Raw genomic sequence first — 55,341 nt, forward strand, 5'->3', positions numbered from 1 at the left:
GCCGAGGCAGAGCGCCTCCTCGCCGCGGGGATCGCGGCGTACCGCGCGGGCGATTTCGACAAGGCCGTGCGGCACCTGCGCGAGGGCACGGCCATCGATCCGCTCGCGTACCGGCTGCACTTCCACCTCGGCCTGCTCTACGGCAAGCAGGGACAGCTCTACGACGCCATCCAGGAGCTGGAGACGGCGCTGCACATCAACGGCAAGCACTTCCCGGCCCTGAAGAACCTCGCGGTGCTCTACCAGAAGGCCGGGTTCCGCAACAAAGCCATCGAGACGTGGGAGCGCGCGCTGGGCGTCGCGCCCGATGACCCGACGCGGCAATCCATCAAGGAGCACCTGCTCGGATTGCTCTGACCGTCTAGCCCATGTCGCCCACGGCCAAGCTGTCGTAGACTGCGCCGATTCCACCGGCAGGCGCGTCCCTGGATGAAATTCATCTGCGATAACTGCAAGGCCAAGTACCAGATCGGCGACGAGAAGGTCGCCGGCAAGATGGTGCGGATGCAGTGCCGGCGATGCGGGCACCTCATTCAGGTGAGCGCGAGCGTCACCGAGAGCTCCGTGGCGCGGGCTCTCCCGGTCGAGCCGCCGCGCGCGACCGACGACGCGCAGCTCGCCCCCCCGAGCGACGAGGCTCCGGCCGTCGGGCTCGGCGCGACGGTGGCCGACGCCGGTGCCGCGAGCGCGCCGAGGCCGCCGCCCGCGTCGTCGCGGGGCCAGGGCGCTGCGCCGGTGCCGCCCCGGCCGGCGTCGCAGGCCCTCCCGCGCCCTGGTGGCGCGCCTCGGCCTCCGGCGGCGCCGCGCGCCGCGCCCGGGCCGGTGTCGGGCCCGCTCCCTGCGCCCGGGGCGCCGACGCCCGGGACGCCCGCGCCCGCCGTGCCGCGAGCCGCCCAGCCCGCGCCCGCCGCGCCGCGGGCCGCCCAGCCCGCACCCGCCGCGCCGCGGGCCGCCCAGCCCGCACCCGCCGCGCCGCGGGCCGCCCAGCCCGCGCCTGCCGGTCCGGCCGCGCCCGCCGCGCGGGCGGAGCCTGCGCCGGCCGCAGCGGCCGCCAGCGCGTTCACGCGATCGATGTCCAACGACCGGCCGCTCGGGAAGGCGCCGGCCGTGCGCGCCACGGCGAGCGAGGACTGGTACGTCGGGGTCGGCGGGGTCCCGCTCGGCCCGGTGCGGCTCGCCGTCATCCGCGAGAAGGCGCTCGCCGGCGCGGTGGACGGCGACTCCCTCGTCTGGCGCGAGGGCTTCGACGAGTGGCTGCCCCTCAAGAACTTCCCGGAGCTGCTCGAGATCGTCACGCAGGCCCAGACGACCCGCGTGTCCGCGCCCGCACGCCGCACCAGCAGCACGGGCTTCGCCGCCGTTCAGCCGCAGGTCCCTCCCTCGGCGAAGGCGCCCTCGTCGTCGAGGGTCCCCCCGCTCGCTGCGGCCGCGCCCGCGCGTGCGGCGGCGCTCGAGCCGGAGGCCCCCGGCCTGAGCGAGAGGTCCCCCGCGGTCGCCGGCGCGGTCGCCGCCTTCACCGCGGCGGGGACGCCGGCCGCGAGCGCGCCGGCGACGTCCGCCGCGAGCGCGCCGGCCGCGTGGCCCGACGTCTCGGGCGGCGCCGCGCGGGCCCACGCCGCGGGCCCCGCGCCGGTCGAGGTGCTGGCCGACCCGTTCGCGGCCGGGCCGGCGGCCGCCGCCGCGCCGAGGTCCGACCTGGCGCCGCCCGCCTCCGCCGACGTCGCTCGCGCCGCGGGCGGCCTGGCCCTGGGCGGTTCGCCGTCCGCGACGGTGGCGGCGGGCGGCGTGGCCGTGGGCGGCTCGCCGCGCCCGACGGCGGCGCCGGCCGGCGCGCTTTCCTCCGCGGAGCCCGCGCCCCTCGTGGCCACGCCCGCCAGCCTGGTGGAGACGGTCGCGCCGCGGCGGCGCTCGGGCATGAGCCCGCTCGCCTACGCCTTCATCGCCATGGCGGCGGCGTTCGGCGGCGTCTCCGCCTACGTCCTGCTGTCGCCCAAGCCGCAGACCACCGTGCAGGTCGTGACCGCGCCGCCGAGCAACCCAGTCGATCTCCCCACGGCCGCCCCGCCGCCGCCGCCCAGCGTCGAGCCGGAGGCGCCGCCCCCCGCCGAGGTGCCCTCTGCCAGGCCGGAGCCCGCCTCGCCCGGCAAGCCGGGCGCCGTGGCGAGCCAGCGGCCTGCGCCGGAGAAGCCGGTCGCCTCCGCGACCGGGGCGCAGCTCGACCGGTCCGGGTTCGGCGCCGGGGTTCCCGGCCCGACGTCGGGGCCGGGCAGCCAGGGCGCCGGCTCCAGCCTGACCCCGCTCTCCCAGGGCGAGATCTCCGGCGTCGTCGAGGCGAACCGGCCGAGCGTCCGGCGCCACTGCTGGCAGCCCGCCCTCGACGCGCGCGACCGCAACGCGTCCACCACCGCCCGCGTCTCGGCCTCCGTGGTCATCGGCGCCTCGGGCGCCGTCCAGTCCGTCTCGGCCGGCGGCTCGGAGAAGGACTACCCCGGCCTGGCGAGCTGCATCGCCTCGCGGATCAAGTCCTGGCGGTTTCCGCCCTCCTCGGGCTCCACGCCCGTGACCATCCCGTTCGTCTTCGCGGCCCAGTGAGCGCACGCGGGGAGGGGAGGCCGCTCCGCCAGGGCGCAGCGCTTTACGCATGCCCGGGCAGGCGGTAATCGACGCGATCATGGCAGAGCGCAAAGTCCGAATCCTCGTGGCCAAGCCCGGCCTGGACGGCCACGACCGCGGCGCGAAGGTGGTCGCCCGGGCACTCCGCGACGCCGGCTTCGAGGTGGTCTACACGGGCCTGCACCAGACCCCCGACATGATCGCGTCCGCCGCCGTGCAGGAGGACGTCGACGCCGTGGGGCTGTCGATCATGTCCGGAGCGCACAACACCCTCTTCCCCGCCGTCATCGAGGCCCTCCGCAAGCACGGCGCCGAGGACATCGTGGTGTTCGGCGGGGGCATCATCCCGGACGAGGACATCGCGCGCCTCCAGGACGCCGGGGTGAAGGGCGTCTTCACCCCCGGGACCACCCTGAAGAGCATCGTGGAGTGGGTCCAGACCCACGTGACCCCCCACAGCTGACCGCCCCGGCGGCGCGGCTCCCCACTCTCCCCCACCGCGCGGGTCCCCACTCTCCCCCACCGCGCGCCCCCACGCTCCCCCACCGAACGCCTCCCCACCGGCACCGGCACCCGGCTCGCTGAGCCCGTCCGCCGCCGTCCATGGTCCCGCCCGCCGGCCCGCGAGATCGGGCGTCCAGGGCGGCGATCCGCCTCGCTTCCTTTCCGCCTTGCCAGCGTCCGTCAGAAGCGGTCGCGCTCACCTTCGAGCGGCCCCCCCACTTCCTCCCACGGTCCAGGATCTGCCGCCCGATCGCGAGAAAACCCGCTGTTTTGTGAAAGAGCACCTTGTGGATAAGTGTCCTACATAGGTGCCGGTTGAGGTCCAGAAATCTCCCAAACTGTTGACACTCGGCACCTCCCTCCGTAGCGTGGCGGAGCTTCGTGGGAAGAAGTGGCAGAGAATGTCACGACGCGGTGAGCGCTCGTTGGGGCAACGCGTCGCCAAGCCCTCGGCAGGACAGGCGAGCCGGAGCTGGGGTCGATGAGCACGATGTTTCGCGGTCACTTCGAGCACGCGATCGACGCGAAGGGGCGCACGAGCCTCCCTTCGCGCTTTCGGGACGTGCTCGCGGCCGCGAACGACCTGCGCATGGTCATCACCCCCGCCCTCTTCGACCCCTGCCTGCACGCGTACCCGATGAAGGCCTGGGAGGAGCTGGAGGCTAAAATTGCAGCGCTGCCGCAATTCGATTCCAACGTGGTCGCGTTCCGGCGCCGCTACCTGTCCGCGGCCGTCGAGTGCGACCTCGACAAGCAGGGCCGGATCCTCATCCCGCCGTCGCTCCGCGAGCACGCGAGCCTCACGAAGGACGTCCTCTGGGCGGGGATGGGACAGACGATCGAGCTCTGGGCGAAGGAGCGGTGGAAGGCCGCCCAGCAGATGAGCGAGGTCGAGCTTCAGAGCTTCAAGACAGCAATCGCGGAGCAGTTCCGCCTATGAACGTCGTCAATGTAGTCCCCATGCACCTGCCCCCTCCGCCACCGCGGCCGCGCGGCGAGCAGCACGTCTCCGTCCTCGGCCGCGAGGTGCTCGCCGCCCTCGCGCCCGTCAGCCAGGGCGTCTACGTCGACGCGACGCTCGGCGCCGGCGGCCACACCGAGGCGATCCTCGAGACGCCCGGCACCCGCGTCATCGGGATCGATCGCGACGAGCGCGCCCTCGCCATCGCGCGCGCCCGGCTCGCCCGGATGGGAGACCGGGTGACCTACGTTCACGGCGAGTTCTCCGAGATCGAGCGGCACCTCGCCGCCCTCGGCGTCCCGCAGGTGGACGGGCTCCTGGCCGACATCGGCGTGAGCTCCATGCAGCTCGACGACCCGGCCCGCGGCATGAGCTTCCGCGCCGAGGGGCCGCTCGACATGCGGATGGACCGGAGCCGCGGCGAGACGGCGCTCGAGCTCATCGATCGGCTCAGCGACGAGGAGCTCGCCGACCTCATCTACCGCTACGGCGAGGAGCGCCGCAGCCGGCGGGTCGCCCGCTGTATCAAGCAGGCGGCCGAGAGCGGCGAGCTCGCGACGACGCTCGACCTCAGGCGCGCCGTGGTGCGCGCGGTCGGGCCGGCGCGCATCGGCGGCGTCGACCCGGCGACGCGCACGTTCCAGGCGCTGCGCATCGCCGTGAACGGAGAGCTCGACGAGCTCGAGGCGCTGCTCGAGGCGGCGCCCAGGATCGTCGCGCCCGCCGGCGTGCTCGCGGTGATCTCGTTCCACTCGCTCGAGGACCGCATCGTCAAGCGCGCGCTGCGCGAGCCCGAGGTCTGGCAGCCGCTCACCAAGAAGCCGGTGACCGCGGGCGACGAGGAGATCGAAGGCAACCCGCGGGCCCGCAGCGCGAAGCTCCGCGCCGCGCGGCGCGTCTCCGGCCCGGAGGCGCTCGCGTGACGCAGCAGCGCCCGTTCCTCGTGCTCTGGACGCTGGCGGTGGCCGCGACCGTGGCCGCGTTCGTCGTGCACCTCGCCCTGCGCGGGCGCACGGTCGACCTCGGCTACCGGCTCGGCCGGGCGCGCGCCGAGCAGGCGCGGCTGCGCGAGGTCAAGCGGGTGCTGTCGCTCGAGGCGGCCAGCTACGAGACGCCGCAGCGCGTGGAGATGGTCGCCCGCTCGCTGCTCGGCATGACGCCCCCGCCGGCCGAGCGGGTCATCCCGGTGCGGGGCTACACCGCGCCGCCGGAGCGCGATCCGGCGAGCGGCGAGGCCGGCAGCGCGCCGCCGAGCGGGGGTCAGCCGGAATGAAGAACCTCGATCCGCGGCGCGCGCGATGGATCCGCATCCGCATGGGGCTGCTCTGCGGCCTGATGGCGCTCGGCCTGGGCGGCGTCGTGTCCGGCGCCTACCGGATCGAGGTCGAGGACGGCGACGCCTGGTACGACCTCGCCGAGCGGCAGCGCCAGCGGCGGCTCCACATCACGCCGAAGCGCGGCACCATCTACGACCGGAACGGCGCGCCGCTCGCGGAGAGCGTGGAGGTGCCCAGCGTCTCCGTGGACGCGGTCGAGATGCTCCGCGGCGTCGACGAGCAGTACATCCCGATGCGGATCCAGCAGTACGCCGAGCGCATCGCGCAGGCGCTCTCGCTGCCGGTCGAGGACGTCGTGGAGAAGCTCAGCCGGCGGCGCCGCTTCGCCTGGCTCAAGCGCCGCATCTCCGAGCAGGAGGTCGAGAACGTCCGCGCGCTCGGCGACCGGACGCAGCGCTACCCGGTGCGCGGGCTCGTGATCGAGGGCGAGGGGCGCCGCTTCTACCCGAACCGCGAGCTCGCCGGCCCGCTGCTCGGCTTCGTCGCCACCGACGGCGAGGGCAAGGAGGGGCTCGAGCTCAGCATGGAGCACGAGCTCCGCGGCAACGCGGCGGAGGTGCGCGGGCTCCGCGATCGATCGGGCCGGCTCATCTTCTCGGAGGGGATCGAGGACGAGCAGGCGCTCGCCGGGCACAACGTCCACCTCACGATCGACAAGGGCATCCAGTTCACCGCCGAGCGCGAGCTCGAGGCGGCGATGAAGACCTACGAGGCGATCGGCGGGGCGATCGTGGTCGTCGACCCCGAGAACGGCGAGATCCTCGCGATGGCGAGCGCCCCGGGGTTCAACCCGAACGACTACTCGCAGAGCGATCCGGGATCCCGGCGCAACCGCTGCGTGGTCGATCGCTTCGAGCCCGGCTCCACGATGAAGGTGTTCGCCATCGCGAGCGCGCTCGCGGCGAAGAGCGTCTCCCCGAGCGCGACCATCTACTGCGAGGAGGGGAACATGGCGATCGACAACGTCGTGATCCACGACACGCACGTGCACAAGTGGCTGACGCTGCCGCAGATCCTCGGCCAGTCGTCGAACATCGGCACGGCGAAGATCGCGCTCGGGCTCGGCGAGCAGCGGCTCTACGAGGGCCTCCGCAGGTTCGGCTTCGGCGACCTCACCGGCGTGCCGCTGCCGGGCGAGTCCGTGGGCGTGCTGCGGCCGCGCGGCCGCCCCTGGGTCCAGGTCGAGACGGCGTCGGCCTCGTTCGGGCAGGGGATCAGCGTGACGACGCTCCAGCTCGCCATGGCCATGGCGTCGGTCGCCAACCGCGGGCGGCTGCTCGAGCCCATCCTGATCAAGCGGATCACCGACGGCACCGGCGTCACGCTGTCCGAGACGTCGCCGCGCGTGCGCCGCGACGCGGTGCCCGCGTCGATCGCGCGGATGATGTCGGAGATGCTCGTCGCCGTGACGGAGGGCGACGGGACCGGCGTGGAGGCGAGCATCCCGGGCTTCCGCGTCGCGGGGAAGACGGGCACGGCGCAGAAGATCGATCCGGCGACGGGCAGGTACACCGACACCCACTACGTGGCGTCGTTCGTCGGGTTCGTCCCGGCCGAGCGGCCGCGGCTCGCCATCGCCGTGGTGCTCGATGAGCCGCTGGGCGGCACGTACGGCGGCGGCTCGGTCGCGGCGCCCGTCTTCCGGCGCGTCGGCGAGATGGCGCTGCGCTACCTGGGCGTTACCCCGCGCGGGAGCGTGCCGATGAAGCTGTCGGAGGTCGCCGAGCAGTCGGGCGAGGACATCGCGGCGAACACCTACCAGGTCCTGAACGAGGCGCGCGCCGCGGCGGCGCCGATCGCGACGGGGGTGGTCACGCCGTCCGCGCCGCTCAAGACGGGGGAGCTGCGCGTGCCCGATCTCACGGGCCTGCCGCAGCGCGAGGCGGTGAGGAGCGCCGCGGCGCTCGGGCTCGATCCGAGCGTCGAGGGCACGGGGAAGCTCACGCGCCAGGAGCCCCCGGCCGGGACCGTGCTGCCCAAGGGATCGCCGCTGAAGCTGATCTTCGAGCCCCCCACATGACGGCGCGCGACCACAAGGAGACCGGTGTGGCCGAGGTCGAGCTCGCGCTCCGCCTCGGCGACGTGCTGCGCGAGATCCCGGGCGCCGCGCTGTCCCCCGCGGACGCCGCGGAGCTGCTCGTGACCGGCGTGCACCTCGACTCGCGCAAGGTGGAGCCGGGGGACATCTTCGTCGCGCGCGCGGGCGCGCGGGCGCACGGCGAGCGCTTCATCCCCGAGGCCGTCGCGCGCGGCGCGCGGGCGGTCATCCTCGCGCGCGGGAGCGCCGCCGACACGCTCGGCGCCGCCCGCGTCGAGGTGCCCGACGTGCCGCTCGCGCTCGCCCTGGCCGCCGCGGCGGTCTACCGGCACCCGACCTTCACGCTCGACGTCGTCGGCATCTCCGGCACGAACGGCAAGACGACGACGGCCCACCTCGTGCAGGCCTGCATCGATCGGTGCGGCGGCCGGGCCGGGATCGTGGGGACGCTCGGCTACCGCTTCGGCGATCTCGACGTCCACGCCTCGCACACGAGCCCGGAGGCGGACGAGCTCGCGCGCGTCGCCGCGGCGATGGTCGGCCGCGGCGCGACGCACCTCGTGATGGAGGTCTCGTCGATCGCGCTCGCCGCGAAGCGCGTCGACGCGGTCCGCTTCCGGACCGCCGTCTTCACGAACCTCACCCAGGATCACCTCGATTACCACGGCACGATGGAGGCGTACGCGGAGGCGAAGGCGCGCCTGTTCGTGGATCTCGGCCCCGGCGCCGCGGCGATCAACGTCGACGATCCCTTCGGGCGAGAGCTCGTCCAGCGGATCGCCCCGGGCGGGCTCTCGCGCCCGGTCGCGTCGACGCTCGCGCGCTACTCGACCGAGGTGGGCGCCGGCCCGGACGCGGCGGAGATCGCGCCCGTCGAGCTCGTCCACGAGGCGCGCGGCATCTTCCTCCGCGCCCGCACGCCCGCCGGCGAGGTCACCATCCGGTCGCACCTGCTCGGCGCGCACAACGCGTCGAACCTGCTGGCCGCCCTCGCCGTGGCGTACCTGCTCGGGTTCGACGTCGGCGACGCCGCGGCGGCGCTCTCGTCGCCGATCCAGGTCGCCGGCCGCCTGGAGCGCTGCGACACCCCGGGCGTCGACGACGTGATCGTGCTCGTCGACTACGCCCACACGCCGGACGCGCTCGCCCGCGTGCTCGCGAGCGTCCGCGCCCTCGGCGGCGGGCGCGTCCACTGCGTGTTCGGGTGCGGCGGCGACCGCGATCCGCTGAAGCGGCCGCGGATGGGCGAGGCGGTCGGCCTCGGCGCCGACGTCGCCATCGTGACCAACGACAACCCGCGGAGCGAGGATCCGCGCGCGATCGCCGACGCCATCCTGCCGGGCCTCGCCGCCGGCCGCGCGCGCGTCGTCGTGGAGCTCGATCGCGCGCGCGCCATCGAGCGCGCGGTGCGAGACGCCGAGCCCGGGGACCTGGTCCTCATTGCGGGCAAGGGCCACGAGCCGTACCAGATCATCGGCGGCGTCACGCTGCCGTTCGACGATCGCGACGAGGCGCGCCGCGCGCTCGCCGCCCGCCGCGCCCGGGCCGGGGCCGAGCGGCAGCCGCGCGGAGGTGCGGGATGATCTACGAGCTCTTCTACCCGCTCAAGTTCCACTACAGCTGGCTGAGCTGGCTCAACGTCCTCCGCTACATCCCGTTCCGCACGATCATGGCGACGATCACCGCCATGGTGCTGACGTTCCTGCTCGCGCCGTGGTTCATCCGCGAGCTGCGGCGCAAGCAGATCGGGCAGGTGGTCCGCGCCGAGGGGCCGGAGACGCACAAGATCAAGGCGGGCACGCCGACGATGGGCGGCGCGCTCATCCTGCTGTCGCTGCTGCTCCCCACCGTGCTGTGGGCCGACCTCCGGAACCCGTTCGTCCTCGCGACGACGGCGGTGACCGCGGGCTACGGCGTCATCGGCTACCTGGACGACTTCCTCAAGATCAAGCGGCGGAACAGCGGCGGCCTGCCGGGCCGCTACAAGCTCATCGGCCAGGTGCTCATCGGCGGCGCGGCCGTGGCCTACACGTTCCTGCTCGCGTCCAAGCTCCCGCCGGACTGGGCGGAGATCAGGACGCGCCTCGCGATCCCGTTCCTCGCGTTCTCGAAGTACCACATCGAGCTGCCGCTCTACGCCTACGTCCCGTTCGCCGTCTTCGTCGTGGTCGCGACGTCGAACGCCGTGAACCTCACCGACGGCCTCGACGGTCTCGCGATCGGCCCGGTGATCATCAACGCGGGGACGTACCTCATCCTCGCGTACATCGTCGGCGCCTCCATCGCGAACTTCTCGCTCGCGGCCTACCTCGACATCCCGGCGATCGCGTCGGCCGGCGAGCTGTCGGTGTACTGCGGCTCGGTCATCGGCGCGGGCATCGGCTTCCTCTGGTACAACACGTACCCCGCGCAGGTCTTCATGGGAGACGTCGGGTCGCTCGCCCTCGGGGGCGGGCTCGGGATGCTCGCCGTCTTCACCAAGAACGAGCTCCTCTCGATCGTCCTCGGGGGGATCTTCTTCATCGAGACGGTCAGCGTGATCACGCAGGTCCTCTCGTTCAAGCTCACCGGCAAGCGCGTCTTCTTGATGGCGCCGATCCACCACCACTACGAGAAGAAGGGGTGGGCGGAGCCCAAGATCATCGTGCGCTTCTGGATCATCTCCATCCTCCTGGCGCTGGTCTCCCTGGCGTCGATGAAGCTGCGGTGAGGGCATGATGGACGTCCGCGGGCGAACAGTGATCGTCGTCGGGCTCGGGCGGAGCGGCGTCGCGGCCGCGCGCCTCCTCCTCACGCGCGGCGCGCGCGTGATCGCGAACGACGGGGCGCAGCGCGAGCGGCTCTCCGCCGCGGCCGCGTCCCTCGAGGCGGAGGGCGCCGTCCTCGCGCCGGGCGGGCACGATCCGGCGCTGTTCGACGGCGCCGACCTCGTGGTCGTCTCGCCGGGCGTGCCGTCGTTCCCCGCGCTCGACGCCGTCGAGCGCTCCGGGCGCGAGGTCATCGGCGAGCTCGAGCTCGCGTCGCGCTTCGTGTCGGCGCCGATCGTGCTCGTCGGCGGGACCAACGGCAAGAGCACGACGACGGCGCTCACGGGCGCGATGCTCGAGAGCGCCGGCCTCCGCACCTTCGTCGGCGGCAACTTCGGGACCCCGCTCGCCGAGGCCGTCGGGGAGGCGTGGGACGCCCTCGTCCTCGAGATCTCGAGCTTCCAGGCGGAGCGCGTCCCGACCCTGCACGCCCGCGCGCACGCCCTGCTGAACATCACGGACGATCACCTCGATCGCTACCCGAGCTTCGCGGCGTACGCGGACGCGAAGGGCAACCCGTTCGAGCGGATGACGCCGGAGGACGTCGCGGTCGTGCCCTTCGGCGACGAGCTCGTCGCCCGCCAGGCGGCGCGCGGGCGCGCCCGCGCGGTGACGTTCAGCGCGCGCGACGCCCGCGCCGACGTGAGCGCCTCGGGCGGCGCGATCGTCGATCGCGTCGCCGGCGCGAGCTACCCGCTGGAGCGCGTCCGCCTCACGGGCGCGCACAACCTCGCGAACGCCTGCGCCTCCGTCGCGCTGGCGGCCGCGCTCGGCGCCCCTCCGTCGGCGATCGCCGACGCGCTCGCGCGCTTCGAGGGGCTCCCGCACCGGACCGTGCTCGTCGCCGACGTCGACGGGGTCCGCTACTACGACGACTCGAAGGGGACCAATGTCGGGGCCTCGGTCGCGGCGCTCTCCGGCCTGCGCGAGGCGAAGGCGGTGCTGATCGCGGGCGGGCGCGACAAGCTCGGCGATTACGCGCCGCTCGTGGCCGCGCTGCGCGAGCGGGGGCGCGCCCTCGTCGTCCTCGGCGAGGCCGCCGACCGCATCGCCGCCGCGGCGGAGGGCGCCCTGCCGATCGCGCGGGCGGGCTCGATGGACGAGGCGGTCCGCGCCGCGCGCTCGCTCGCCCGGCCGGGCGACGCGGTGCTGCTCAGCCCCGCGTGCTCCAGCTTCGACATGTTCCGCGACTACAAGGACCGCGGCGACGCCTTCGTCCGCGCGGTCCGCGCGCTGGAGCGAGCCGCCGGGGAGGTGGCGTCGTGATGTGGAGCGGCAAGCTCGGCGCGGGCGAAGGCGCGCCCAAGAACCGGCACATCGGTCCCTCGGAGCAGGACAAGGCGGCGCCCGGCGCGGCCCTCGCGGCCGCCGAGGCCTTCTGGAAGGGGTCGAGCCCCTCGGGGCCGGTCGACGCCCTGCTCGCGGCCGTCGTCACCGCGCTCATCGGGTTCGGCGTGGTGATGGTCTACAGCGCGAGCGCCGTCGAGGCGACCGTGCGCTACAAGGACGCGCAGTTCTTCCTCAAGCGCCAGGCCGTCTACGCGGTCCTCGCGATCGCCACGATGTGGATCACGAGCCGCATCGATTACCGCCGGATCAAGGTCCTCACGTACCCGGTGCTCATCGCCGTGACCGCGATGCTCGTCGCCTGCGTGGCGGGGCTCGGCCACAAGGCGGGCAACGCGTACCGGTGGCTCGCGCTCGGCCCGATCAACGTGCAGCCGGCCGAGGTGGCGAAGCTCGGGATCGTCGTCTGGCTCGCCTACTCGCTCTCCAAGAAGGCCGACCGCATCAAGTCGTTCTCCGTCGGCTTCCTCCCGCACCTCATCGTGGTCGGGCTCCTGATGCTCCTTTGCCTCAAGCAGCCCGACTTCGGCAGCGCGGTCGTGCTGCTCTTCCTGACCTTCACGCTGCTGTTCGTCGCGGGCGCGCGCGTCCCGTACATCGCCGCGTTCTCCATGCTGATGGCGCTCGCCGCCGCCGCGCTCGTGCGCTTCAGCGGCTACCGCTACGCGCGCTACCTCGCGTGGATCGACATGGACAACAACCGCGCCGACCTGGCGTACCAGCCGTTCCAGTCGGTCATGAGCTTCGGCTCCGGCGGGGTCTTCGGCCTCGGGCTCGGGCGGGGGCTGCAGGTGCTCTACCTGCCGGAGGCGCACACCGATTTCGTGTCCGCGATCGTGGGCGAGGAGCTCGGCTTCGTCGGCATCGTCGGCCTCTGCGCGGCGTACCTCGTCATCGTCTCGCGGGGCGTGAAGATCGCCCTCGAGGCCGACGACGATTACGGCAGCTTCATGGCGTTCGGCATCGCGACGCTCTTCGGCGTGCAGGCGATGACGAACCTCGCCGTCGCGATGGCGATCCTCCCGACGAAGGGGCTCACGCTGCCGTTCCTCAGCTACGGCGGCTCGTCGCTGCTCGTGAACGCCGCGGCCGCGGGCATCCTGCTCAGCATCAGCCGCGCGCGGACCCCGGTGGCCACCGCTCGGGGCGGCGCGGCGGGCGCTTCGCCCGTCCCGAACGCGCCGAGCGCGTCCGCCGTGATCGCCACCTCGGCCGAAGGGGGCGGCGCGTGGTGACCGTCCTGATCGCCGGAGGCGGCACCGGCGGCCACGTCTTCCCGATGGTCGCCGTCGGCGACGCGGTCCGCGCCGCGGCGCGCGACGCGCGCGTCGTCTACGTCGGCACCGCGCGCGGCATCGAGGTGCGCGTCATGCGCGAGCGCGGCGACACCCTCGAGCTGCTCCACGTCCTGCCGCTCCGCGGGGGCGGGCTCTCCGGCTTCGTGCGCGGCGCCGCCCGCGCGGGCCGCGTCCTCCCGGAGGCGAGGCGCCTCGTCGAGCGGCTCGACGCCCGCGTCGTCCTCTCGCTCGGCGGGTACGCCGGCGGCCCGGTCTCCCTCGCGGCGCGCTCGCTCGGCGTGCCGGTCGCGATCCTGGAGCCGAACAGCGTCCTCGGGCTCTCGAACCGGCTCCTCTCGCCCATCGTCGATCGCGCGTACGTCGCCTTCCCGGAGGCGGCGCGCGCGCTGCGCCCGAGCACCGTGCGCCTCTTCGGCGTCCCGCTCCGGCGCGCCTTCGCCCGCGCGCCGTACGCGCCGCGCGAGGGCAAGCTCCGCCTGCTCGTGCTCGGCGGCAGCCAGGGCGCGCTCGCCCTGAACGACGTCGTCCCGCGCGCGATCGCGCAGGGCCGCGAGCGCGGCGTCGATCTCGAGGTCGTGCACCAGACGGGCAGGGACCGCGAGGCCGCGGTCCGGTCGCTCTACGCCGAGCTCGGCCTCGTGGAGCGCGCCCGCGTCGTCCCGTTCATCGACGACGTGGCCGAGGCGCTCGCCGCGGCCGACGTCGTGATCGCCCGCGCCGGCGCCTCGACGCTGGCCGAGCTCTGCGCCGTCGGGCGCCCGTCGATCCTGATCCCGTACCCGTTCGCGGCCGACGATCACCAGCTGAAGAACGCGCAGTCCCTCGAGCGGGCCTCCGCCGCGGTGGCGATCGCCCAGGCCGACGCCACCGAGGCGCGCCTCGCCGGCGAGATCGCCCGGCTCGCGGCCGCGCCCGCGCTCCGCGCCCGCATGGCGGACGCCGCGGCGGCCTTCGCCACGCCGGACGCCGCGGCGCGCGTCGCCGCCGATCTGCTCGAGCTCGCGCGAGCTCCGCGCCACCGCGCGCTGCGCCTCCCGGCCCTCTTCGGCCGCGCGGCGCGCGGCGGGGAGGCGCAGCGCCGCGCCGTGATGGAAGAGGCCGCGCCGCTCGGTGCTGCCCTCGGTCGGGAGGAGGCAGGCTGATGTTCCGCGGTCGGGTTCGCCACGTTCACTTCGTCGGCATCGGGGGCGTCGGGATGAGCGGCCTCGCCGAGATCCTGCGCTCGCTCGAGTTCGAGGTCTCCGGCTCGGACCTCAAGGAGAGCTCGACCACGCGGCGGCTCACGTCGCTCGGCGTCCGGATCGACATCGGCCACCGCGCCGAGAACGTCCGCGGCGTCGACGTCGTCGTGTACTCGAGCGCCATCCGGCCCGAAAACCCCGAGCTCACCGAGGCGCGCGCGCTCGGGATCCCGGCGATCGGCCGCGCGGAGATGCTCGCCGAGCTGATGCGCGTGAAGTACGGCGTCGCCATCGCGGGCTCGCACGGCAAGACCACCACGACCTCCCTCGTCGCCACCGTCCTGCGCGCCGCCGGCCTCGATCCCACCGTCGTCGTCGGCGGCAAGATGGCGGCGCTCGGCACGAACGCGCGGCTCGGCGCCGGCGACCTGCTCGTCGCCGAGGCCGACGAGAGCGACGGCTCGTTCCTGCGGCTCACCCCGACGATCGCGGTCGTCACCAACATCGACCCCGAGCACCTCGATCACTACGGCACGCACGAGCGCATCAAGGACGCCTTCGTCGAGTTCGCCGCGCGCGTCCCGTTCTACGGGCTGGCCGTGCTCTGCCTCGACCACCCGCACGTCCAGGATCTGCTCCCGCGCATCCCGCGCCGCCACGTCACGTACGGCGTCTCGCCGCAGTCGGACTACTCGGCGCGCGGCATCCAGTTCCGCGGCCTGGAGACGAGCTTCAACGCGTACCGCCGGGGCGAGCCGCTCGGCGGGTTCACGGTGAAGATGCCCGGCGCGCACAACGTCCTGAACTGCCTCGCCACGATCGCGGTCGCGGACGAGCTCGAGGTGCCGCTCGACGTCACCAAGCAGGCGCTCGCCACGTTCGGCGGCGTCGCGCGCCGCTTCACCGTCGTCGGGTCGATCGGCGGCGTCACGCTGATCGACGACTACGGCCACCACCCGGCCGAGATCCGCGCCACCGTCGACGCGGCACGGCGCGCGTTCCCCGGCGAGGACCACCGCGTCGTCGTGGCCTTCCAGCCGCACCGGCACACCCGCACGCGCGACCTCTTCGACGAGTTCACGCGCGCCTTCAACCAGGCCGACGTGCTGCTCGTCACGGACATCTACCCCGCGGGCGAGGCGCCGATCCCCGGCGTCACCGCCGAGCGCCTCGTCCAGTCGATCCGGGAGCACGGCCACCACGACGCGCGCTACGTCGCGGACAAGGCCGACCTCGCGGAGGCGCTCGAGCAGATCGTCCGGCCGGGCGACGTGGTCATCGCGCTCGGCGCCGGCGACGTGAACGCCTGCGTGCGGGAGCTCAAGGCGCGCCTCGAGGCGAGGGCGCCGCAGGAGGGCAGCCCATGACCGAGCGCCCGAGCGCCCCGCCGCCGAACCGCCGTCGCGCGTCGACGGCGCCCCCCGCGCCGCCTGGCCGGGCGGGGCCCGCGCGCGGATCGAAGCCGGAGCCCGTGGCCGCCGCGCCGGCGCCGAAGAACGAGCGCGTGCGGCCGGCGACCCCGTCGTCGCACGAGTCGCCGGCCCCGCCCGCGACGAGCGTCTCCGTGCGCCCGCCGCGCCCGCCGCCTTCGAGCGGCTCGCCCGCGGGAGCGCGCCCGGCGCGGCCGATCTCGCGCCACCTCCGCGCGCTCCAGCTGCTCGCGGGCGCCGCCGTCGTGCTCATCACCTCGACCGCGGTCGCGTGGGGCGCGCGCCGCTACATCGTGTCGAGCCCGCGCTTCGCCGTGCGCACGGTGCTCGTCGACGGCGCGCAGCGCCGCTCCGCCGAGCAGGTCGCGAGCTCCGGCGGCATCGAGGTCGGCAAGAACATCTTCACGCTCGACCTCGAGCTCGCCGGCGCCGCGATCTCCACCGATCCCTGGATCGAGAAGGCGACGGTCACCCGCACGCTCCCCTCGACGGTCCACGTCAGCGTCGTCGAGCGGGAGGCGCAGGCCCTCGTCGCGATCGGCGGCGATCTCTACCTCGCGACGCGCGACGGCGAGCTCTTCAAGGAGCTCGCCGAGGACGACCCGTTCGATCTCCCGATCGTCACGGGGATCACGGGCGAGCAGGTGGCGCGCGACCGCGCCGGCGTCGTCATCGCGGTCCGGCGCATGCTCGACGTCGTCGAGGACATGGAGCGCGCCGGCGTCGCCCGCCGTTATCCGATCCAGGAGCTCCACGTCGAGCGGGACGGGTCGGTCGTCATCACCATCGGCAAGGAGGGGATCGCGCTCCACCTCGGGCAGCCGCCCTACCGCGACAAGGTCGGCCAGGCGGCGCGGGTGCTCACCGAGCTCGCCCAGCGGAAGGCGAGCGCGTCGGTGATCTTCCTGGACAACGACGCGCACCCCGAGCGCGTCGTGGTGAGGATGAGATGACCGCCGTCGCGCCCGCTCTACGCGCCGGCGATCGCCGAGCAAAACTTGGCCGGCTCTCTCGGCTCGTGGCAGCGTCGTGCCCGCCTGACACGCGCATGGGGCTCGTCCCCGCATGAGGTGGTGCACGCAATGAAGAGCCGGATGGAGACTACTGAGATCGTCGTCGGCCTCGACATCGGGACGACCAAGGTCTCGGCGGTCGTTGGCGAGATCGACGCTGATGGGATCACCATCCTCGGGGTGGGCAACGTCCCGTGCCGCGGCCTGAGGAAGGGCGTGGTGAGCAACATCGACTGGACGGTGCGCTCGATCGCCGAGGCGATCGAGGCCGCTCAGACGATGGCGGGCGTCGAGATCCGCACCGTCTACGCCGGCGTCGCGGGCAGCCACATCCGCTGCCAGCAGTCCGACGGCGTCGCCGCGGTCTCGGGCGGCGAGGTCACCCGGCTCGACGTCGAGCGCGTCCTCGAGGGCGCGCGGGCGATCCCGGTCGACGCCGATCGCCAGATCCTGCACGTCCTGCCGCGCGAGTTCACGGTCGACAACCAGGACGGCATCCGCGACCCGGTCGGCATGAGCGGCGTCCGGCTCGGGGTGAAGGTGAACCTCATCACCGCCGCGACCTCGTGCGTCCAGAACGTCGTCCGCTGCGCCGAGCGCTGCGGCCTCACCGTGGCCGACGTCGTGCTGGAGCCGCTCGCCAGCGCCGAGGCGGTGCTCTCCGAGGACGAGAAGGAGATCGGCGTCGCCATCATCGACATCGGCGGCGGCACGACCGACCTGCTCCTCTACGTGGACGGCGGCATCGCGCACGCCAGCGTGATCCCGGCGGGCGGAAACAACGTGACCGCGGACATCGCGGCCGGGCTGCGCACGCCGATGGGCGAGGCCGAGCGCCTGAAGCGCAACGCCGGCTGCGCCCTCGGCCGCATGGTCGGCGACGAGGAGGAGATCGAGGTCCCCGGCGTGGGCGGGCACCTGCCGCGCAAGGCGGCGCGCCGCGTCCTGTCGGACATCATCGAGCCGCGCGTCGAGGAGATCTTCGCGGTCATCCGCAAGCGGATCGAGGACACCGGCATGCTGGAGCAGCTCTCGGCCGGCGCGGTGGTCACCGGCGGGGGCGTCCTGATGGAGGGGATGACCGAGTTCGCCGAGGAGATCCTCGGTATGCCGGTGCGCCTCGGCGTGCCGGTCGGCGTGCGAGGCATCACGCAGCTCGTGGCTGGCCCGCAGTACGCGACCGGGGTTGGCCTCGTTCAGTACGGCGCCAACGCTCTCGCGCAGGCGCGCGCGCTCACGCCGGTGACGCACGAGGCCGCTCACGCCGGCCGCGCGGAGGGCCGCCGCGAGAAGCTCCGAGAGCGCGAGCCGCGCCGGGAAGTCATCGAAGAAATGCAGATTGAAAAGAGGTCGAGCGGGAGGTTCTGGAACTGGCTGCGAGCAGCATTCTAGGCATGACGTAGCAAGAGAAAGTTGTTAGACAATTGGGTTTGAGAGGGCCAGAGAACGCGCTGGCGAGCCCTCTTGAACGCAAAGTCAAGAGGGTCTGAAAAGCGGTGTTCGAAGGGGAAGAGGCGCCCCTCTGAACGCCGTCCGGAGCGAGGACGTCCTCGCGCACTTAGGGTTCCGTGCCGCTCGACCTCCGCGAGGGTCGGCGCCGGGCCGAGCGGCTAGCTGTACATCCCCGGGAGGAGTTCATGAGTTTCTCCATCGAGTTTGCCGACGAGCACACCGGGTACGACGCCCGGATCAAGGTCATCGGTTGTGGCGGTTCTGGCGGCAATGCAGTCAACACGATGATCAACTTCGGCCTCGAGGGCGTGGAGTTCATCGTCGTCAACACCGACGCCCAGGCGCTCGGAGCGAGCCTCGCGCCGACCAAGCTCCACATCGGGGCGAGCGTCACGCGCGGTCTCGGCGCGGGCGCCGATCCCGAGAAGGGCCGCAAGGCGGCGCTCGAGGACGTGACCCGGGTGAAGGAGTGCATCCAGGGCGCGGACATGGTGTTCGTCACCGCGGGGATGGGCGGCGGCACCGGCACCGGCGCCGCGCCGGTCATCGCGCAGCTCGCGCGCGAGGAGGGGTGCCTGACCGTCGGCGTCGTGACGAAGCCGTTCTTCTTCGAGGGCAAGCAGCGCTCGCGCCGCGCCGAGCTCGGCCTCGCCATGCTCGCCGAGCACGTCGACACGCTGATCACGATCCCGAACCAGAAGCTCCTCACGCTCGGCGACGAGGACCTCTCGTTCGTCGAGGCGTTCCGCAAGGCGGACGAGGTCCTCTACCAGGCGATCAAGGGCATCAGCGATCTCATCACGCAGAACGGGATCGTGAACGTCGACTTCGCGGACGTGAAGACGGTGATGTCGAACATGGGCCGCGCGCTCATGGGCACCGGCTGCGCGAAGGGGCAGGGCCGCGCTCGCCTCGCCGCCGAGATGGCCGTCAGCTCGCCGCTGCTCGACGACATCTCCGTCGAGGGCGCGACGGGCGTGCTCATCAACATCGTCGGCGGCCCCGACATGCGGATGCGCGAGATCGAGGAGGCCGCGACGCTCGTGCAGGAGCAGGCGCACGAGGACGCGAACATCATCTTCGGCGCGACGATCGACGAGAACATGGGCGAGATGATCAAGGTCACGGTCATCGCCACCGGCTTCGATCACCTCGTCGCCGAGGTGCCCCAGCAGCTCGCGAGCGCCGCGCAGCCCCGCGCGACCGCGCACTCCATCGGCGCGTCGCTCTCCGCCGCGGCCGGGCCGATGTCGGCCCGCTCTGCCCCGAGCGTTCCTCCCATGACGCAGCGCCAGCCGCACCGTCACGAGGAGGTCGCGTACCCGGCCACCCGTCGTCCGGCGCCGCAGGTGCAGTCGGCGGGCGGCGGCCCGCGCGACCGCGCGAGCTTCGTCCCGCCGCTCGACTCCGACTGGGACACGCCCGCGTTCCAGCGCCGCGGCCAGTAGCTGCGCCGCGGCCCGCGCGGCCAGTAGCAGCCCCGCGGCCCGCACGGAAGATCTCGCGACGCCCGGGTCACCTTGGGCGTTCACGCTGTATTACGCGTTGACAGGCGCGGGCGACGACTTATGGTCTGCCGGCGCCTATGCCCCCTGTCGGGCAGGATCGACGCGGCGGTCCACCATTCATGAGTGAAAAGCGCGACTTCTACGAAGTTCTTGGCCTCGCGCGAGACGCGACGCCTGACGACATTCGCAAGGCCTATCGTCAGGCTGCGTTGAAGTACCACCCGGACCGGAACCCCGGCGATGCGTCGGCGGAGGCTCGCTTCAAAGAGGCCACCGAGGCGTACCAGGTCCTCTCCGACGAGGAGAAGCGCAGGCGGTACGACCAGTTCGGCCACGCCGGCCTCGAGGGGATGGGGGGCGCGGCCGACAGCGACATCTTCTCGCACTTCCAGGACATCTTCTCCGAGTTCTTCGGCGGCTTCGGCGGCGGGCAGCGGCGGCGGCGCGGGCCGGCGCGCGGCCAGGACATCCGGGTTCAGCAGCGGCTCTCGCTGCGCGACGCCCTGCTCGGCTGCAAGCGCGAGGTCGTCCTGCGGACGCCGGTCGCGTGCGACGAGTGCTCCGGCTCGGGCGCGAAGCCGGGGACCAAGCGCAAGCCGTGCGGCACGTGCGGCGGCGCCGGTCAGGTCTCGACCTCGCGCGGCTTCGTGATGTTCACCCAGACCTGCCCCGAGTGCTCGGGCGAGGGGTCGGTCATCAAGACGCCGTGCGCCGTCTGCAAGGGGTTTGGGGCGGTCGAGAAGACGCGGAAGGTCGTGGTCAACTTCCCGGCCGGCATCGACGGCGGCCAGCGGCTGCGGGTGCCGGGACAGGGCATGCCGGGCGCCCAGGGCGCGCCGCCGGGCGATCTCTACGTCGACGTCGATCTCGCCGCGGACGAGCGCTTCGAGCGCGACGGCCTCGACCTCATCACGCGCGTGCCCATCTCCTTCGTCGCCGCGGCGCTCGGCAGCACGGTCAAGATCGACCTGCCGGACGACACGGCGGTCGACGTCGAGGTCCCGGCGGGCGTCCAGCCCGGCGAGGTGATCTCGGTCAAGGGCAAGGGCGCGCCGCGGATCGACGGCCGCGGCCGCGGCTCGCTCCAGGTGATCGTCCAGGTCGAGGTGCCGCGGAACCTCTCGCCCGCGGCGCAGGAGCTGCTCCGCAGGTTCCAGGACGAGGTGGCGAAGCACCAGCCGGCGGCGAAGGCGGCGACCGCGTAAGCGCCCGTCGCGAGGGCGCGCCGCGCCCTCAGCGCGTCGTGCCGATCCAGGCGCCCGCGCACGCGAGGCTGAACGCGATGGGGGCGAGCGCGGTCGCGAACACGACCGCGACGGGCGCCGCGAGGCCGAGCAGCACCAGCGTGCCGACGATGGCGAGCGCCGCGGAGGCGGCCGGCTCGAGGAGGCTGCCGGTCGACGAGGCCCGGGCGACCAGGTAGCCGGCGAACGGGAACGCCGCGATCGCCCCGGCGACCAGGAGCAGGAGCGGCGCCGCCGCGGCGGTCGACGCGTCGCCGCGATCCACCGCCGCGAAGTCGACGCCGAAGCGGTGGCCGAGCGCGACCGCGAGGGCGAGGGTGGTCGTCATCACCCCGACCGTCACGAGCGCGCCGAAGGCGATCCAGGTGAGCATCACCGGCCGCTCCGTGCGCCTCAGCGCCTCGCGCACCGTGCCGAGCGACGGCGGCGCGATGTGGGGCAGGAAGCGGCGCTCCTTGCGCTGCGAGCTGTGGGGCGACGCGCTCCGGCGGAGCAGATCGCGCGCGGCCAGGAAGACCACGACGCCGAGGCCGAGCAGCACCGGGGCCGCGAGGAAGAGCGCGACCGGGCGGCACGCGAAGACGATGTAGTCGTAGGCGCCGTTGAGCAGCATCGCCACGAGCCACGCGGCGTTGAAGCGGCGCCCGCCCAGCGGCCGCTTGCGCTCGCGGCCCAGCGCGTAGCCCCACAGCGAGGCGAAGGAGAGGTGCGCCGGCACGGCGAGCAGCGCCCGCGCGATGTCGATCGACGAAAGCGGCCGGCCCCACAGGTACACGGCGTTGTGGGCCGACACGAACCCGAGCGCCGCGGCGGCCGCGTAGACGAGCCCGTCGAACGGCTCGTCCACCGTGCGCAGCCTAGCGATCGGCGCGACCGCCGCGACCTTGAGCCCCTGCTCCAGCGGCGCCGCGACGGCGAACAGGTAGACGAGCGTCACCGCGTCGAGCGCGCCGGCGTTCTTGTCGAGGCCTTGCCAGCGCTGGAGGAAGCTCTCGAGCAGCAGCGCCGGCACGAACGCGATCGCGCCGAGCACCGCGGTCGCCACCACGAACCGGCGCCTGCCGTAGAGGCGCTGCGACGCGAGGAGGAGCGCGGTGAGCCCCCCGACCGGCGCGGCGACGGTGGCGAGCCAGAGGAGCACGGAGGCGGCGTTCATGGCGCGAGCGGCAGGGCGGTGGGGCCGGCGGCGCGGCGGCTAGAAGTGGAGCCCGGCGACCGCGGTCAAGGCGAGCGCCGAGCCCACGCTGGAGCCCTCGGCCGCGAGCAGATCGGCCTTGGCCTGCTGCGGCGTGGCGGCGGCCTCGCCCTTGATCCGGTCGATCTGCGCCGTGGAGAGCCCGGGCCTGGTCAGCGCCAGGAGCTCCCAGCTCGCGTTCGCGCCGATCGAGAAGACCGGCGAGAGATAGAGGTCGAGCCCGCCGGAGATCCTCCCGTAGACGCCGCGGATCGCGATGGCGTCGGCCGCGCCGCTCACCGCGCTCTTGAAGCTCCCGAGCCCGGCGTAGCCGAAGCCCAGATCGACGTGCGGGTCGAGCCGGCCGAGCGGGAGGTGCAGGCCGACCTCGCCGCCGAGGCTGAAGAGCTGCCAGTCGTCGAAGAACCCGACCCGCCCGCGCGCGCCCAGCGTGAAGTAGAGGAGCCGGACGCCCGCCCCGGCGCCGAGGACGCCGCCGTTCGCCGAGCTGGAGATGAACCCGGCCGTGAGCTCCTCCTCGTCGATGTTGAACGTCTGGAGGCCGACGTTCTCGTAGCCCCCCTCGACGTTCAGCCAGATGAGCTCGAGCCCGCGGCCCGAGTCCTCCTTCTTCGCGTCGTCGAGGCGCCTCTCCGTGTCGTCGGGCGACACGGGCTCCGGCTCGGGCGTCGTCATCGGAGGTGGCGGCGCGAGGCCGCCGGCCTGCATCGAAGGATCGTACGGGTTCGTCGGCGCGGCCGCGGCCGCGCCGTCGCCCGGCGACGCCCCCAGGGCCGGCTGGCCCGGCTGCGCCGCGGCGGTGGACGCCGCGGCGGCTGACGCGAGAACGGTGAGCAGGCAAAGCGCGCGGCGAGCGATCATTCGTCCTCTTCGTGAAGGTTGCCGCCGAGCCCATCCGTCCGTCCCCTCGACTCCAGGGCCTCGTCGTCGTTCGTCGAGGAGACGGGTGGGCCAGGCACCCGGTAGCTGCCGTCGAGCCAGCGGCCGAGATCCACCAGCTTGCACTGGGGCGAGCAGAACGGAAAGACCGGGTTCTCGGGCCTGGGCCCCGCCGACTTGCGGCAAATCGGGCAACTCGCGCCTGCCGAAGCTCCCATGCGGCGTAACGTAGCAGCCTCCATCGCGGGCATGTAGCCCGCCAGCCTGCTCTGCCTTCCCGCGCGCGTGACCGAGCTCGCTGGCGCGGCGCCCGCTCAGCGCGCCGGGACGGCGAGGTACCGGGTCGCGCCGTTGCGCCGCACCCGGAGCAGCAGATCCTGGCGCCCGGCCGCGAGCAGGCGCGCCGTCAGATCGGCGCCGCCGCGCACCGGCGCGCCGTTCAGGTCGAGGACCACGTCGCCCACCTCGAGGTGGCCGGCCGCCGGGCTCTGCGGCGAGATCGACTCGACGAGCGCGCCCTCGAGCGCGTCGCTCGCCAGCACGCCGAACGGCGGCTCCTCGGCGTCCCTCGGGGCGCGGCCGTCCGGCGCGCGCCGGCCCGGCGGCGGATCGCGCAGGGCCGATCGCTCGAGCTTCACCGTGGCGCGCCGGTCCGCGCCGCCGCGCTTGTAGGTGATCTTCACCTCGTCCCCGGGCTTGGATCGCCGGAGCTCGCGCGCGAGCTCGCGCGCGTGATCGACGCGGCGTCCCTCGACCGACGTGATCACGTCGCCGGGCTTGAAGCCCAGGCGCGACCCGGGGCTCTCCGGCTCGACCTCGGTGATCAGCGCGCCCATCCGGCCGGGGAGCCGGAGCGCGCGCGCGAGCTGCGACGTCACCTCCTGGAAGCTGATCCCGAGGCGCCCGCGGTCCACGCGGCCGGTCTCCCGCAGCTCGGGGAGGATCTCCAGCACCTCGTCGATCGGCAGGGCGAAGCTGATGCCGCGGCCGCCCTCGTGGATCGCCGTCGCGATGCCGATCACCTGTCCCGCCGCGTTGAAGAGCGGCCCGCCGCTGTTGCCCGGGTTGATGGCGGCGTCGGTCTGGAGGTACCCGTCGAGGCTCCCCGCGCCCATCGGCCTCGACGTCGCGCTGATGATGCCGCGGGTCATCGTCGGCCCGAGCCCGAACGGGTTGCCGATCACGAGGACGTCGTCCCCTGGCCGGATCGGAGCGCTCGATCCGAGGGACGCGGCGCGCAGCGACCCCGCCCCGCGCAGCTTCAGCAGCGCCACGTCGAGCGCGGGGTCGCGCCCGACCACGGTCGCCTCGAAGGCCCGCTCGTCCGAGAGCTGCACCTCGATGGCGAACGCGTCGCCGACCACGTGCTCGCTCGTCAGCACGAGCCCCTCCGCGGCGATCACGAACCCCGAGCCGATCGCCCGCTCCACCCGCGGCGCGCTGCGGCCGAAGGGGGATGTCGGGGTCGCGCGCCCGTCCGGCAGCGAGGTCGCGCGCAGGGTGGCGACGGTCACCACCACGGGCCGCACCTGCTCGATCAGCGTGGGCAGGGGCAGCGCCGGCAGGGGCCACGCGCCGCCGGCCGCCGGCGGCAGCTCCTCGCGCGGGATCGAGCACGGCGCGCCCGCCGCCTCGCGGGGCGCCGCCGGGCGGGAGAGCGCGGCCGCCCGGTCGTCGCAGGCAGCGAGCGGCGCGGCGCCGAGGAGCCCGACACACGCCCATGCGGCAGCGCGGAGCCGTTCCACGCGCCGGACGTAGGGCTTCGAGGGGAGACCGCAAGCAGCGCCGGGACCGCGCTGGAGAGCGCGCCCCGCGCGCAGGCGGGCGACGCGCCGCCATGGCCTGCACGAGGTCGCGCGACGCGCTCAGCCGGGGGGCGCGCCCCGCGCGGCCTCCGTGCGCACCACCTGGACGACGACCTCGACAAGGCGGCCGCCGGGCTGGGCGAACGACGCCTTGCCGCGACCGCCCTCGAAGCGCCACGCCAGATCGGCCGGCGCGCCCGTCTCGCCGTCCTCGGCGCCGGCGCGGATCACGGCGCTGATCTCGAGCGTCTGTTTCCCGGCCGTCACCGCGCCGCGCGCCACGGCGAACGTCCCTCGGCCGAGCAGCGCGATCGTCCGCTTCGCCAGGTTGCCGAGGTGCCGCGCGGGCGGCTCCTCCCCCTCCGGACGCCACGACGCGATGTGCCCGGCCTCGTCGATGTCGATCACGAAGCGCGCCTTCCCGGCGCTCCCCAGCGGCAGCGTCGCCCAGATCGGGTCCGCCTGGCACGCCGGCGGGATCGCCCTCGTGAACGCGCGCCCGAGGCTGCGCACCGCGCTCGGGCCGGCCGCCCCGAAGTCGCCCTCTCCGCCCTCGCCGGCGCCCGTCCGCGCCGCGGCGGGGCGCGCTGCGTCGCCGGCGGTCTCGTCCGCCGCCGGCGCCCGGCGCCCGTCCGCGGCCCGCGGCGCCGCCCTGGGCCGCGGCGCCGCCCTGGGCCGAGGCGCCGCCTGGACGCGCGGCGCCGTTGCGGGCGGCGCCGTCGCGGGCGGCGTCGTCGCGGGCGGCGCCGGCGCGCCGCCGGTCTCGTCATGGCGCGCCGCGGGCGCCTCGGGCCGGACGGCGTCGGCCGGAGCGGGCGCCGCCGGGGCGCGCTCCGGTCCGGCACGCGCGTCGGCCGGGGGCGTGGCACCGCCGCTGCCCGGCAGCGCCGCGGTTGTGCCGGTCCAGAGATCGATGGGCTCGCGCTCCGTCGTGGGCGCGGCGGGAGCGCTCGCGGGCGCCTCCGGGGTCAGCCGCGCGGACCCCCACGCGCCGAGGTGCACGAGCGTCGAGACGAGGAGCGCCGGCAGCATCGCTCGTTGATCGCGCATCCGCTCGCACTCCGCGCCCGGGCCCGGTCGAAGGGGCCGCGGCGCCCAGCACCTCGCTGAAGCCCGTTGCCCGTGGCCCGTGGTTCTGCCAGACAGCACCGCGTCTGCAACGTTCCCGAGCGCGCCTTGAAGCTCCTCGCCCTCTCGACCTCGACCCCGCGCGGCAGCGTCGCGCTCTTCGATGCAGCGAACCTGGACGGTTCCGCCGAGGCGGCCGCGCCTCCGGGCGGCGCCGCCCCCGCCGCCGATCGCGCGGCGGCGCTGGGCGCGGGCGCGCGCCTGCTCGCCGCGACGGCGTACGCCGACCTCCACGGCCACGCGGAGCGCATCTTCGGCGCCATCGACGAGGTGCTCGCCGCGGCGGGCGTGCCGCCCGCGGCGGTCGAGGCGCTCGGCTGCGACGTGGGGCCCGGCTCGTTCACCGGGGTGCGCGTGGCGGTCGCGGCGGCCAAGGGCGTCGCGCTCGCGCTCGACGCCCCGATCGCCGGCGTCACGTCGCTCGAGGCGATGGCCGCCGCCGCCTTCGCCGGAGGCGCGGCGGCCCCTGGCGATCTGCTCGTCCCGCTGATCGACGCCAAGAAGGGGGAGGTCTTCCTCGCCGCCTTCGACCGGCCCGCCGCGCCGCCGGAGGTGCCGCCGCGGCACCTGCCGCGCGACGCGGCGTTCGACGCGGTGGCCGCGCTCGCCGCGGGCCGCCGGATCGTCGTCGTCGGCGCGGTCGCCGAAGAGATCGAGGCGCTCCGGCCCCTCGCCGTCCGCGGCGAGGCGCTGGATTTCCCCGACGCCGCGTGGATCGCGCGCCTCGCGGTGGGCCGGCTCCGGGCCGCCGCGCTGGGCGGCGAGCGCGGGAGCGCGGCTCGCGGGCACGACCCGGAGCTCCTCGAGCCGCTCTATGTGCGCGCGCCGGACGCGAAGCCAGCCGAGCTGGGATACACTCCGCCCCGATGACCAGCTCGTCTGAAGGGGACGGCGTCGCACCCGACGCGGAGCGCGACGCCTCGAGCTCCAGCGACGCGGAGCCCGCGCCGCTGCCCGCTGCGGCGCCTGCGCGTCCTCGCTCCACCCCCGCCGCGGCGCCCGACGCGCCCGACGAGCTCTCCGCCCGCGCGGAGCCGGTCGATTCGGCGCCCGATCCCGAGCGGCTCCGCGCCCGGTTCGGCCGCCCCTTCGAGGCGGGCGACGTCATCTTCCGCGAGGGCGAGCCCGGGACCGAGGCCTATCTCCTGGAGGAGGGGAGGATCCGGCTCATCAAGAAGGTCCGCGGCGCCGAGCGCAGCCTGATGGTCCTGAAGCCCGGCGATCTGTTCGGCGAGTCCGCGCTCCTCGGCGGTGCGGCGCGCTGGTCGACCGCGATCGCGCTGTCCCGCGGCGTCGCGCTCGCGCTCGATCAGGGCACGCTGCAGAACCTCGTCGAGCGCAACCCGGCCGTCGCCCTGCGCATCATCAAGCAGCTCGTGGGTCGGCTCCGCGACGCGGAGGACCAGATCGAGATCATGATGCTCAACGACACGCAGTCGAAGGTGGTGAACGCGCTCCTCAAGCTCGCGCAGCAGTCGCGCGCCGCGAGCGGCGCCTCGTCGAACGGCGCCTCGTTCGCGATCTCGCCGATGGAGCTGTCGACCCGCGTCGGCCTCGACGTCGACACCGTGAAGCGCGCGGTGCAGCAGCTCCGCGAGGGCCAGTACCTGCGCGTCGCCGACGAGCGCCTCGAGATCCCCGACATCGAGGCGCTGCGGAGGTTGTTCGGCCTGCTCGGCCTCAAGGACGAGATCCGCGGCGAACAGTGAGGTCCAGGAATCCCCCGCTCCGGCATCCTAGGCTGACCTGACATCTGCTGAAAGCGGAATCGCGATCGCGAGGACGCGCCGCGTCTACAAGGCAGATTCGCGGGTTGACGTGACCAGCGGCCTGGTTTACTCAGGGGTCCCCGCAGGGCAGCTCACCTCTCGCCCTGACGTGCTGCCGCGCTGCGGCGTTGCTCAGCAGCGGAATCAAGATCGCACATGACATCGCAGCGACACATGACATCAGCGACGCGCGCGGGGTGCATCCGCGGCGCGGCTGTCGTCCTGTCGCTCCGGTCGCTGCTCGCGGTCGCGCCGGTTGCGCCGCTCGCGGCGTGCGGCGGCGCGCAGCCCGCGGCGCAGGCGGACGAGACGCGCTCGCTCGCCGAGTACGATCTCGCGCGCGATGCGTTCCAGCACGGCCGCCTGCGCGAGGCGCTCGCGCACGTCGAGAAGGCGCTCGCGCTCGACGAGGACAACGCGGACGCGGCCTATCTGGGCGCGCTGATCCTGCTCGGCTTCTGCGCCGGCGACGCCCACTCGAGCGACTGCCGGTTCGACAGCGCCGAGAAGATGGCCCGGCGCGCCCTCGAGGCGAACCCCGAGATGCGGGACGCGAAGAACGCGCTGGGGGTCATCCTCGTGCACCAGCGGCGCTACGACGAGGCGATCGCGGTGCTCAAGCCGCTCGCCGGGGACATCCTCTACGCCTCGCCGGAGAAGTCGTGGGGCAACCTGGGCTGGGCGTACCTGCTCAAGGGCGACAACGACGCGGCGATCGACGCGCTACGCCGCGCCGTCGCGGCGCAGCCCCTCTTCTGCGTGGGGCAGTACCGGCTCGGCCTCGCCTACGAGAAGCGGGGCGAGCTCGATCTGGCGCGCGAGGCGTTCACCAGGGCGGTCGAGACCGACCAGCCGGAGTGCCGGCGGCTGCAGGACGCGTTCGACGCGCGCGCCCGCGTCGCCGAGAAGAGGGGGCTTGTCGACGACGCGCGCGCCGATCTCGAGCGGTGCCGCGAGATCGACGCGTCGACGCCGGTGGGGCAGCGCTGCGCTGCACAGTTACAGACGTTGCAATAGGTCCTCGGCGCGCCTCGCTCCGAGAAGGAGCTCGGGGAGCGTTAAGGGGTTGAGCAACGGTTCTCGGGGTGAGTAGAGTGACGACCGAATGACGATGGGTGGAATGGGATGGAGTCGATCGGACGCTACCTGAGACGCACGCGTGAGGCCCGAGCCATGAGCGTGGAGGAGGTCGCCCGCGCCACGCGCATCCCCGTGATCTCCATCGAGCGGATCGAGGCAGATCACTTCGATGACCTGCCCGGCGAGGTGTTCGTCCGCGGGTTCCTGAAGGCGTATGCCCGCGCCGTCTCGCTCCCGATGGAGGAGGTGCTGGCCCGATACACGGCGAGCCGCCGGATCGCGCTGGTGACGCCGCTGCCTATCGCGGCGCCCGCGCGCCGCACCCAGAGCCGGCGGTTCGGGGTCGCGATCGCGTTCGTGCTGCTGCTCATCCTGTTCACGCTGGCGCTCAGCATCGTGCTCCGGCCCCGCGGCCACGACATGCCGCCGGAGCTGTCCGAGGGCACCGTCGCGGCGGCTCGTACCTCGCTCTCGGCCTGAGGGCCAAATTTTCGCCGCGCGCTCGCCGCGGCTCGCGGTTCAACCTGCCGTTCCCTGCCATCTCCTGCCATGCCCCGATCCGTTCGCCCGCGGACGGAGCGGCTCCGCACCGAGGCGCTCCTGGTCCGGCGTGTCCCCTTCGGTGAAGCCGATCTCCTGGTCGGGCTCTTCACCGAGCAGGCCGGGCTCTTCTCTGCCACCGCGCGCGGCGCGCGCCGCTCGGCCAAGCGCTTCCCGGCGCTCGAGCCGATGCACCTCTTGCGTGTGACCCTGGAGGTCCGCCCCGGCGCCGAGCTGGCCCAGCTCACCGAGGCCGCGATCGAGCGCCCCCGCCTGCGGCTCGCGGGGGATCTCGGGCGCCTCGAGGTCGCGGGGCGGGCGCTGCGCTGGGTGCGCGAGATCGCGCCCGCGCACACCGCCGAGCCGGCGGCGTGGCGCGAGCTGAACCAGCTCCTCGATCGGCTCGACGAGGAGTCCGCGGCGCCGCCTCAGGCGCTGCTGGCGGAGACCGGCTTGCGCTTGCTGACCGCCTTCGGCTGGGGTCTCGAGCTCACGCAGTGCGTCCGGTGCGGGCGCGCTTGCGACGCGACGCAGTCGGCCCACGCGGATCCGGCGCGCGGCGGCCTCGTGTGCCGCACGTGCGGCGGCGGCCCGCTCTTGCTGCGCCCCGAGCCGCGGGAGCGCCTGCTCGCCGCGATGCTCGGCGGGACGCCGATCCCGGAGGAGGACGTCCCGATCGCGCTCGACCTGGTCGAGGGCGCGCTCACCGCGCACGCGAGCGGCAGCTAGGTCGTCAGCGCTTCACGCGACCGCTCTCCAGAAGCGGCTCACCGCGCGCGGCGCGTCCGGCGGCCCCTCGATCTCCACGTACGGCCTGCCGGGCGCGGTGCGCGGGAACGAGAAGCTGCCGGTGTTCGCGTACCCGTCGCCGAGCGCTTCCTTGTGCGTGTGGCCGAAGACCACCAGCTTCGCGCCGGTCGTCGTCGCCACGCGGCCGGCGCTCTCGGCCAGCCGCTCGGCGACCGTGCCGGCGTAGCGGTTGTGGCCGCTCGCCCAGCTCGCGCCCATCAGCAGCGCGCCGAGGCTCAGCGCCGCGGCGCCGGTCTCCCGCGCGCCAACGCCGAGCGCCGCGAGCCCCGCGCCCATCGACAGCGTCGCGATCACGCGATCGAAGTACAGCCGCGTGAAGGTGCTCGCCGCGCTCTCGAGCGTCGGCGTGGCCGCGAGCCCGAGGAGCCCGTCGGCCGTCGCGCGCGGCACCCCGAGCTCGTGCGCGAAGCGCTCGACGACCTCGGCCCCCACCTCCGCTTCGCCCCGCGCGCGGTACAGCGGCCCGCTCTTCAGCATCGCGCCGATCGCCGCGTGGAAGTAGCGGTAGATGACGTACGGCGCGCGGGGGCCGTACCAGGTGAACGCCGACAGGAACAGCCGGAGCGGCGTCTGGTCGTTCGCCTGCAGATAGCGGTGCGCGCCGGTCGGCGCGATGAACTCCTCGACGAAGTGGACGCCGAGGCTGCGCTCGCCGACCACGAGCGGGTGGGCAGGGGCGTTGTCCGGGTCGTACAGGTGCCCGTGCTCGATGTGGATCGCCCCCTCGCGGAAGAACCAGGGCGTCGTCCGGATCCGCGATCGGGCCTCGCCGGTCAGCTCGAGCGCCTCGGCCAGCGCCTGCGGGAAGTCGGGCGCTCCGACCTCGGCGTCGTGGTTGCCCCCCGCGAGCCAGAGCTCGCCGTCCCGATCGAGGTGCTCGGCGAGCGCCGCCCGCGCGGTCGGGTGCGCGAAGAGCGCCTCGCGCAGCGCGCGCGGCCGCGGCATCCAGGGCGACTCGGACGAGAGATCGAACAGATCGCCCGCGACCACGATGCGGGCTCCCGGGTGGGCCGCCACGAACCGGGCGAGATCGGCGGTGACGTCGCCCGGCGTCTGGCGCACGAGGTGGAGATCGGCGAGGACGACCGTGCGGCGCTGCGTCATAACCCTCTCTATTCACCACGTCCGTCCGGACGCTGCAACTCGCCGCCCGTCGCAATCTCGCCGGGACGGAGGTCGCGGCGCGCGAGCTCAGCGCTCGACATCGGCATCGCGGACACGTCCCTCCTGGGCTCGACGCCCGCGCCGACGCGTCCCATGCAAGCATGTATGGAAGGATCGGAGCGGACGCGACCTTCGGCCCAGCGGGTGAGCGGCGGGTTGCTCGCGGAGATCACCCGCGCGTTGAGGGGCAAGGACATCGAGGCGCTCTCCCGGATCTACGCCGACGACGCGGTGATCGAGGAGGTGAGCGGCCGGCATCCCCCGGCCCATCCCAACGTCACCACCGGGAGGCCGGCGATCCTGGAGCGGCTCCAGGAGGACCTCTTCCGGGATCCGGTCTCGGGCTGGGCGCGGCAGCTGGACGCGGCGGAGATCCTGGACGGCATCGAGACCGACGACGGGCTGGCGTTCACGGAGGTGCGGGTCTACGCCGCGGGCGACCGGGTCGTCGCGCAGCACCTCGCCCGCAAGAGGAACGGCCTCATCGGCCACGACCGCGTCGTCGTCGCCTGGGACGCGGAGTGATCCGCTGCGATGCGCCGGCGGCGCCGCCGCGCGCCGCCGACGCCGGCGCTGCCCGCGCGGAGGCGATGTAGAGTGGCGCCGTGACCACCGCCGTCCTCCTCAGCTGCCATGGGACCGTCGAGCGGCTCGACGATCTGCCGGCGTTCCTCGCCAACATCCGCCGCGGCCGGCCCGCCCCGCCGGAGCTGATCGACGAGGTGCGGCGCCGCTTCGAGAGGATCGGCGGCTCGCCGCTCATGCGCATCACGCAGGCGCAGGCGGACGCGCTCGCCGCGCGGATCGGCCTCCCGGTCGCGATCGCGGGGCGCCTCTTTCATCCGTACCCCGGCGAGGTGCTCGCGTCGCTCCACGCGAGCGGCGTGCGCCGCGTCGTCTCGCTGCCGCTCGCGCCGCAGTCCGTCGACGTCTACCACGCCGTGGTCCGCGACGCGGCCGCGAAGCAAGGCGGCATGGAGGTCCGGTGCGTGCCCGCGTGGGGGCTCGAGCCGGCGCTGATCGACGCCTTCGTCGAGGTGATCGACGAGGCGCTCGCGCGCTTCCCCGAGGAGCGCCGGGCCAGCGTGGCGGTGATCCTCTCGGCCCACAGCCTGCCGCAGCGGATCATCGACGCGGGCGATCCGTACGAGCGCCAGTTCCGCGCGATGGCCGCCGAGGTGGAGCGCCGCGTCGCGCCCGGGGGCAACCCGGTGCTCGTCGCGTTCCAGAGCCAGGGCATGACCGGCGACGCCTGGCTCGGCCCGGATCTCCGGTCGACGTTCGAGGCGCTCGCCGCGCGCGGCGCGCGCGAGGCGCTGGTCGCGCCGATCGGCTTCGTCGCGGATCACGTCGAGACCCTCTACGACCTCGACGTCGAGGCGCACGTCATCGCCCGGGAGGCGGGCCTCGCCCGGCTCGAGCGGGCGCCGGCCGTGAACACGCGGCCGCGCTTCATCGACGCCCTCGAGGCGCTCGTCCGCCGCGAGCTCGGGCCCGCCGCTCCGTAGGCGGGCCGCCGCCGGCTCAGCCGCCTGCGCGCCGGCCTTTGCGCGGGAGCCGCGCGACGGCCGCGTTGAGCAGCCCCGGCGCGTACCGCGCGAGCGACACCCCGAGCTTCGCGTGGCCGGTGACGATCGCCTCGGCGCGGCGCGCGGCGATGGCGTCCATGATCTGCCGCGCCGCCGTGGGCGTCGGCATGATGAGCCAGCGCGGCACCGGCTCCCGGGCGCCGTCGACGAGCTTGCCCGCGTTGTCGATCCGGCGGATCTCGCTGTCCACGAACCCCGGGGCGACGTGCGTGACCGCGACGCCGTCGGCGTGGAGCTCGGCGCGCAGCGTCTCGGCGAGCGCGCGCACCGCGAACTTGCTCATGGTGTACGCGCCCATCGTGGGGAACGCGAGGTAGCCGCTCGCGCTGCCCATCAGCGCGACGCCGCCGCGCGCCCGCTTGAGCTCCGGCAGCGCGGCCTTCACGGTGCGCAGCGCGCCGAAGACGTTCGTCTCGAGCTGCCGGCGGAAGTCGTCGAGCGAGAGGTCCTCGACGCGGCCCATCACGCCGAACCCCGCGTTCGCGATGGCGACGTCGAGCCGCCCGAACGCCTCGATCGCCTGCGCGACGGCGCGCTCCACGTCGCCGTCGCGCGTGACGTCGCACGCGGCCGCGATCGCCTCGCCGCCGGACGCCCGGAGCTCGCCGGCGAGCGCCTCGAGCCGCTCGGTCCGCCGCGCCGTGAGGACGACGCGGCCGCCGCGCCGGGCGACCTCCCGGGCGAGCGCCTCGCCGATGCCCGACGACGCGCCCGTGATCAGAACGACCTGCCCTGCAAGCCTGCTCGCCATGGCCCCTCGCATACCACGATCGCGCGGCGGCCGACCCTGGCGCGCCCTCGGCCGCTCGCTCATGCTCGGCCTTCCTCCTCTCGGCTAGGATGGGCTTGCCCGGCCCGACCGGGCGCCGCATTCCCAGCGGGAACCTTCGATTGATTCCGCACGGCTCCGCACGGCTCACGTGCGGCTACGTACGACTGCGAACGATGGCGCACGGTTGCGCACGGGGTCTCATGCGAAGCCACTCGATCCGCCGCTCTCTCGCCGCCCTCCTCGTCGCCGCCGCCTGCGCGGCCCAGGCGCCCGCGTCCGCGGAGCCGCCCCCTTCGCTCGCGCGCGCCGAGGCGCTCGTCGCGCAGGGGGATTACGCCGGCGCCGAGAAGGTCCTCGGCGCGCTCCAGGGCGGCAAGGAGCGCGCCGCCGCGCTGCTCACGAAGGCGCGGATCGAGCTCGCGACGGGCCGCTACGACGACGCGGCGAAGACGGCGAAGGCGGCCGCCGCGCTCGGCAGGGAGGCGAAGATCGCGGCCGCGCCGCTCAGGGCCGAGGCGCTCGCGCGCCGCGGGAAGCTGGCCGAGGCGATCGCGGCGGCGCGCGAGGTCGAGCGGGAGGACGAGGCCCGCCGCGCGCGGCTCGTGCTCGGCGAGCTCCTCATCCAGTCGGGCAAGCGGGGCGAGGCGCGCGCGCCGCTGATGACGATCATCGACGACTACAACGACGACAAGATCACCGCGAACGACGTGGAGGGCCTGTCGCTGGTCGGGCGCGCGGCGCACCTGCTCCGGAGCGCGCGCGACGCGAACGACGCGTTCAACGCGGCCGAGAAGGTCGGCGGCAAGCAGCGGGTCGAGACGTTGCTCTGGCGGGCCGAGCTGTTCCTCGACAAGTACGATCCCGGCCACGCCGGCCAGGTGGTGAAGGAGGCGCTCAAGCTCGCCCCGAAGGACCCGATGGTCCACGTCGCGATGGCGCGCGTGAAGCTCGACAGCGCGCTCGACTTCGGCGGCGCCGACAGCGAGATCGCGCAGGCGCTCTCGGTGAACCCGAACCTCGCCGAGGCCTACTTCGTGCGCGCCGGGCTCGCGCTCCGCGACATGGACATCGACGCCGCGGACGCCGCGGCGGGCCGCGGCCTCCAGGTGAACCCGGGCGATCTGGAGCTGCTCTCGATCAAGGCGGCGGGCCGGTTCCTCGCCGACGACGCGGCCGGCTTCGAGGCGCTCAAGGCGAAGGTGCTCGGCCTGAACCCGGAGTTCTCGCGGTTCTTCCAGATCGTCGGCGAGTTCGCGGAGTGGGAGCACCGCTACGACGACATCGTCAAGATGATGGGGGAGGCGACGCAGGTCGATCCGAGCGACGCGAAGGCGCACGCCACGCTGGGGCTGAACCTGATCCGCGCCGGCGACGAGAAGAGCGGCCTCCAGGCGCTCCAGAAGGCGTGGGACAAGGATCGCTTCAACGTCCGGGTCTTCAACACGCTGAACCTCTACGAGAAGGACATCGCCACCCAGTACGTGACCGTCGAGGGGCAGACGTTCCGCGTCCGCTACCACAAGGAGGAGCGGGCGATCCTCGAGCGGTACGTGCCGCGCATGCTCGAGGAGGCCTGGGGCTCGATGGTGAAGCGTTACGGCTTCACGCCGAAGGTGCCGGTCTCGATCGAGCTCTACGCGTCGACGGAGAACTTCAGCGTGAGGACGAGCGGCCTGCCCAACGTGGGCATCCAGGGCGTCTGCTTCGGCCAGACGCTCGCCGCGCTGAGCCCGGCGGCGGCGGAGTTCAACTGGGGCAACGTGCTGTGGCACGAGCTCGGGCACGTCTTCGCGATCCAGCTCTCGAAGAACCACGTCCCGCGCTGGTTCACCGAGGGGCTCAGCGAGTACGAGACGATCGTGCGGCGGCCGGAGTGGCACCGCGAGGAAGATCCGGCGCTGTTCGCGGCGCTGAAGGGCGGGAGGATCCCGGCGGTCGCGGGGTTCAACCGGGCCTTCACGCACGTCGACGACATCTCGGACGTGACGATGGCGTACTTCGCGGCGAGCCAGATCGTGGTCTTCATGGTCGAGGAGTTCGGCTTCTCGAAGGTCGTGTCGATGTTGCCGCGGTGGGCGGCGGGCAAGCGCACGCCGGAGGTCGTGAAGGAGTCGCTCGGCGTCGGCACCGAGGAGCTGGATCGGCGCTTCCGCGCGTGGCTGAAGCCGCGGCTCGAGCGCTACGAGAAGCAGTACGTCCCCGATCTCCAGGCGCCGCCGCTCGACGAGGCGCGCAAGGCGGCGGCGCGCGCTCCGAAGGACGCGCGGCGGCTTGTCGAACTCGCGCTCGCGCTGGACAAGGACGGGCAGCACCAGGAGTCCGAGGCGGTGCTCGCCGAGGCGCTGCGGGTGGACCCGAAGCAGCCCGACGCGAACTACCTCAAGGTGCGCGCGGCGTTCGGCGAGAAGAAGCTCGACGAGGCGGCGAGGCTCTTGGGCAAGATGGTGGCCGACGGCCACGACGGTTACGTCGTGCGGATGAAGCTGGCGGATCTGGCCGAGCTGAAGAAGGACGCGGCGAGGATGAAGGCGAACCTCGAGGCGGCGTCGCGGCTGGATCCCACGCAAGCGGAGCCGCTGCAGGGGCTCTACGACCTCGCGCGCCGGCAGAAGGACGTGGCGGGCGAGCTCGCGGCGCTGCGGCGGCTCTCGCTGCTCGACCAGCACGATCGCCGGGTCTGGCGGCGGCTCTTGCGGCTGCTCGTGGAGCGCGGCGCGTGGGAGGAGGCGCGCAAGGTCGGCGAGAGCGCGATCTACGTCGACGTGGCGAACCCGGAGATCCACCGACTGTACGCGCGGGCGCTGGCGCGCACGGGGCGGCACGTGTCGGCGATCTACGAGCTGAACAGCGCGCTCATCGCCGGCGCGAGGCCCGGGGACGCGGCGGAGATTTACGGGGAGCTCGCCAAGGCGTACGCGAAGATGAAGCAGGACGACTACGCGAAGCAGGCGCTGGAGTACCAGAAGGCGATGCGGGGGGCGTCGCCGCCGGCGCCGCGGGCGATGCCGGATTGAGGGGAGATGCCGAGGGGTGGAGGGGAGGGCGGAGATCCGGGCTGCACGCGCCGGAGGGGGTCTCCGCGCGGCAGGGCGCGGGTGGGCGCTCGGCCATCCGCCGAGGCGGGGGCGTGGGAGCTTGCGCTGAGAACACCACCCGGCATGTCTCCCTTCGGGCCTTGCCACCTGAGACGTTTCGTCGCGCGCCACACAAGGCGCGCCTGAGAGGCGGAGCCCGCTGGGACCCTATGGCACCTCGGTCGGTGCTCGCCGCGCCCACCCGCGCCCTGCCGCGCGGAGACCCCCTCCGGCGCTCGCGTGGTACCAGGTCAAGCTGGCCATGCGCCGGGGCGACACGCAACACAACGCTCCCCCTAGCCTCGCGCTCGACGAGCACGGCTGCCCTCGGCGGACCGGAAACGGTTCCTGAGAGGCCGCTGGGAGCCCCTGATGAACCGGAAACGCTCTGGGGGAGGTAGCTGGGGAGCCCCCGGGGAACCGGAAACGGTCTGGAGAGATAGCTGGGGAGCCTCCGAGGAACCGGAAACGGTCTGGAGAGATAGCTGGGGAGCCTCCGAGGAACCGGAAACGGTGTGGGAAGTTAGCTGGGGAGCCCTCGGGGAACCGGAAACGGTTCCTGAGAGGCAGCTGGGGAGCCCTGGAGGAACCGGAAACGGTTCCTGAGAGGCAGCTGGGGAGCCCTGGAGGAACCGGAAACGGTTCCTGAGAGGCAGCTGGGGAGCCCTCGGGGAACCGGAAACGGTCTGGAAGAGGCAGCTGGGAGCCCTCGGGGAACCGGAAACGGTCTGGGGGAGGCAGCTGGGAACCCCGGGGAACCGGAAACGGTCCTGTACGAGCGGAGCCCTGGTAACACTTCTGACCGGGAGCCGCGGTGACACTTCCTTAGAGCTACGGGCCGCTGCTCCGGGAGGACTGGAAACAGAGGCCGGATCCTCGTCGACGCGACACGCTCACCGCGCTCTCTCGGACCGCCAGGATCTATACACGAACCGCTTCCCGCGGTCTCGGTACACGCGAGCCTCTCCTCACGTTCCGGCGTGAGTGCGCGCAGGTCACCGTGCCTTGGCGAGCTGCAGCTCCTTGTTCTTCAAGGTGACCTGCGCGAGCAGAACCGGCCCGTAGTACAGCTCCCAGACGTCGTCGGCGATCGGAAGCAGCCCCACGGGCTCGTTGGCGATCAGCTTGGAGACGAAGGTGTTCGCGCCACCGAACTGCAGCCGTCCCATGTCCCCCACGCGTCGCACGGCCATCGTGTCCGGATACTCCGGCGAGGAGGGCTTGCTCGGCATCGTCCGCCGCGACGGCGTGTAGCGCGAAGCCGGCGTCCTCTGGCCGAGCGCCTCGTGGGGCCGCTGGTCATTGTACTCGTGCCGGAAGCGGTCGAAGACGCGCTGCTGCGCCGCGAGCGTGGCTCCGGGCGGCGATGTCGCCTCCGCCTTCAGCGTCTTGTGCATGCGCTCGTGACGGCCGTTCTGCTGCGGCTTGCCGGGCTCGATGCGCTCGGGAGCCACGCCGAGCTTGATCCAGCTGACCGACAGCGCCGAGAGCCCTCCGATGCCCAGCGTGGCGAACGGCGGGCCGTTGTCCAAGCGGATACGGTTCGGCAGCCCGAACTCGCGGAACGCGCGCTCGAAGTGCGGCCGCACCGAGGCCTCGTCCGGCTTCGCTACGCCCTCGCACTTGAGCAAGTACCGCGACGCCTGGTCCGTCAACGTCAGCGGGTGGCACCGGGTCTTGTCGCCAAGCGCAAAGTGCCCCTTGAAATCGACGCACCATGTGTCATTAGGCTGCTCCGCTGGAGCCAGCGTCGACGGCATCGCTGACGTCGGCATCACCACGCGGCGCCGCCGGGGCCGGATCAGCCCGTGTTTCTTGAGCAGCTCGCCGATGGTGCTCGTCGCCGGCAGCCCCTCAAGGCCCATGCTCTCCAGCCGGGCGCGCAGCTTCTTCGGACCCCAGGTGGGTCGCACCTTCCGCAGCTCGACCAGCGCGTCGACGATCGCCGCTGGCGTCGCATGCGGGAACGTGTGCGCCACGGGCCGCCGCTCCTCCAGACCACGAGGTCCGGATTGCTCGTAGCGCTCCACCCACTTGTACCCCGTCTTCCGGCTGATACCGAACCGTCGGCACAGCTCCGCGAACGTCTCGTCCGACTCGTTGACCTGCGCGATGAACTGAAGCCTCTCGTCCACTGAACATGTCTCTTTCCAGGGCACCAGCGATCCTCCGTCGCCGACCCTCTACGACATGTGTCACCCAGGCTCCCGGTCCGTCCGGGTGCTACCCAGGCTCCCGGTCTGAACCGTTACCCAGGTCACCGGTCCGTACCTCCTACGGCGCAGCAGTCATGAGCCCGAGATTCCGGCTTGCGCGGAGCGCGGGGCCTCGCCGCTAGCCACCGGCTCGGCGGCTGCTTGCTCCTGCTGCTTCCGCACCGCGCGCGCAAGGAGGGGCGCCTTGCGCGCGAGGCCCTCCAGGCTGAGCTCTCCCTCGCAGTACATCCGGTACCACTCCTGCCGGAACGAGACGACGCTCTCGCCGTCGCCGAGCTTGAGCCGCTTTAGCATCGTCTGGGCGCGATCGCGGACCTCCGGCGGGCAGCGGTCCGTCAGCACCATCTGGCAGGACGGCAGGATGATCTCGAACCAGCCGTCGCCGACCTCGAATGGATCCAGCACCTGATCGGAGCGGAGCGCGCTCTTGCTGCTGTTGATCCATGCCGCGGCGTACCGAAAGTTGGTCCACTCGTAGGCGAGGCTCGGATCTTCATCTCGCGAGACGAAGTGGTCGACCGTCCCTGGCGTCGAGAGCCACATCGCCGTGTAGCCGCACAGATCCTTGAAGGCGGCCCGGAGGTCGCGCGCCGCGCGGCGCCAGTACCCCGGCGTGCTCCTGGCATCGCCCCTGGCGAGCCACCGCTGGCCGGGCTGTCGGATGCTGACGTCGAAGTCCGCGGGTTCAGGCGTGCGCTCGAAGGGGATCATGCGCCCGCCCGCTCCCGGCGCACGGTCCAGCGCGGCCAGAAGCGATCCTGATCCGGCAGGAGGCGCACGAGCTCCCGATGGATCTCCTCCTCGCTCCTGAGCCCTTCCGGCAGCGTGCCGGTCTCGCCGCGCATCAGCGCCTCGGCGGCTTCGATGGCGCGCTCCGCCTCGATCGAGCGCGCCTGCTCCAGACCGAACACTGGGGAGGTGAGCCACCCGATCGCATCGCCGCCCTTCGCCCAGGGGAGCTCGCGCACGGCCACGTCGGCGCCGTCGAGCTTGAACACGAACAGCTTGTCCCTGGCCGGCTTGAAGTGCGGCTCCATCGACGCGAGCACGAGGGGCGAGTGCGTCGTCAGGAGCACCTGCGGGCGCATCGAGGGAGAGAGCCCGCTCAGGGCTCCGAGGAGCGCGGGGACGATGTGGCGTTGCCACTTCGGGTGCAGGTGCGTCTCGGGTTCCTCCATCAGCACGACGAGGCGCTCGGAGGGCTCCCAGCCGATGAGGCGTGACGCCTGCACGTGCTCCGACCAGGACCACGCGATGAGGTAGGAGAGCGCGAGGATCCGCTTCATCCCGGCCGACGCGTGGACGATGGGGATCGTGCCGTAGGGCAGCGCGATGGTCGGGAACTTGCGCACGTCGTCGAGGTAGAGCCGCACCGGCTTGCCGGGCCTCATCGTCTCCTCGGGGTGGGAGAGCTGCTGCAGTACGCGGCAAAGGAGCTGGAACGGGTGGGCCTCGTCGCCGTCCGCCGCCTCGAGTTGCCACGTCACCCAGTCCTGGACGAGCCCGTTGCAGACGGGCCTGCCCTCGTGATCGAGCCCGTCCCAGAGTTGCCTTTCCTCGAAGAGATAGGGCTGAGGATCCAGCGAAGGCGCGGACAGCGGCCGGTATGGAGCGCTGCCCATCGATGCGCTATTCCGATACGGATCCCAGACGGAGCACGCGCCGTTCGTGCGGATGTAGAGCACCGGGACCAGGCCGCGTACCCACGAAGGCATGGCGACGCCGGCCGGGGTATTGGTCAGGCCGCGGCTCATGTCGCGACCAAACCGATCGCGCCACTGCTGAGAAACGCGATCGTACTTGCTCTCGAACTGACCAGGTCTGGTGCCCGGCTCAGCTTCACCCGCGATCCGTGCGCTCTCTTCCTTGCCCGGCCGCGGCAGCACCGGCCGATCCGTCCACGTTCCGGTGAGCGCCCACCATGCGACCTCGAGCACGAAGCTCTTGCCGAGCCCGTTGTCGCCGGTGAGCACGTTGAGCCGCTCGCCGAGCTCCAGGTCGAGCCGGTCGGCCGGCCCCACGCCTTCCAGGTGCAGCGATCGCAGCATCGTGGTTCCGCGTACCACACCCGCCGCGGTCCCGGCCATGCGTCGCGCCGCCGCTACGCCTGTCCCTAACGACGCCCGTAGCGCCGAGGGGAGGGTCTGCGCGGCGGCCGCGGGTGGGCGCGGCGAGCACCGACCGAGGTGCCATAAGGTCCCAGCGGGCTCCGCCTCTCAGGCGCGCCTTGTGTGGCGCGCGACGAAACGTCCCAGGTGGCAAGGCCCGAAGGGAGACATGCCGGGCGGTGTTCTCAGCGCAAGCTCCCTCGTCCCCGCCTCGGCGGATGGCCGAGCGCCCACCCGCGGCCGCCGCGCAGACCCTCCCCTCGGCGCGGCCTCCCGGCAGGGCCCCCTCTCCGTCGCCGTCGCCGTCGCCGTCGCCGTCGCCGTCGCCGTCGCCGTCGCCGCCTACTCGTCCTCCGCCTCCCCCTTGTCCCCGCGCAACCCGAGCGCCTTGCACTTCTTGTAGAGGTGGCTCCGCTCCAGCCCGAGCCCCCGCGCCGTCGCCGCCATCTGCCCTCCGTAGTGGCCGAGCGCCTCCTCCAGGATGGTCCGCTCCGCCTCCTCCGCGAGCACCCGGAACGGCACCCCCGGCCGGAAGATCCCGCCCTTCATCGCGGCCTGCTGCCCGCCCAGGCAGACCTTCACGTCGCCCTCGTCGATCGTCTCGTCCGGCGTCAGGATCACCAGCCGCTCGATGATGTTGCGCAGCTCCCGCACGTTCCCCGGGAAGCTGTAGGCGACGAGCATCCGCATCCCGCCCTCCGTGAACGCCATCCCGGGCCGATCGTTCGCCTGCGTCGCGAGCGCCAGGAAATGCCGCGCCAGCAGCGGCACGTCCTCGCGCCGCGCCCGGAGCGGCGGCAGCGACAGCGGCAGCACGTTCAGCCGATCGTAAAGGTCCGGCCGGAACTGCCCCTCGCGGCACGCGGCCTCGATGTCGCGGTTCGTCGCCGCCACCACGCGCACGTCGACCTTGATCGTCTCCTGCCCGCCCACGCGCTCGATCTCCCGCTCCTGCAGCACCCGGAGCAGCTTCGCCTGCATCGCGAGCGGCATGTCCCCGACCTCGTCGAGGAACAGCGTCCCGCCGCTCGCGCGCTCGAACTTCCCCCGCCGCTGCTTCGTCGCGCCCGTGAACGCCCCCGCCTCGTGCCCGAACATCTCGCTCTCGATGAGCTCGCTCGGGACCGCAGCGCAGTTCATCTTCTCCAGAGGCCCGCGCGCCCGCTTCGACGCCGCGTGGATCGCGCGCGCGACGAGCTCCTTGCCGGTGCCGCGCTCGCCCGTCACGAACACCGTCGCGGTCGCCCTCGCCGCCCGCGCGATCTGCTCGCGCAGCTCCAGCATCGCCCGGCTCCCGCCGATGAGCTCGCCCACCTGGCCGGTCTGCGTCCGGAGCGCCTTCGCCTCGGCCTCGGCGCGGACCAGGCGCAGGGTGTTCTCGAGCACCAAGAGCAGACGATCGGTCGACAGCGGCTTCTCCAGGAAGTCGATCGCGCCGAGCCGCGTCGCGCGGACGGCGGCGTCGACCGTCGCGTGGCCGCTCATCATCACGACCGGGATCTCCGACCCCGCGGCGCGGATCCGCTGGAGCAGCTCGACGCCGTCGCCGTCCGGCAGCGAGACGTCGAAGAGCGCGATGTCATAGCTCCGCTTCGCCAGCTTCTCCTCGGCCACGCCGACGCCGCCAGCGACGTCGACCGTGTAGCCCTCGAGCGACAGGGCCTTCTGCAATGTCGTCAAGATCGCTCGCTCGTCATCGAGCACCAGCACATGTCCGCGCGGCATGCTTGCCACCGTAGCGCGGAACCGCCGCGGCCGACGCCCGACGGCGCACGCCGCCATGCGCCGCCGCGCGCCGCCACGCAGCAGCGTGCGTCGAGCGCGCGTCGGCAGCGACAAGAACCCGTGGCGAACGGCCCGACGCGCGGGCGCCGCTGCGCCGCAGGCGCCGCCCCCGCGCGCCGGAAGCGCGCAGCGCCGCGCCCCTCTCGCCGCGGTCCGTGACGCCGCGACCCCCGCCGCGACTCCATCGCGCGCGACATGGAGAAAGGGGCTCCGGCGCCCGTGCGCTATGGTAGCTTGGCGCAGGATGTCTGCCGACGGTCCGGCGACGGCGGAAGGAGATCTGGAGCGGACGCCGTTCGCTCACCTCTTCGTCTATGCCGTCGACCACCGGCTGACCGGCTCGCTCATCCTGGTGGAGCCCACCGGCGCCGAGCACACCCTGCGGATCGTCCGCGGATCCCCGATCAAGATCCGCCCGAGCGACGGCTACGCCCGGCTCGGCGAGATCCTGCTCGAGGAGGGGGTGATCTCCGCGGACATCCTGTCGGACGCGCTCGCGACCAGGGGCCTCCTCGGCGACGTGCTGCTGCTGACGGGGCTCCTCGACGCCCCGACCATCGACTGGCTCGCGCAGATCCAGTTCGTGCGGCGGATGGTGCGCCTCTTCGACCTGCCTCCGGAGACGAAGTACCGCTACTTCGACGGCCTCGACGTGCTCGCCGACTGGGGGGGCGACCCCGCGAAGGTCGATCCGCTCGGGCTCCTCTGGGCCGGGCTGCGCGACCACGGCGAGCGCTCGACGCGGCTCCATCGGACCCTGGAGCGGATCGAGTCGGTGCCCCTCCGCCTGCACCCCGCCCTCGAGCCCGGTCGCTTCGGCTTCAGCGAGGGCGAGCTCGCCGTGCTCGACGTGGTCCAGTGCTCCGCGCCCTCGCTCCCCGCGCTCATCCGGTCCGGCGTCGCGCCGGAGTCGACGGTGCGCAAGCTCATCTACGCCCTGGCGATCACCCGGTACCTCGATTTCGGGAAGGGCATCCCGGTGGGCGCGGAGCCCTCGTCGAGCGTGCCTCCGGCCAGCGCGGCGAGCCTGTCGCTCGGGCGCATGCAGCTCCGCCCCACCGTGCATCGCGTCGGCGCCGCCGCGCCGGATCCGGCCGGCGACGGCGAACGCGCGCCGGTGCTCGGTCGAGGCCGCCGCCGCGATCGCATGTCCTCGGAGCCGTCGCCGGTGTCCACCGTCGCGGGGACGTCCCCGCTGAGCGGAGGCTCGCTCTCCGCCGCGGTGGCAGCCGAGCTCGCCAGCGCCGCCGGGATCGCCAGCGCCGCCGGCATGGACAGCGGCCGGCCGCCGCGCGAGCCCTCCGGCCCTGGCAGGGACCGCGAGGGGTGGGGCTCCTCGGCTCCGCCCGGCGAGGGCGGCCCCGGCGGCTCGCCGGCGACCGAGGACCCCTGACGACGACGGGCCGCGGCGGCGCTCCACGCCCGACGACGTCACGCCGCGCTGGAAGGCGCGCGACGAGGCCGCGCCGCGCTGGAAGACGCGCTCGCGTTTCTTTATAGGCGCCGAGCGATGCCGAGCCCCGCGCAACGCCCGCTGCCCGATCAGGTCCACCTCCCCTCCGGCACCGTGGTGCGCCTGTCGGACGCCGCCGCGCGCGCCGAGGCCGCGACCCTCTTCGGCGCCCCCGGGGGCCGCGGCGGCGACGAGCGCTCCTCCGTCGGCAGGTGCGCGCGCGACGTCCAGGTCCTCGCGGGCCCGTCCGTCCTGACCGACGCGCGCGGCGCGCCGCTGGATCCGCTCGGCCTCCCGCTCGCCGACGCCCATGTCCTGCGCGCGCTCCTCGCGTCGGCCGGCGTCGTCCCCGAGGAGCCGGGCGCGTACACCTGCGAGAACTGCGGCGCCCCGTTCGAGGTCGCCCCGTCGCGCCTGCTCGAGATCGGGCCGTTCACCGACGGCGAGCTCGACGATCCCGAGCTCGATCGCCCGTTCGATTTCGGCGCGCTGCACCCGATCCCGGCGCTGCGCGTGGGGCGCGCCGTCTGCCGCGGCGTGCGGTTCGCCGAGCGGACCGTGGAGGAGGCGATGCCGCTGCTCCGCCTGCCCGGCGAGGGCGCGCTCCGGATCACGCCGTCGCTGGTCGTGGCCATGGGGATCGCGGCGCTCGGCCGCGAGCGGCGCGCGAAGGTGATCGCCGACGCGCTCGCCGCGGCGCCGGACGAGGCGTGGGCGGCGATCGTCGACCTCTACCACGAGGCGCGCTACCCCGCGCGGCTCGTCGCGGTCCACCGCTGCCAGGGCTGCGGCGCCCGCAACGATCTCGACGTGCCCCTCGAGCGCGAGCTCGCGCGCGCGCCGCTCCGCGCCCCCGAAGCGGGCGCGGACGATCCCGAGGAGCCCGGCGCGCCGGCGGGGAGGCCGGGCGCCTTCCCGGATCTCGACGCCTTCGAGGCGCGCGTCCGCGCGGCGGCCGAGCGCATTTACGCGGCCCGCGGCGTGCGGAACATCGACCTCTTCATCGACGCGGGGGTGCCCGCCTGCGACGACGGCGGCGAGCCGCTGCTCGGCTGCTACACGCCCGGGACGCCCGCGGACGAGCTCGGGATCGCCCGCCCTCCGGAGATCCGGATCTTCTACCGGACGTTTCGGTCGGAAGCTCGCGCGGACCCCGGGTTCGACGTGGACGCGGAGATCGCCGAGACGATCGACCACGAGGTGACCCACCACCTGCACCACCTGGCCGGCAGCGATCCGCTCGACGACGAGGAGCACGCGCAGATCGAGCGCGAGGAGCTGCGCCGGATCGGCCACGCCGAGGCCGCGCGGCGGGCGCGGCGCGGCGCGCTCTCGGATCTCGCCGGCTTCGCGCGCGCGACGTGGCCGGCCTGGGTGATCGCCGCGGTCGGAACGGCCCTCGCGTGGTGCGAGGGCGGACGCTGACGCTTCGATGCCGCGCGCGCCGCGCCCCGCGCTCGCCGCTTTCTTCGAAGCGGGGGATGAGCTGTTTATACTGCGGGGACAGCAACAAGATGTGCCGGGGACTACCGGCTCCTCGAGCGCCGCTGTGCTCCTGCCGAGGATCGTGAAGACGAAGAGCTCGCCGGCCGCCAGGGCCGGATCCACCAAAGCGCCCCGTCCTGCCAAGCGGAACGGCGATGCGCAGAACCGCCGGGGAAGCCCGGATGCGGTCGAGAAGCGCCGGGCGGCGCGCCGGTTCAACGAGCTGTTGCTGGGCGGCGGCGGCCGCGCCGGCGACGGCCGCACCGAGCGCCGGCGCCGGCGCCTGCTCGCCGAGCTGGCCGAGGGCGTCGCGCGTCGCGGCAAGCGCGCGCTCAAGCCGATCGACGTCCTGTCGCGGGTCGAGGAGCTCCTCGAGCTCGGCGAGCCGCTCGCCTCGATCCGCAAGGCGTACCCGCCGCCGCCCCCGGTCGAGGTGACGGCCGAGCTCGTCGAGGGCCTGCGGCACCTCCACCGCGCCTACGGCTTCTCCGCGGACGTGTACCGGTTCGTCGGGCTCGACGCGCACGCCTTGCGGAAGGCGGGGGTGCTGGGGGGCAGCGAGCGCGGAGAGCGAGGCGCGTCCGCCGAGGCCGCGCGCCGCGGCGCGGCTTGACCTTGCCCGCCCGCGCGGGGATAACCCGCTCCGATGCGCGCGAGAACGGTGAAGCTCTCCCTCGCCGCGGCCGCCGTGGCGTCCGTGTGCGCGGCGTCGACCGGCCTGTCGCTCCGCGCCGAGGCGCAGACGCCGGCCGGCGGCGCGGCGGACGCGGTGGTGGCGCGCGTCGGCGACCGGGTGATCACGGCGCCGGAGGTCGAGCGCAGGCTCGCGCAGATCCCGCCGTTCCAGCTCCAGAGCTTCGGGCGCACGCCGGAGGAGATCCGGAAGAACTTCGTGAGCCAGGTCCTCGTGCGCGAGCAGCTGCTCGCCCAGGGGGCCGCCGCGCAGAAGCTCACCGAGCGCGCCGACGTGCAGGATCGCGTCCGCAGCGTCCTGCGCGCCGCGCTGCTGCAGCGGCTCCAGGCGGAGGCGGCGGCGAGCTCCCCGGTGACGGACGAGGAGGTCCGCGCCTACTACGAGGCCCACCGCGACAAGTTCAGCTCCCCGGCGATGGTCGCGCTCTGGCGCATCCTGGTCGCGACGCGCGAGGAGGCCGAGGCGATCCTGGCGGAGCTCAAGAAAGACCCGTCGCCCCAGCGGTTCAAGGACATCGCGCGCGAGAGGTCGCTCGACAAGGCGACCAGCATGCGCGGCGGCGATCTCGGCTTCGTGGCGCCTGACGGCGCCACGTCCGAGCCGGGGCTGAAGGTCGCCCCGGGGCTCCTTCAGGCCGCCGCCCGGGTGAAGGACGCGGAGCTCGTGCCCGAGCCGGTGCCGGAGGGCGATCGCTTCGCCGTGCTGTGGCGGCGCCAGAGCCGGAGGCCCGTGAGCCGCTCGCTGGAGCAGGAGGCGCCGTCCATCCGCCAGATCCTCGCGCACGGCAAGGCCGAGGCGCAGGTGAAGCAGCTCCTCGAGCGCCTGCGGGCGCAGGACGTGTCGGGCCATGCGCCCGAGCTCGTCGACCTCATCGACGTCACCTCGACGGGCGATCTGCAGCCGCTGAAGCGCCCGGGCACCCTCGCGAGCAGCCGCCGCCCGGGCGCGCCCCCGCCATCGCCCGTGCCGCGCAACGACATGCGCTGACGCACGGCGACCGGGCGCGGAGCGCGGCGACCGGCGCGGAGCGCGGCGCCTACGCCTTCGGATCGCCGCGATCGATCGGGGGCGAGCGTCAGCTGAGGGCGACGGCGAGCGCGATGGCGGCGAGGCCGGAGGCGATGGTGAGCGCGAGCGCGGCGAGGCTGCCGGCGCGTCGGGCGCGCTCGGCCGCGCCGGGGTGGAGCGCGTAGACCCCGAGGAGCAGCGCCGTGGCGGCCCTGCCCGGCACCCGGAGCGAGGCCGAGAGGAGCTGCTCGGCGCCCTTGACGCCGCCGGTGACGAGCATGACGAGCGCGCCGAGCGGGCCGGCCATGAGGTCCCAGCCGCACGCGTAGAGCCCGAAGCGGATCGCGCGCCGTCGCTCGGGCCGCGCTCCCTGGCGGCGCGCGCCGAGATCGAGCGCGGCGCCGTGCAAGGCGTGCGCGAGGACCATCCACACGGTGAGCCCCGGGACGCCGAGCGCGAGCCACTGGAGGGCGCTCTCGCGCGCGGCCGGGTTCCGGGCGAGCTCCAGCGTCAGGCCCGGCAGCGCCAGCGCGGCGACGGGCAGGAGCGCGACGATCATCGAGAGGATCGCGAGCGTCTCCGCCAGCAGGGCGAACCGCATGGCCGCCGAGATCGCGCCGTCGGGGATCGCCGCGAAGAACGTCTCGGCCCCGAGCGTGGTCGCCTTCGAGGTGGCCCAGAGCCGCGACCAGACCCCGTCGATCGTGCGCTCCCAGGGGATGATCGCGACGACCCCGGAGCCCTCGTCGGTCGCCGCGGCGCACCCGGCGCAATCGGGCTGGCCGCAGCACGCGCAGAGCACCGCCGCGGGGACGTCGAACACCTCGTCGTCCCGCGAGAGCTCACGGCGTACGCTGGCAGATTTCTTGGCCATTGCGCACCTTCGAGGAGCGGACGGAGGCCACTCCCACCAAGGTTACGTCGCACGAGCTGGCCTGTCGACCCGAGACGCCCCCGGGCGCGTTCGTCGTCGTCCTTCCCACCGCGCTTCCCGCCGCGCTTCCCTCCCGCGTTTCCCGTCCGCGTGCCGGGCGCGCCTCCGCATGCGCGCCCGCAGCGCGATGCTCACCGGCCTCACCGGCACCCTCGCGGCGCGGGATCGGCGCTGCGCTCGGAGCGGAGAGCGTCACGATGCCGGAGATCGGCCATCGTTTCCTGTCCTGCGCCACGCGCCACGCGCGGCGGGCTCAGTGCAGCACCTCGTCGCCCCGCCGCCGCTGTCCCGTGGGGAGGTCGTCGATCCTTCCCCCGAAGAACGCTGCGGTCGCCAGCGCGAGGAGCGCGATCGCCCCGGTCGCGTAGAGCCCGTACCCCCACGCGAAGCGGACTGGACGGAGCAGCGTGCTGGCCGGCGTGAACAGCAGGCGCATCGCGACGGTGGTGAGGGCGACCGCGGCGAGGAACGCGACGGCCACGCGGGCGCCGCGCATCTTGTGGATCGAGCGCCGCGTCAGCACGAGCGGGATCATCACGAAGAACGCGACCGCGGGGGCCCAGATCCACCCGAGCCTGCGCGCGAGCCCGAAGCCGCTGAGGTCGCGGAGCTCCGGGGCCGTCTCGTGGACCCACGGCGCGAAGAACGCCGCGAGGCCGAGGACCGCGAGCGCGAGCAGGGCCCCCCTGCCGCGCCCGGCGTAGGTCCACGGGAGCGGCTCCATGTGCGGCGGGAGCGGCGCGTCGGGGTCCTCATGGAGCGCCTCGTACGAGGGGGGGAGCTTCGAGAGCGCCTCCAGCCGGAGGCCGCAGGCGGGGCAGGTGGGCGCCTCGCTCGCCTCGAACATCTCCCGGCAGAAGGGGCAGGCGTAAAGCCCGGTCATCGCGGCGGGAGGTATAGCGCACAGCGGCCGAGCGCGCGGCGAGCGGCGGACGGCGCGGCGAGCGGCGGACGGCGCGCGGGGGCGAGGTCCGCATTCGGGGTTCCACCGAGGCGGGGCTTAGCTCATAGTTGCGCCCCATGGGCAAGCGTGATCGGCTCTCGGGCGATGAGATCGCCGGGTTCGTCGCGGCTCACCCGGGCTGGGTGCAGGCGGGCGAGCGGCTCGAGCGGAGCTACTCGTTCCCGGATTACGGGGCCAGCGTGGGCTTCGTGATGCGGGTCGCCCTCCTGGCCGAGCGGCGCGACCATCACCCCGACATCGAGCTGTCGTGGGGCAAGGTGCGGGTCGCGTGGTCTACGCATGACGCTGGCGGTCTGACGGCGCTCGACCTGGAGCTGGCCGAGCTGACCGACCGCCTGAGCACGGGCTGACCCCGCGCGTGGGCAAGGTGCTGGCGATGCTCCCGAGCGAGCTGCTGCGACGTCTGGATCTGGGGCTGGAGGGCGAGCTGCCGCACCTCGAGGAGGCGCTGACGCACCCGAGCTTCTCGAACGAGCAGCGGGGCGGCCGGCGCGTGGACAACCAGCGCCTCGAGTTCCTGGGGGACGCCGTGCTCGGGCTCTGCGTGACGGAGCTCCTGATGGAGCGGTTCCCGGGGGCGCGCGAGGGGGAGCTCTCGATGATGCGCTCGGCGCTTGTCAACACCGACGCGCTCGCGGCGTGGGCGCGTGGCATCGAGCTCGGCGCGGCGCTCCGGGTCGGGCGCGGCGCGGAGGTCGCCGGGGAGCGCGACCAGACGAACGTGCTCGCCGACGCGGCCGAGGCGCTCGTCGCGGCCCTCTACCTCGACCGCGGCTTCGAGAGCGCGCGCGCGCTGAGCCGGAAGATCGTCGCGATCCCGCTCGCCCAGCTCGCGAGCGGCAGCATGCTCGGGCGCGACGCGAAGAGCGAGCTGCAGGAGCGCGTGCAGGCGCGCGGCGCGGCGTCGCCGCGCTACCGGCTGATGGGCACGGAGGGGCCGGACCACGACCGCGCGTTCCTCGTCGCCGTGGAGGTCGATGGCCAGGTCATCGGCACCGGCCGGGGCCGGTCGAAGAAGCTCGCGGAGCAGGCGGCCGCGCGCGCCGCGCTGGTGGCGTGCGCCGCGCCGGAGCCCAGGGCCGCATCCGATGAACGAGCGCCCGCCGAGGCCGCGGGCGGCGCGCCCGAGGGCGCGGGGGCCCCGCCAGCCGGCGGGAGCTCCTCCGAGCAATCCGTGAACGACCGAGGACCCAGCCGATGATCCGTCACCTGTTTCTTGCCTTCACCTTCGCGCTCTGCTCGCTCTTCGTCGCGCTGCCGGCCTGGGCCGGGAGCTACCTGGACAGGGCGAGCCTGCTCCTCGAGGAGGCGCGCAGGGAAGGCGACATGCTGCTGCCGCGCACCCATGACAAGGAGCTCATCATGGTGGTGCACGCGCTCGCCGAGGCGCGCGCCCGGGTGGCGAGCAAGATGGAGTGCCCTGCCTCCGTCTCCAAGGCGCACCCCCACCTCCTGCTCGTGCTCGAGAACAGCGAGCGCGCCGCCGACGCGGCCGCGCAGGGCAACTTCAAGAAGTTCATGGAGCACCTGACCGTGGCGCGGAACGAGGATCGCGCGTTCCGGGCGCTCCTCGCCGAGCTCGGCTACGCGCTGCCCGATCTGAGCTCGAAGCGCTGAGGGGCTGCGGCCGCGCCGGGCGTCCCGGCGCGGCGCGGCGCGCTTCAGAACACGGCGCCGAGATCGAGCGCCAGGGTCCACTGCGACCCGAGCCCGGCGAACTTGTTCTCGCCGTTGATCTCGTGCTTCGAGCCCTGGTTCGCGTCCTCGGGGCTGACGACGTCGGTGACGAAGTGCGCGCCGAGCTTGACCATCTGGAACCGCAGCTGCGCGCCGAAGTGGAGCCGGTGGCGCGTCATGCGCACGGCGTCGAACACGACGGTGTTGTTGAAGTCGGCCTGGGAGCCGCCGTCGCACACCGGCTGGCCGTCGTGCGGGAGCGTCTCGCCGTTCGAGCCCGTCACGGGGTTCGCGGGCGAGTTCAGCCCGCGGAAGTTGCAGTAGCTCACGGCGTCGGTGTTCGGGGTGAGATCGATCAGCCCCGAGTCGCCGAAGATGTGGATCCACTGGTAGCCGGCGTACGGGGTGATGACCACGGTGCCGCCGATCGGCAGAGGCTTCGAGATCTGCGCGTCGAAGCCGGCGACCGTCAGCTGGAACTCCTCGGTCCCGGTGACCGTCCGGACGCTGCCGCCGACGGCGAACTCCGGGAAGATCGCGGGGATCCCTCGGCGGAACCCCTCGAACAGCGCCCAGCGCACGTCGGCGCCGCCGCTCACGAGGCTGGTGTTGGCGAGGAACCCGACGGCGCCGGTCAGCTCGAACCCGAACGGAAAACCCTTGCGCACCTTGAGGGAATAGTGCTGCAGGAACGAGTCCGGGCTCCGGTTCTCGATCGAGGACTGCCCGCTCGCCGGATCCGGCGGCCCCTGCGTGCCGCGCTTCCAGTAGTCCGCCTCGCTGTCAATCTTCGTGTAGTCGGCCTCGATGCCGATCTCGAACCCGCCGTAGCCCGTGGTCCGCGCCGAGTGCATCGCCGAGGGCGCCACCGCGAAGCCGTACTGCGCGATGAGCTTCGCGAACGCCGCGTCGTCGGTCAGGCAGCGCTCGTAGCCCGACGCGGGGTTGTAATAGACGCCGCCGTCCGGCCCTCGGACGCTGCAGGGCGCGGCGGCACCGGCGCTCGAAGCCCGGTCGCGCACGAGCCGCGCGAGCGCCGGGTCCATGGAGTCTGCAGCCGCCAGCGAGGACGACGCCACCCCCGCGAGGGCAATAGCCGATGCGATCCAGCACGATGCGCGCATTCCGTGTCTCCGAGGCGGGAGGCTACGTGTCCGCTCGTACAGCCGTCAAGCGGACAGAGGCGCCTCGGCCGCTTCCGATCGCGTTTTGCGCGCGGCGCGTGGGCCGGCACCCGGCGAGGCGGCGGCGGTGGTGAGGGTGAGGGTGAGCCGAGCCTAGCCGCGCGCGATCCCTCCGCTCGGGGCTTGCGGCGCGCGGGCGCGTCGCGGAAAGAGAGGGCGTGCTGAAAGATGGTCGCCCCCGGCTCCGCGCGGCGCCGCTCGATCCGCCGTTCCGGATCGTGCTGGTGGAGCCCGAGATCCCGCAGAACACAGGCAACATCGCGCGGCTCGCGGCTGCGACGCAGAGCCCCTTGCACCTGCTCGGGAGGCTGGGGTTCCGCATCGACGAGCGGAGCGTCCGCCGCGCGGGGCTCGACTACTGGCACCTGGTCACGCTCGAGCAGCACCTTGACATCGCCCACTTTCGCCACCGGCACCCGAACGCGCGGCTGCGCCTGTTCAGCGCCGTGGCGCAGCGGAGCTACCTCGACGCGGACTTCCGGCCGGGCGACGCCCTCGTCTTCGGCAAGGAGAGCGTGGGCCTCGATCCCGATCTCCTCGCCCGCATGCCCGACGACGTGTTCGGCATTCCCACGCTGGGCCCCGTGCGTTCCCTCAACCTGGCCAACGCGGTGTCCATCGTCCTCTACGAGGCGCTCCGCCAGGTGGGCGCGCTCGCGGGCGCCGCGCCGGGGTGACGCCGCGGGGCGCAGCGAGCGCGCGGCTTCACCCCCGCGCGGCGGCGCGCGCGGTGGACGCCGGCGGGGCGTCGTTCTAAGGGACGGGGCCGATGATCGCGCACCGGCAGCACGCACGGCACGGCGGCGGAGGGGCGGCCGCGCGCCTCGTTCGGGCCGGCGTGGCCGTCGCGCTCTCGGTCGCGGCGCTCGCCTCGGCCGGGTGCAGCAGGCGGCCCCCGAACGGCACGCCCGACGGCGCCGTCCGGGAGCTCGTCGCCCGCCTGCGGCAGCTCCACGGCGACCCGGCGGACGCCAAGGCCGCCTTCGAGCTCCTGTCCCGGCGCGCTCGGGACAACCTGGCCGCGCGCGCGCAGCGCTACAGCGCGGCGACGGGCAAGGCGATCGCGCCCGAGGCGATGATCACGCCGTCCCGCTTCCTCCTGCGCTTCGAGCCCCAGCGGTACGTCGCCCAGATCGCCGGCGCCCACGCCCTGGTGGACGTCGCCGGCCTGCTCCCGGGCGAGCGCGCCCAGATCCCTTGCGTCTACGAGGACGCAGGGTGGCGCGTCGATCTCGCGCTGCCCGCGCTCCCGCCCGTCCAGAAGCGGCCGGGCAGCGATCTCTGAGCGCGCTCGCTCCGACAGGGCCGGCGCGGGCCGCGGCGCGCTGCCCGGCCCCCGGGCGCGGGATTTCCGGCCCACAAAAGCCCGGAGGCCGGCAGTGCCGGCCTCCATCGGCAGCGGCCACATGGCCGCTAGCCATGAGGGTTCGCCTCAGTTGGCGAGAAAGATCGCCTCGATCTCGGTCTTCACCTGCTCTTCCGTCTGACCCCGGGCGATCGCGATCTCCTTGACGATCAGCGTCCGGGCGGTGTCGAGCATGCGGCGCTCACCGAACGAGAGTTGCTTGTCCGTCTTCAGGCGGTAGAGGTCGCGGAGCACCTCCGCGACGTCGTAAATCGACCCGGTCTTGATCTTGTCCATGAAACCGCGGTAGCGGCGGTTCCAGGTCTGATTGTCGAACGCGATCGTGCGCTCGCGGAGAATGTCGAAGATTTCCCGGATTTCCTGTTCAGAGATGACCTGGCGAAGGCCGACCGCGCTCGCGTTGCTGACAGGGACCATGATTTTGCGATCCGTGTCCAAGATGCGGAGAACGTAGAATCGCTGGCGATTCCCAGCGATGTCCTTCTCCTCGATGTTGACAACCTCGGCAACGCCTTGGGCCGGGTAGACGGCTTTGTCGCCCACCTTGAACTGGATCTCCGAACGAGCCTGCATATCGTCTCCTTTGCCTTCCACCCCGCCGTCTCTTTATTTTTTCGTCTGCCTCCCGAAATCCTCTTCGGGAAGCGGCCGTTGAACATGCGGTTGAACCTGGACCCGCAGAACCGACAGACACCGTCGCGCATTCCTAGAAAAGAGCCGTGAGCCGCTCTCGAGACCGCTGTGCGAGAAGCAGACGCGCGAGCACCACCGCCATGACCTTCGAGAGGTCGGTGCTCCGGCGTGCACAGTGGAATCTTGAGCAGCGGCGGTAGAAGCGGACGGTTCCGGGCGGAAGGGATTGAAGTTGGGGGAACGGCCCTCTCGAACAAGGGCCAGTTTGCGCCAGGCGCGCGCACTCTAGTGAGCCGGCCTAAATACGTCAACGAAAATCCCCGAAGATGCCCCATCGTGGCGTGATCATTCTGGTTTTTCTCTCGGGATCCGGCGGGGTCACAGTGTGCACCGATGGGGGCATCCGCGTGGATGCACGCTGGCTCACGCCCCCTAGTCTAGGGCAGAGCGGGCGTCTCCGGGAGAGGTGGCGGACCTGACCGGGGTGGGATGGGTCGAAAAATCTGGCAGCCACAACGGTACCTACCGCTGTGACCGTCCGTACCTTGAACGCACCGGGGGGCTCAGGCGGCGCAGAGCCGCTCGGCCAGTCCCCAACGGACGCCGCGATCCGAGGCGACGAGATCCACGGGCGCTCCGGCGAGCCGCGAGGCCCACGCCAGGATCTCCTCGATGAGCACGCTGCCCGCCACGATGACGTCGGCGCGCGCCGGATCCAGCGCGGGCAGCTGCCTGCGCTCGGCGAGCGGCAGGGCGGCGAGCCGGGAGGTGGTGGCCACGATCTCCGCCCCGGAGAGTCGCGCGCCGTGCACGCGGGCGCCGTCGTACGGCGCGACGCCGCGGACGAGCGCGGCGAGGGTCGTCACCGTCCCCGCGACGCCGACCAGGGTGGGCGCCGCGAGCGGGGGCACGGACGGGACCGTCGCCAGCGCGGCCCGGGCGTCCGCGCGGACCGCCTCGAGCTCCTCCGCGGCCGGCGGATCCGCGCGGATGTGGCGCTCGGTCAGCCGGACGCTCCCGACGTCGAGGCTCACCGCCCGCTCCACCGCGCCACCGATGCCGCCGACGATGATCTCCGTACTGCCTCCGCCCACGTCGAACACGACCCTGGGGCCCTCGGCCGGCAGGTCGAGCCCCGTCAGCGCGCCGGCGTACGTGAGCTCCGCCTCCTCCGGCCCGGAGATCACGCGGGGCGCCACGCCGATGAGCTCGCGGGCGCGGGCGATGAACTCCTCGCCGCCGGCGGCGTCGCGCATCGCGCTGGTCCCGACGGCGTCCACGCGCTCCACCCCCAGG

The 55,341-nt window shown here is 73.5% G+C and carries 50 protein-coding genes (2 of these 50 only partly in view); 34 read left to right on the forward strand and 16 right to left on the reverse strand.

Features of this window, described 5'->3' with window-relative positions:
* The 17 genes from WME98_RS34740 to dnaJ all read left to right on the forward strand — a co-directional run.
* Positions 1–357, forward strand: the 3' portion of a protein-coding gene (locus WME98_RS34740) for a response regulator (RefSeq protein ID WP_437945957.1). 1,329 nt of this gene lie to the left of the window's left edge; only the last 357 of its 1,686 coding nucleotides appear in the window; its start codon lies beyond the left edge, outside the window; it ends in the stop codon at positions 355–357.
* A gap of 72 nt (positions 358–429) precedes the next feature.
* Positions 430–2,592, forward strand: coding sequence for a GYF domain-containing protein (locus WME98_RS34745; RefSeq protein ID WP_437945958.1), 2,163 nt, complete (start codon positions 430–432; stop codon positions 2,590–2,592).
* Between the two features lie 79 nt (positions 2,593–2,671).
* Positions 2,672–3,076, forward strand: a complete 405-nt coding sequence (locus WME98_RS34750) for a cobalamin B12-binding domain-containing protein (RefSeq protein ID WP_044987939.1) — start codon at positions 2,672–2,674, stop codon at positions 3,074–3,076.
* Between the two features lie 522 nt (positions 3,077–3,598).
* Positions 3,599–4,057: a division/cell wall cluster transcriptional repressor MraZ gene (gene mraZ, locus WME98_RS34755; RefSeq protein WP_020734074.1), complete on the forward strand. Its 459-nt coding sequence runs from the start codon at positions 3,599–3,601 to the stop codon at positions 4,055–4,057.
* A gap of 20 nt (positions 4,058–4,077) precedes the next feature.
* Positions 4,078–5,001 carry a 16S rRNA (cytosine(1402)-N(4))-methyltransferase RsmH gene (rsmH, locus tag WME98_RS34760; protein ID WP_437954054.1) on the forward strand — a complete coding sequence of 308 codons (924 nt, stop codon included), beginning with the start codon at positions 4,078–4,080 and terminating at the stop codon, positions 4,999–5,001.
* Positions 4,998–5,351 (forward strand): hypothetical protein, encoded by a 354-nt coding sequence (locus WME98_RS34765; protein ID WP_437945959.1) that lies wholly within the window; start codon positions 4,998–5,000, stop codon positions 5,349–5,351. The genes rsmH and WME98_RS34765 overlap by 4 nt, the downstream gene beginning before the upstream one ends.
* Positions 5,348–7,435 (forward strand): penicillin-binding protein, encoded by a 2,088-nt coding sequence (locus WME98_RS34770; protein ID WP_437945960.1) that lies wholly within the window; start codon positions 5,348–5,350, stop codon positions 7,433–7,435. The genes WME98_RS34765 and WME98_RS34770 overlap by 4 nt, the downstream gene beginning before the upstream one ends.
* Positions 7,432–9,036, forward strand: a complete 1,605-nt coding sequence (locus WME98_RS34775) for a UDP-N-acetylmuramoyl-L-alanyl-D-glutamate--2,6-diaminopimelate ligase (RefSeq protein WP_437945961.1) — start codon at positions 7,432–7,434, stop codon at positions 9,034–9,036. Before WME98_RS34770 ends, WME98_RS34775 begins: the two co-directional genes overlap by 4 nt.
* Complete coding sequence (gene mraY / locus WME98_RS34780) at positions 9,033–10,163, forward strand: phospho-N-acetylmuramoyl-pentapeptide-transferase (protein ID WP_437945962.1); 1,131 nt, start codon at positions 9,033–9,035, stop codon at positions 10,161–10,163. Before WME98_RS34775 ends, mraY begins: the two co-directional genes overlap by 4 nt.
* A gap of 4 nt (positions 10,164–10,167) precedes the next feature.
* On the forward strand, positions 10,168–11,526 hold the full coding sequence (gene murD, locus WME98_RS34785) for a UDP-N-acetylmuramoyl-L-alanine--D-glutamate ligase (RefSeq protein WP_437945963.1): 1,359 nt from the start codon (positions 10,168–10,170) through the stop codon (positions 11,524–11,526).
* Positions 11,526–12,842 carry a putative lipid II flippase FtsW gene (gene ftsW / locus WME98_RS34790; protein ID WP_437945964.1) on the forward strand — a complete coding sequence of 439 codons (1,317 nt, stop codon included), beginning with the start codon at positions 11,526–11,528 and terminating at the stop codon, positions 12,840–12,842. Before murD ends, ftsW begins: the two co-directional genes overlap by 1 nt.
* Complete coding sequence (gene murG / locus WME98_RS34795) at positions 12,836–14,047, forward strand: undecaprenyldiphospho-muramoylpentapeptide beta-N-acetylglucosaminyltransferase (RefSeq protein WP_437945965.1); 1,212 nt, start codon at positions 12,836–12,838, stop codon at positions 14,045–14,047. The genes ftsW and murG overlap by 7 nt, the downstream gene beginning before the upstream one ends.
* On the forward strand, positions 14,047–15,453 hold the full coding sequence (gene murC / locus WME98_RS34800; protein ID WP_437945966.1) for a UDP-N-acetylmuramate--L-alanine ligase: 1,407 nt from the start codon (positions 14,047–14,049) through the stop codon (positions 15,451–15,453). The genes murG and murC overlap by 1 nt, the downstream gene beginning before the upstream one ends.
* Complete coding sequence (locus WME98_RS34805) at positions 15,450–16,469, forward strand: cell division protein FtsQ/DivIB (RefSeq protein WP_437945967.1); 1,020 nt, start codon at positions 15,450–15,452, stop codon at positions 16,467–16,469. The genes murC and WME98_RS34805 overlap by 4 nt, the downstream gene beginning before the upstream one ends.
* A gap of 141 nt (positions 16,470–16,610) precedes the next feature.
* The gene (ftsA, locus tag WME98_RS34810) at positions 16,611–17,921 is read left to right on the forward strand and encodes a cell division protein FtsA (RefSeq protein WP_437945968.1); all 1,311 of its coding nucleotides are present in this window, start codon (positions 16,611–16,613) and stop codon (positions 17,919–17,921) included.
* Between the two features lie 245 nt (positions 17,922–18,166).
* The gene (gene ftsZ / locus WME98_RS34815; protein ID WP_437945969.1) at positions 18,167–19,429 is read left to right on the forward strand and encodes a cell division protein FtsZ; all 1,263 of its coding nucleotides are present in this window, start codon (positions 18,167–18,169) and stop codon (positions 19,427–19,429) included.
* A 179-nt stretch (positions 19,430–19,608) separates the two neighbouring features.
* Complete coding sequence (dnaJ, locus tag WME98_RS34820) at positions 19,609–20,694, forward strand: molecular chaperone DnaJ (RefSeq protein ID WP_437945970.1); 1,086 nt, start codon at positions 19,609–19,611, stop codon at positions 20,692–20,694.
* Between the two features lie 28 nt (positions 20,695–20,722).
* On the opposite strand, the gene WME98_RS34825 is transcribed toward dnaJ, so the two are convergent.
* The 5 genes from WME98_RS34825 to WME98_RS34845 all read right to left on the reverse strand — a co-directional run bounded on the left by WME98_RS34825 (position 20,723) and on the right by WME98_RS34845 (position 25,662).
* Positions 20,723–21,889 (reverse strand): PrsW family intramembrane metalloprotease, encoded by a 1,167-nt coding sequence (locus tag WME98_RS34825; protein ID WP_437945971.1) that lies wholly within the window; start codon positions 21,887–21,889, stop codon positions 20,723–20,725.
* Positions 21,890–21,928: 39 nt separating this feature from the next.
* Positions 21,929–22,789: a hypothetical protein gene (locus tag WME98_RS34830; RefSeq protein ID WP_437945972.1), complete on the reverse strand. Its 861-nt coding sequence runs from the start codon at positions 22,787–22,789 to the stop codon at positions 21,929–21,931.
* The gene (locus WME98_RS34835; RefSeq protein ID WP_437337017.1) at positions 22,786–23,025 is read right to left on the reverse strand and encodes a DNA gyrase inhibitor YacG; all 240 of its coding nucleotides are present in this window, start codon (positions 23,023–23,025) and stop codon (positions 22,786–22,788) included. Before WME98_RS34835 ends, WME98_RS34830 begins: the two co-directional genes overlap by 4 nt.
* 96 nt (positions 23,026–23,121) lie before the next feature.
* The gene (locus WME98_RS34840) at positions 23,122–24,552 is read right to left on the reverse strand and encodes a trypsin-like peptidase domain-containing protein (RefSeq protein ID WP_437945973.1); all 1,431 of its coding nucleotides are present in this window, start codon (positions 24,550–24,552) and stop codon (positions 23,122–23,124) included.
* 120 nt (positions 24,553–24,672) lie between these two features.
* Positions 24,673–25,662 carry a hypothetical protein gene (locus WME98_RS34845; protein WP_437945974.1) on the reverse strand — a complete coding sequence of 330 codons (990 nt, stop codon included), beginning with the start codon at positions 25,660–25,662 and terminating at the stop codon, positions 24,673–24,675.
* 126 nt (positions 25,663–25,788) lie between these two features.
* Here WME98_RS34845 and tsaB point away from each other — a divergent pair, with 126 nt between their 5' ends.
* The 5 genes from tsaB to recO all read left to right on the forward strand — a co-directional run bounded on the left by tsaB (position 25,789) and on the right by recO (position 29,858).
* Entirely contained in the window at positions 25,789–26,610 is an 822-nt protein-coding gene (tsaB, locus tag WME98_RS34850; protein WP_437945975.1) for a tRNA (adenosine(37)-N6)-threonylcarbamoyltransferase complex dimerization subunit type 1 TsaB, read from the forward strand.
* A complete protein-coding gene (locus tag WME98_RS34855) occupies positions 26,607–27,449 on the forward strand; it encodes a Crp/Fnr family transcriptional regulator (RefSeq protein WP_437945976.1) in 843 nt (280 codons plus the stop codon). Before tsaB ends, WME98_RS34855 begins: the two co-directional genes overlap by 4 nt.
* A 216-nt stretch (positions 27,450–27,665) precedes the next feature.
* Positions 27,666–28,526: a tetratricopeptide repeat protein gene (locus WME98_RS34860; protein WP_437945977.1), complete on the forward strand. Its 861-nt coding sequence runs from the start codon at positions 27,666–27,668 to the stop codon at positions 28,524–28,526.
* A 156-nt stretch (positions 28,527–28,682) separates the two neighbouring features.
* Positions 28,683–29,069, forward strand: a complete 387-nt coding sequence (locus tag WME98_RS34865; protein ID WP_437945978.1) for a helix-turn-helix domain-containing protein — start codon at positions 28,683–28,685, stop codon at positions 29,067–29,069.
* Positions 29,070–29,138: 69 nt separating this feature from the next.
* Positions 29,139–29,858 carry a DNA repair protein RecO gene (recO, locus tag WME98_RS34870; RefSeq protein ID WP_437945979.1) on the forward strand — a complete coding sequence of 240 codons (720 nt, stop codon included), beginning with the start codon at positions 29,139–29,141 and terminating at the stop codon, positions 29,856–29,858.
* A gap of 12 nt (positions 29,859–29,870) precedes the next feature.
* On the opposite strand, the gene WME98_RS34875 is transcribed toward recO, so the two are convergent.
* Complete coding sequence (locus WME98_RS34875; protein ID WP_437945980.1) at positions 29,871–31,043, reverse strand: hypothetical protein; 1,173 nt, start codon at positions 31,041–31,043, stop codon at positions 29,871–29,873.
* A 165-nt stretch (positions 31,044–31,208) separates the two neighbouring features.
* Here WME98_RS34875 and WME98_RS34880 point away from each other — a divergent pair, with 165 nt between their 5' ends.
* Together WME98_RS34880 and hemH are read left to right on the forward strand one after the other, a co-directional pair.
* The gene (locus tag WME98_RS34880) at positions 31,209–31,628 is read left to right on the forward strand and encodes a hypothetical protein (RefSeq protein ID WP_437945981.1); all 420 of its coding nucleotides are present in this window, start codon (positions 31,209–31,211) and stop codon (positions 31,626–31,628) included.
* Positions 31,629–31,708: 80 nt separating this feature from the next.
* Entirely contained in the window at positions 31,709–32,611 is a 903-nt protein-coding gene (hemH, locus tag WME98_RS34885) for a ferrochelatase (protein WP_437945982.1), read from the forward strand.
* Positions 32,612–32,627: 16 nt separating this feature from the next.
* Here hemH and WME98_RS34890 read toward each other — a convergent pair whose 3' ends face one another.
* The gene (locus WME98_RS34890) at positions 32,628–33,443 is read right to left on the reverse strand and encodes an SDR family oxidoreductase (RefSeq protein ID WP_437945983.1); all 816 of its coding nucleotides are present in this window, start codon (positions 33,441–33,443) and stop codon (positions 32,628–32,630) included.
* A gap of 221 nt (positions 33,444–33,664) precedes the next feature.
* On the opposite strand from WME98_RS34890, the gene WME98_RS34895 reads away from it, so the two are divergent.
* Positions 33,665–36,478 carry a tetratricopeptide repeat protein gene (locus WME98_RS34895; RefSeq protein ID WP_437945984.1) on the forward strand — a complete coding sequence of 938 codons (2,814 nt, stop codon included), beginning with the start codon at positions 33,665–33,667 and terminating at the stop codon, positions 36,476–36,478.
* 1,055 nt (positions 36,479–37,533) lie between these two features.
* On the opposite strand, the gene WME98_RS34900 is transcribed toward WME98_RS34895, so the two are convergent.
* The 4 genes from WME98_RS34900 to WME98_RS34915 form a co-directional block, all read right to left on the reverse strand.
* Complete coding sequence (locus tag WME98_RS34900; RefSeq protein ID WP_437945985.1) at positions 37,534–38,697, reverse strand: integrase core domain-containing protein; 1,164 nt, start codon at positions 38,695–38,697, stop codon at positions 37,534–37,536.
* A 129-nt stretch (positions 38,698–38,826) separates the two neighbouring features.
* Positions 38,827–39,465, reverse strand: coding sequence for a hypothetical protein (locus WME98_RS34905; RefSeq protein ID WP_437945986.1), 639 nt, complete (start codon positions 39,463–39,465; stop codon positions 38,827–38,829).
* The gene (locus WME98_RS34910) at positions 39,462–40,802 is read right to left on the reverse strand and encodes an AAA family ATPase (protein WP_437945987.1); all 1,341 of its coding nucleotides are present in this window, start codon (positions 40,800–40,802) and stop codon (positions 39,462–39,464) included. The genes WME98_RS34905 and WME98_RS34910 overlap by 4 nt, the downstream gene beginning before the upstream one ends.
* Positions 40,803–41,204: 402 nt before the next feature.
* A complete protein-coding gene (locus WME98_RS34915; protein WP_437945988.1) occupies positions 41,205–42,587 on the reverse strand; it encodes a sigma-54-dependent transcriptional regulator in 1,383 nt (460 codons plus the stop codon).
* Between the two features lie 304 nt (positions 42,588–42,891).
* On the opposite strand from WME98_RS34915, the gene WME98_RS34920 reads away from it, so the two are divergent.
* The 4 genes from WME98_RS34920 (at position 42,892) to WME98_RS34935 (ending at position 47,266) form a co-directional block, all read left to right on the forward strand.
* A complete protein-coding gene (locus WME98_RS34920; RefSeq protein ID WP_437945989.1) occupies positions 42,892–44,040 on the forward strand; it encodes a hypothetical protein in 1,149 nt (382 codons plus the stop codon).
* Positions 44,041–44,157: 117 nt separating this feature from the next.
* Entirely contained in the window at positions 44,158–45,525 is a 1,368-nt protein-coding gene (locus WME98_RS34925) for a metallopeptidase family protein (RefSeq protein WP_437337031.1), read from the forward strand.
* A 142-nt stretch (positions 45,526–45,667) separates the two neighbouring features.
* Complete coding sequence (locus WME98_RS34930) at positions 45,668–46,198, forward strand: hypothetical protein (protein ID WP_437945990.1); 531 nt, start codon at positions 45,668–45,670, stop codon at positions 46,196–46,198.
* A gap of 33 nt (positions 46,199–46,231) precedes the next feature.
* Positions 46,232–47,266 (forward strand): peptidyl-prolyl cis-trans isomerase, encoded by a 1,035-nt coding sequence (locus WME98_RS34935; protein WP_437945991.1) that lies wholly within the window; start codon positions 46,232–46,234, stop codon positions 47,264–47,266.
* Positions 47,267–47,354: 88 nt separating this feature from the next.
* Here WME98_RS34935 and WME98_RS34940 read toward each other — a convergent pair whose 3' ends face one another.
* Together WME98_RS34940 and WME98_RS34945 are read right to left on the reverse strand one after the other, a co-directional pair.
* Positions 47,355–48,161, reverse strand: coding sequence for a hypothetical protein (locus WME98_RS34940; RefSeq protein WP_437945992.1), 807 nt, complete (start codon positions 48,159–48,161; stop codon positions 47,355–47,357).
* A 313-nt stretch (positions 48,162–48,474) separates the two neighbouring features.
* A complete protein-coding gene (locus WME98_RS34945) occupies positions 48,475–49,104 on the reverse strand; it encodes a hypothetical protein (RefSeq protein WP_437945993.1) in 630 nt (209 codons plus the stop codon).
* A 137-nt stretch (positions 49,105–49,241) separates the two neighbouring features.
* On the opposite strand from WME98_RS34945, the gene WME98_RS34950 reads away from it, so the two are divergent.
* Genes WME98_RS34950 through WME98_RS34960 form a run of 3 tightly spaced genes read left to right on the forward strand, consistent with a single transcriptional unit; the run spans position 49,242 to position 50,802 of the window.
* The gene (locus tag WME98_RS34950; RefSeq protein WP_020734113.1) at positions 49,242–49,535 is read left to right on the forward strand and encodes a 4a-hydroxytetrahydrobiopterin dehydratase; all 294 of its coding nucleotides are present in this window, start codon (positions 49,242–49,244) and stop codon (positions 49,533–49,535) included.
* Between the two features lie 26 nt (positions 49,536–49,561).
* The gene (gene rnc, locus WME98_RS34955; protein ID WP_437945994.1) at positions 49,562–50,386 is read left to right on the forward strand and encodes a ribonuclease III; all 825 of its coding nucleotides are present in this window, start codon (positions 49,562–49,564) and stop codon (positions 50,384–50,386) included.
* Complete coding sequence (locus WME98_RS34960; RefSeq protein WP_020734115.1) at positions 50,383–50,802, forward strand: hypothetical protein; 420 nt, start codon at positions 50,383–50,385, stop codon at positions 50,800–50,802. Before rnc ends, WME98_RS34960 begins: the two co-directional genes overlap by 4 nt.
* Before the next feature lie 44 nt (positions 50,803–50,846).
* On the opposite strand, the gene WME98_RS34965 is transcribed toward WME98_RS34960, so the two are convergent.
* Complete coding sequence (locus tag WME98_RS34965) at positions 50,847–51,908, reverse strand: hypothetical protein (protein WP_437945995.1); 1,062 nt, start codon at positions 51,906–51,908, stop codon at positions 50,847–50,849.
* Positions 51,909–52,204: 296 nt separating this feature from the next.
* Here WME98_RS34965 and WME98_RS34970 point away from each other — a divergent pair, with 296 nt between their 5' ends.
* Together WME98_RS34970 and WME98_RS34975 are read left to right on the forward strand one after the other, a co-directional pair.
* Positions 52,205–52,723, forward strand: a complete 519-nt coding sequence (locus tag WME98_RS34970) for a tRNA (cytidine(34)-2'-O)-methyltransferase (protein ID WP_044987962.1) — start codon at positions 52,205–52,207, stop codon at positions 52,721–52,723.
* Positions 52,724–52,815: 92 nt separating this feature from the next.
* A complete protein-coding gene (locus WME98_RS34975; protein WP_437939958.1) occupies positions 52,816–53,331 on the forward strand; it encodes a hypothetical protein in 516 nt (171 codons plus the stop codon).
* A 147-nt stretch (positions 53,332–53,478) separates the two neighbouring features.
* Here the strand turns inward: WME98_RS34975 and WME98_RS34980 are convergent, their stop codons facing one another.
* Positions 53,479–53,985: a CarD family transcriptional regulator gene (locus tag WME98_RS34980; RefSeq protein ID WP_012234339.1), complete on the reverse strand. Its 507-nt coding sequence runs from the start codon at positions 53,983–53,985 to the stop codon at positions 53,479–53,481.
* Between the two features lie 623 nt (positions 53,986–54,608).
* Positions 54,609–55,341, reverse strand: partial view of a Ppx/GppA phosphatase family protein gene (locus WME98_RS34985; protein WP_437945996.1) — the 3' portion only. Its footprint extends 203 nt past the window's final position; 733 of the gene's 936 nt are visible here — the last part of the coding sequence; the start codon falls outside the window, past its right edge; the stop codon is at positions 54,609–54,611.

This window comes from Sorangium sp. So ce296 (assembly GCF_051529605.1).
Lineage (GTDB): Bacteria > Myxococcota_A > Polyangia > Polyangiales > Polyangiaceae > Sorangium > Sorangium cellulosum_D.

What these genes read in the sequence shown, in the direction of transcription:
- rnc (WP_437945994.1), top strand. Translation starts at nt 49,562, where the DNA reads ATGCTCCCGAGCGAGCTGCTGCGACGTCTGGATCTGGGGCTGGAGGGC.
- murD (WP_437945963.1), top strand. Translation starts at nt 10,168, where the DNA reads ATGATGGACGTCCGCGGGCGAACAGTGATCGTCGTCGGGCTCGGGCGG.
- WME98_RS34805 (WP_437945967.1), top strand. Translation starts at nt 15,450, where the DNA reads ATGACCGAGCGCCCGAGCGCCCCGCCGCCGAACCGCCGTCGCGCGTCG.
- rsmH (WP_437954054.1), top strand. Translation starts at nt 4,078, where the DNA reads ATGCACCTGCCCCCTCCGCCACCGCGGCCGCGCGGCGAGCAGCACGTC.
- recO (WP_437945979.1), top strand. Translation starts at nt 29,139, where the DNA reads ATGCCCCGATCCGTTCGCCCGCGGACGGAGCGGCTCCGCACCGAGGCG.
- mraZ (WP_020734074.1), top strand. Translation starts at nt 3,599, where the DNA reads ATGAGCACGATGTTTCGCGGTCACTTCGAGCACGCGATCGACGCGAAG.
- ftsZ (WP_437945969.1), top strand. Translation starts at nt 18,167, where the DNA reads ATGAGTTTCTCCATCGAGTTTGCCGACGAGCACACCGGGTACGACGCC.
- WME98_RS34875 (WP_437945980.1), bottom strand. Translation starts at nt 31,043, where the DNA reads ATGACGCAGCGCCGCACGGTCGTCCTCGCCGATCTCCACCTCGTGCGC.
- WME98_RS34965 (WP_437945995.1), bottom strand. Translation starts at nt 51,908, where the DNA reads ATGGACCCGGCGCTCGCGCGGCTCGTGCGCGACCGGGCTTCGAGCGCC.
- WME98_RS34750 (WP_044987939.1), top strand. Translation starts at nt 2,672, where the DNA reads ATGGCAGAGCGCAAAGTCCGAATCCTCGTGGCCAAGCCCGGCCTGGAC.
- WME98_RS34895 (WP_437945984.1), top strand. Translation starts at nt 33,665, where the DNA reads ATGCGAAGCCACTCGATCCGCCGCTCTCTCGCCGCCCTCCTCGTCGCC.
- WME98_RS34865 (WP_437945978.1), top strand. Translation starts at nt 28,683, where the DNA reads ATGAGCGTGGAGGAGGTCGCCCGCGCCACGCGCATCCCCGTGATCTCC.
- WME98_RS34845 (WP_437945974.1), bottom strand. Translation starts at nt 25,662, where the DNA reads ATGCGCGATCAACGAGCGATGCTGCCGGCGCTCCTCGTCTCGACGCTC.
- WME98_RS34940 (WP_437945992.1), bottom strand. Translation starts at nt 48,161, where the DNA reads ATGGCCAAGAAATCTGCCAGCGTACGCCGTGAGCTCTCGCGGGACGAC.
- WME98_RS34855 (WP_437945976.1), top strand. Translation starts at nt 26,607, where the DNA reads ATGACCAGCTCGTCTGAAGGGGACGGCGTCGCACCCGACGCGGAGCGC.
- WME98_RS34920 (WP_437945989.1), top strand. Translation starts at nt 42,892, where the DNA reads ATGTCTGCCGACGGTCCGGCGACGGCGGAAGGAGATCTGGAGCGGACG.
- WME98_RS34745 (WP_437945958.1), top strand. Translation starts at nt 430, where the DNA reads ATGAAATTCATCTGCGATAACTGCAAGGCCAAGTACCAGATCGGCGAC.
- WME98_RS34910 (WP_437945987.1), bottom strand. Translation starts at nt 40,802, where the DNA reads ATGCTGCGATCGCTGCACCTGGAAGGCGTGGGGCCGGCCGACCGGCTC.
- WME98_RS34950 (WP_020734113.1), top strand. Translation starts at nt 49,242, where the DNA reads ATGGGCAAGCGTGATCGGCTCTCGGGCGATGAGATCGCCGGGTTCGTC.
- ftsA (WP_437945968.1), top strand. Translation starts at nt 16,611, where the DNA reads ATGGAGACTACTGAGATCGTCGTCGGCCTCGACATCGGGACGACCAAG.
- WME98_RS34935 (WP_437945991.1), top strand. Translation starts at nt 46,232, where the DNA reads ATGCGCGCGAGAACGGTGAAGCTCTCCCTCGCCGCGGCCGCCGTGGCG.
- WME98_RS34825 (WP_437945971.1), bottom strand. Translation starts at nt 21,889, where the DNA reads ATGAACGCCGCCTCCGTGCTCCTCTGGCTCGCCACCGTCGCCGCGCCG.
- WME98_RS34945 (WP_437945993.1), bottom strand. Translation starts at nt 49,104, where the DNA reads ATGACCGGGCTTTACGCCTGCCCCTTCTGCCGGGAGATGTTCGAGGCG.
- WME98_RS34835 (WP_437337017.1), bottom strand. Translation starts at nt 23,025, where the DNA reads ATGGGAGCTTCGGCAGGCGCGAGTTGCCCGATTTGCCGCAAGTCGGCG.
- murC (WP_437945966.1), top strand. Translation starts at nt 14,047, where the DNA reads ATGTTCCGCGGTCGGGTTCGCCACGTTCACTTCGTCGGCATCGGGGGC.
- ftsW (WP_437945964.1), top strand. Translation starts at nt 11,526, where the DNA reads ATGTGGAGCGGCAAGCTCGGCGCGGGCGAAGGCGCGCCCAAGAACCGG.
- WME98_RS34775 (WP_437945961.1), top strand. Translation starts at nt 7,432, where the DNA reads ATGACGGCGCGCGACCACAAGGAGACCGGTGTGGCCGAGGTCGAGCTC.
- WME98_RS34830 (WP_437945972.1), bottom strand. Translation starts at nt 22,789, where the DNA reads ATGATCGCTCGCCGCGCGCTTTGCCTGCTCACCGTTCTCGCGTCAGCC.
- dnaJ (WP_437945970.1), top strand. Translation starts at nt 19,609, where the DNA reads ATGAGTGAAAAGCGCGACTTCTACGAAGTTCTTGGCCTCGCGCGAGAC.
- WME98_RS34980 (WP_012234339.1), bottom strand. Translation starts at nt 53,985, where the DNA reads ATGCAGGCTCGTTCGGAGATCCAGTTCAAGGTGGGCGACAAAGCCGTC.
- WME98_RS34770 (WP_437945960.1), top strand. Translation starts at nt 5,348, where the DNA reads ATGAAGAACCTCGATCCGCGGCGCGCGCGATGGATCCGCATCCGCATG.
- WME98_RS34880 (WP_437945981.1), top strand. Translation starts at nt 31,209, where the DNA reads ATGGAAGGATCGGAGCGGACGCGACCTTCGGCCCAGCGGGTGAGCGGC.
- WME98_RS34890 (WP_437945983.1), bottom strand. Translation starts at nt 33,443, where the DNA reads ATGGCGAGCAGGCTTGCAGGGCAGGTCGTTCTGATCACGGGCGCGTCG.
- mraY (WP_437945962.1), top strand. Translation starts at nt 9,033, where the DNA reads ATGATCTACGAGCTCTTCTACCCGCTCAAGTTCCACTACAGCTGGCTG.
- WME98_RS34975 (WP_437939958.1), top strand. Translation starts at nt 52,816, where the DNA reads ATGATCGCGCACCGGCAGCACGCACGGCACGGCGGCGGAGGGGCGGCC.
- WME98_RS34860 (WP_437945977.1), top strand. Translation starts at nt 27,666, where the DNA reads ATGACATCGCAGCGACACATGACATCAGCGACGCGCGCGGGGTGCATC.
- WME98_RS34915 (WP_437945988.1), bottom strand. Translation starts at nt 42,587, where the DNA reads ATGCCGCGCGGACATGTGCTGGTGCTCGATGACGAGCGAGCGATCTTG.
- WME98_RS34925 (WP_437337031.1), top strand. Translation starts at nt 44,158, where the DNA reads ATGCCGAGCCCCGCGCAACGCCCGCTGCCCGATCAGGTCCACCTCCCC.
- WME98_RS34905 (WP_437945986.1), bottom strand. Translation starts at nt 39,465, where the DNA reads ATGATCCCCTTCGAGCGCACGCCTGAACCCGCGGACTTCGACGTCAGC.
- WME98_RS34960 (WP_020734115.1), top strand. Translation starts at nt 50,383, where the DNA reads ATGATCCGTCACCTGTTTCTTGCCTTCACCTTCGCGCTCTGCTCGCTC.